Origin of the sequence: Martelella alba (assembly GCF_005217455.1) — a bacterium.
GTDB lineage: Bacteria > Pseudomonadota > Gammaproteobacteria > Enterobacterales > Enterobacteriaceae > Acerihabitans.
In genome coordinates this window covers 285,067-342,737 of record NZ_SZPQ01000001.1, presented here as the reverse complement: position 1 = coordinate 342,737, position 57,671 = coordinate 285,067, and the positions used below count along the sequence as shown (strand labels likewise).

The window sequence follows — 57,671 nt, the reverse complement described above, 5'->3', positions numbered from 1 at the left end:
CGACAGCCTATTACAGAACCCCCGCAATCCAATGTCTTGAAACGTCAGCCATCGGCCGAAACCGGCGACCATTTGCCCAATAAAGGAAATGGGATAATTCGCCGCGGACGAAGGGGGAGAGGACGTGGGCGACCACTGCGTTGCATTTTCGGCACGATCGTCGCGGCCGTCGGCTTGCGTTATAGCGGTTTCCGTTTCGGATTGCAATGTGGGTGGAAAATGATTTTCGTCCCCAGACATTGTCATGGAGGCGACCGACGAGTCGGCTGGAATATAGGTATCCGCCCCCGCCTCTCGCAGTCTGGCTATCATATAGGGATTATCGTTGTCCACCGCGTTCATATAAGGCGTCTTGGCGAGGTAGCCTATTAAGTCAAGTTTGGGGTGATATTTCATAAGGATATCAAACTCTTTACGACGCTCCAATAGGGTTGCTATATGCAATGCGGTGTTATTATGAAAATCAATGGCATCAATATCGACATCATTTTCCAACAGCATCATTACCAACTCTTCATTACTCTCCAAGACGGCCAACATTAGCGGCGTACGCTTAAATTGGTTGCGGATGTCAAGCTCGGCGCCAAAACTAATTAATTTCTGCGCATAATCAAACCGCTTGGATTCAATCGCCTTGACCAAGGGGATATTAGCGTCATTTTGGAGCGTGCCAAAAGTATTTCGATAGCGGATAAGTTGTTGCAAAGCCAGATCCCGCCTACACTCAACCGCTATATCCTCGGCGGTTGCAAAGTGGTGGTCTGTCGCTTCCAGATCGGGATCCCTGGCGAGCAGTTGAGCAATCTGCGGGCTGTCCCCGCTCATGACAGCCAGCATCAACGGCGCTCTACCGACGCCATCGCGCGCTTCAATATTCACGCCGGAAGCCAGCAATTTCACGGTATACGCATGGCGGTGATGTCTTAGAGCCTCATGCAAGGGTGTGTTAAGGTCGTTATTGGACCGCTCCTTGTTTGACTTATCGCTAAGCGATTCAAATGCCTTGCCTTTGTCGCATATAATAGCAAGATGCAACGCAGTATTACCCGAGGCGTCGAGAGCATCAGTCCGAGCGCCATGCTTTAATAGGGCATCAATCAGTACGCTATTATTTTCCAACGTGGCCATATGCAACGGCGTTCGTCCCCCAGGTTCCGCCGAATTCACATCCGCGCCGCTTTCAATCGGAGAAATGGCTTTAAGGTTATCCCGCCGTTTGATGGCGGAATGCAACTCGTTGTTTTCACCCGAATAATCGTTATCAAGTCTGTTAGGGGCGATGACAGGCCGAGGTAATCCCATGGCTGGGGGATTGACAAGGCACAGGGCGTCATTTTCACCCAACCGGTTGAGAATTGATTCTTCACACACATTGTCCAAAATCGCGCGAGAAAGTCGGTTGTTTGATGATACATACCCAGCGGGTCGTCGGTATCCCCGGTAAGCGAGAGTCGAGGCGTAATCGCTGGTATCCTCCCGGGACATACCCCCGCATAGGGTACAGCGCGTCTCAGACGCTTGGGCAAAGTCAGCATAAGGGCATCCAAATGGGGCATGGCGCGTCCCGGTGCCGAGAGGTTTGCTGCGGCCCCGCCGACTACTGGCGTTCGGGCATATCCCGTAAAATCCGTATTTGTCGCTAAAAAAGGGGTCTGTTCAAGCATAAAGCAGTCCTTGGCAAAATGGTGTTGTTTGATAGCCGATGCCCGGCAAGAGAAATCCGCCGTGCTCGGCACATTGATGCCGGTCAAAAAATTGCCGCGCAATAATAAAAGGAGTCCCGCTACGTTATTCCCTCGTATACTCGTCGCACGTCACGTTGCCTCTTTGTTGGCCGCGCTTGCCGCCGCGATACAACTTGAATTATTTGGAGTATATAACCCTCCCCTGTTTAACGTCGTAGAACCGGGACGGTAAGAAGCTTTTCCATGCCAGGTAAAGAAACTCCCCAGGTCCGTGCCAAATCCCCAAGCCAGCAGGTCATGCGTTGCATCCAATGCGTCGGCCGGTTCGACGACGATACGCCACTGTCCATCCGCGGACCGCCGATGGCGCCGTCGTGGCCTTCGGTGGACGTCGGCACGGGCGGAGATGGCGGCTGACCCATCGGCGCAGCGTCCTCCGCCGCCGGCTGTGATGAAAGTTCATCGGCGGGTATTGATGTCGCAAGGGTTGTCGGGAGAACCCATAAGGCGCCGTGCTGGGGCAGGATATCCTGCGCATAAGTATTATTCGCCTGCTGGGCCAGCATGAGTAAGGTGTTCCCATCGTTATCGGCGAAATTCAACACGGGATGAAATGACAATATGTTATTCAACAGCGCGGTGTCATTGTGGTTTATCGCCAGAGAAATGGCCGCCAGTCCGTTCTTATCGCGCGCATCAATATCAGCGCCAAGCCGCATCAGCGCGTCGAACATCGCCATCCGGCCATTCTCGGCCGCAAGCAGCAGCGCGCTTTGTCCATGGTTGTTGGCCTGGTCGAGATCCCACGGCACTTCCAGCAACGCGGCGAACGCTTGCGGCTTATCGTACTTGACCGCCAACATCAACGCGGTGTTGGCTGACGGGTCTTTTTCATTGATGTCCGCCTGCTTACGCAATAGCTTTTCCGTCAGCTCCTTTTCATCATGTAATACCGCCAGCATTAACGGCGTATAACCCCGGGCGTTTCGTTGATTTACATCGACGCTGTAATCAAGCATATCCGCCGCCAGAATAAATTTCCGATCAGTCAGCGCCTTCATGAACGGTGAAAGCGCGCCTTCGCGTTTCGCGTGCGGCGATAGACTGTATCTCATTAATCGCTTGAATGAATCGTCACGCTGATTATGCCACGCCTGTTCGATGGCGGTTTCTTTGCGATTGTCCTCGGCGTAAATATCAGGCCCTTTTTTTATAATTTGTTTCACCAGCTCTTTGTCGTTGGCAATAATTGCCAACATCAGCGCAGTACGGCCGTTACCATCACGAGCTTCAATATCGGCATTATTATCAACCAGATCTTTGGCCCACGCCAAACGGTTGTCGGTTAATGCTTCCAGTAAAGGGGTGCGCCTGGCGTGGTTATAGATTTCCAGACTGGACGCGATGCTTATCGGATCATATACCAACGAAATCTTAGTCATGTTATACTTTATCGCCAAATGCAGCGCCGTATTACCGTCTTTATCCGTGCGATGTAAATCGGCACCGTGATGTTTCAAAGCGAACATTGAGCCGAGATCATCATTGCAAGCCGCCATATGCAATGGGGTTTGCCCCAGGCCACCGACCACATTGGCGTCGGCGTGGTTTTTTAGCAATGCTTCGGTCCTGAGACTGAATTTGCCGGCAACGGCGTAGTGCAACGCCGTGTAATTATGGTTATTCCTGATATTAGGATTGGCGTTATATCGCTTTAGGGCCAGATCCAGTTTTTCGTCGTTGTCCGGGTCGTCCCGCCCCGCCAGTTGCATCAAATAGGTATTGCCGTCCACATCCTGAAAATCGATATTGTCCAAATCCGGTTCCGTGGCGCCCTTTAGCGCAGGCAAATCCAACAAAGCGATATATTCCCTGGGCCGCACCGCTGTCAAGCCGCGGATTTTTCTCTGTGGGCGGGAGTCAACGCCATAGACCGCCTTATAGCCTCGATAAGCCAAATGATTGCCTGGAAAATTGTTTTCTCGCCTGGCTTCCGTTATCTTGTCCCGTGCGATGCGCTTTTTCAGGCTTTGCGGCAATATCCCAATGTGTACCGGCGTCAACGCGGAAATACCGTTGGCCGCCGATGTCGGCGCAGAGCCGGCAATACCCGGAAAGGGTTCCGTTGGCACAGTTGGGGTGTATGCCAAAGGGTATAGGGGGTGTGTCAACATCTTTTCTCCTTTGCATGGGATATCAGAGCGCCGGCGCAATTTGATTATTTAATAACGTCAATTAGGAAGCGATTTAAAGTATTCGAATAGCTCGTTGCGCCATCACAGACTATTTGTACCGCCCCGGCTATCTTTATAGCCTACGGCGAATATCCGGCATAGATGAAACGTCTTCTTAGCGAGTATTTGTTGAACTTGACGAGAACCAAGGCGTGAGAAATATTGCTTGATGGTTTTTTTCATAAATACGCGGAAACGATAATGGCGACTTTACCAAATCCGGTGAACCGCCGGAGAAACGGACAATCCAGCAAAAAAAACGGGCCAAAGATCGCTTTGGCCCGCCGTCGGTTTCCCGTCTTGGCAACAAGAACTTATACCGCCGTCTGGAAAATCACCGCATCCGCTTTTTCGGTGTAATCGGCCAGGGTATCGAAGTTCAGGTAGCGGTAGGTATCCGCCGCGCTGTTATCCACCGACGCCATGGCCTGGGCATATTCCTTCGGGGTTGGCAGCCGCCCCAGTAGCGATGTGACCGCCGCCAGCTCAGCCGACACCAAATACACATCCGCCCCGGTGCCCAACCGATTGGGGAAGTTGCGGGTAGAGGTGGAAACCACCTTGGCGCCATCGGCGACCCGCGCCTGATTGCCCATGCATAGCGAACAACCCGGGATTTCCACCCGCGCGCCGCTTTTACCGAAGATACTGTAGTAACCCTCTTCGGTCAGTTGCGCGGCATCCATCTTGGTGGGCGGCGCGACCCATAGCCGGGTCGGCAGCGCGCCTTTATGCTGGTCCAGCAATTTACCGGCCGCCCTGAAGTGGCCGATGTTGGTCATGCAGGAGCCGATGAAGACTTCATCAATCTTGTTACCGGCCACCTGCGACAACAAGCGGGCATCATCCGGGTCGTTGGGGGCGCAAACGATAGGCTCGGTGATGGACGCCAAATCGATTTCGATGATGGCGGCATAGTCCGCATCGGCATCCGCCTCCAGCAGGCTGGGTCGCGCCAGCCAGTTTTCCATGGCGCTGACGCGACGTTCCAGCGTACGGCGATCACCGTATCCCTCGGCAATCATCCATTTCAGCAGCACGACATTGGAGCTGAGATATTCCTCAATGGGCGCCTGATTCAGCTTGATGGTGCATCCCGCCGCGGAACGCTCGGCCGAGGCGTCGGCCAGTTCGAATGCCTGCTCGACTTTAAGATCGGGCAACCCCTCGATCTCCAGAATGCGTCCGGAAAAGATGTTCTTTTTGCCCTTCTTTTCCACTGTGAGCAAGCCTTGCTGGATAGCGTAATAGGGAATGGCATGCACCAGATCGCGCAACGTGATGCCTGGCTGTAGTTCGCCTTTGAACCGCACCAGCACCGACTCGGGCATATCCAACGGCATAACGCCGGTAGCGGCGGCGAAAGCCACCAGGCCGGACCCGGCCGGGAATGAGATGCCGATAGGGAAGCGGGTATGGGAATCGCCCCCGGTGCCCACCGTATCGGGCAATAGCATTCTGTTCAGCCAGGAATGAATGATGCCGTCGCCGGGGCGCAGGGATACGCCGCCGCGGTTCATGATGAAGTCCGGCAGCGAATGATGGGTCTGCACATCCACCGGTTTCGGGTACGCGGCGGTGTGGCAGAAAGACTGCATGACCAGATCGGCGGAAAAGCCAAGACAGGCCAGATCCTTGAGTTCGTCGCGGGTCATCGGGCCCGTGGTATCCTGCGAACCCACCGAGGTCATTTTAGGTTCACAGTATTGGCCGGGCCGCACGCCCGCCACGCCGCAGGCGCGACCGACGATTTTCTGCGCCAGGGTGTAACCGCGGTCCGAAGGCGCCACCGCCCGGGCATGGCGAAAGATCTGGCTGGCCGGCAACCCCAGGGAATCACGGGCCCGCGAGGTCAGACCGCGGCCGATAATGAGAGGAATACGGCCACCAGCCCGAACCTCGTCCACCAGAACGTCGGTATTAAGCTTGAAGGAAGCCAGCAGGCGGTTGTCGGCATGATGGCGAATTTCGCCGTTAAACGGATAGATGTCGACAACATCGCCCATGTTTAATTCCGACACATCCACTTCGATGGGTAGCGCGCCTGAGTCTTCCATGGTGTTAAAGAAAATAGGCGCGATCTTGCTGCCCAGCACCACGCCGCCGCTGCGCTTATTCGGCACATGGGGAATATCTTCGCCCATGTACCACAACACGGAATTGGTGGCGGATTTGCGCGACGAGCCGGTACCGACCACGTCGCCCACATAGGCCAGCGGATAGCCCTTCGCCTTGAGTTCGGATAGCAGCGTGAGCGGCCCGACGGCGCCCGGCTGGTCGGGCTCTATGCCGTCGCGGGGGTTTTTAAGCATGGCCAGGGCATGCAATGGGATATCCGGGCGGGACCAGGCGTCAGGCGCCGGAGATAGGTCATCGGTGTTGGTTTCGCCGGTGACCTTGAAGACCGTCACGGTGATCTTTTCCGCCAGCGGCGGACGGGAGAGAAACCATTCCGCCTCGGCCCACGAGCGCATCACATCCTGTGCATGGGGATTGCCGGCCCTGGCTTTCGCCTCGACATCGTGAAAACTGTCGAACATCAACAGCATGGTTTTCAGCGCGTCTGCGGCGATAGGCGCCAATGCCTCATCATCCAGCGCTTCCACCAGCGGCTGGATATTATAACCGCCCTGCATGGTGCCGAGCAGTTCGACGGCCTTGGCCGGGCTTATCAGCGGCGAAGAAGCGTCGCCTCTGGCGACGGCCGCCAGGAATCCCGCTTTCACGTAAGCGGCCTCGTCCACGCCGGGAGGCACGCGGTTCATCAACAGATCAAGAATGAACTCTTCTTCGCCGGTCGGCGGTTTTTTCAGCAGTTCAACCAGCGCGGCCGCTTGCGCGGCATCAAGAGGTTTAGGCACAATCCCCTGGGCGGCACGCTCGGCAACGTGCTTACGATAATCTTCTAGCACGACGATCTCCTCGCTATTCTAGTCATTGCTCGCTGTCGTTTGTCATTGCTCGTTTCGGAACAGGCCGGCATCGTATCGCGACGTCTCAAGGGACCTCGCTCGAGAAATGAACTTTTTGATCTTTTATTACCCGGTGCCGGGCTGACAGTGTATCAGGAATAAACGACCCTGTTAATTTGTTTACATCTATATAACATTATTTTTTCGCTGAAACGTTAAGGCCTTAGGCAAGAATGCGCGGGTTAAATGATCCTGTTTAACCGATAAATAATTAGCATTGTTTATAGTCGCTACATACGCCGAGTTGCATCGCGGCGGCGGGCGCGGCCAACAAAGAGGCAACCTGAAGTGTGACGAGCACAGGCTCATCATACTACGCTTCGTCTCTTCGTTGGCGACATTCGCGCGCTTGCCGCCCGGATGCAATTCGAGTGATTTGAAGTATGAGGGATTCGCCATGGAAAAACGGAGGGAAACTGCCGGCAGGTTATCAACGGCCGACCGAGAGGATGACGCAAACCTCAAGCCGGCGCGGTGAATCCGGCCGGTGAGGATAATGCGCTAGCGCCCCAAGCCCGGCGGAGATACCCGGAGCTTGGCGGCAGGGCTTATTTCTTTTTCTTGGCCTTGGCGTTGGGCAGGTCGGTAATACTGCCCTCGAAAACTTCCGCCGCCAGACCGACCGATTCGTGCAAGGTCGGGTGGGCGTGGATGGTCAGCGCGACATCTTCGGCATCGCAGCCCATTTCGATGGCCAGGCCGATTTCCCCCAGCAACTCGCCGCCGTTAACGCCGACCACCGCACCGCCTATCACCCGGTGGCTCTCTTTATCAAAGATCAGTTTGGTCATCCCCTCCTGGCAATCGGACGCGATGGCGCGGCCCGACGCCGCCCAGGGGAAGGTGGCGACTTCGAAGCTGATACCCTTCTCCTTCGCTTCCTTCTCGGTGACGCCGACCCAGGCCACTTCCGGTTCGGTATAGGCGATGGACGGAATCACCTTGGGATCGAAATAATGTTTCTTGCCGGCAATGACCTCGGCGGCCACATGTCCCTCATGGGTCCCTTTGTGCGCCAGCATCGGCTGGCCGACGATATCGCCGATGGCGTAAATGTGCGGCACATTGGTACGCATTTGTTTGTCGACCCGGATGAAACCGCGATCGTCCACTTCCACCCCCGCCTGGCCCGCATCAAGCAACTTCCCGTTCGGCACGCGGCCGATAGCCACCAGTACCGCATCGTAACGCTGCGGTTCGGCAGGCGCCTTCTTGCCTTCCATGCTGACATAGATGCCGTCTTCCTTGGCCTCCACGGTGGTGACCTTGGTTTCCAGCATCAGATTGAACTGCTTGCTGACTTGTTTGGTGTACACTTTGACCACATCTTTGTCGGCGACCGGGATCACCTGATCGAACATTTCCACCACGTCGATCTTGGAGCCCAGGGCATAATAAACGGTCGCCATTTCCAGACCGATAATACCGCCGCCCATCACCAGCAGGCGTTCCGGCACCGTCCTGAGCGCCAGCGCGTCGGTGGAATCCCAGACACGCGGATCATCATGGGGAATAAAGGGCAAGGTGATGGGACGGGAACCGGCGGCGATAATGGCGTTGTCGAAGGTAATGGTGGTGCTGCCCTTCTCGCCGTCCACCTGGAGGCTATGGGTACCCGTGAATTTACCCACGCCCTGGACCACCTTGACTTTACGCGCCTTGGCCATGCCGGCCAAACCGCCGGTCAACTGGTTGACAACCCGTTCTTTCCAGGTCCGCACTTTATCGATATCGGTTTTCGGTTCGCCGAAGGTGATGCCGTTTTCCCGCAACGCCTTAGCTTCTTCAATCACCTTGGCCACATGCAGCAGCGCCTTGGAGGGAATGCATCCCACGTTCAGGCAGACGCCGCCCAGGGTTGCATAACGTTCGACCAGCACGGTCTCCAGACCTAAATCAGCGCAACGGAAGGCGGCGGAATATCCTCCCGGGCCCGCCCCAAGTACCACGACCTGGGTTTTGATTTCTGTACTCATTATGACCTCTTATTTGTTTATCCGGCGGGAGCGGCGCTCATTTATTGGCGAGTCAAAGGCATCATGCGCTATCGCCGCCGGTATGCCTCCATCGCGCACAGTTTACAGAAATGTTAATAATCTGCATAGCATGCGAATGGGACGCTACCCGTCATACTTCATGTCGTCTCTTTGCTGGCCGCGTCCGCCCCAGTCACAGAGCTAGCTTTGCTCTTGGGGCCTCGCGCACATGCCGTCGCGATGCAACTCGAAGTTTCCAGAATATAAACCTGTCCGCCCCGCCGGCCCGGCACGCCGGCCGGCGGGGAGTCATACTGTACCACAGCCGGCCCCATGGGCCGGCTTGCCGTTTACATCACCAACCGGCGGATATCGCTCATCACCTGATTGATATAGGTGATAAAACGCGCGCCCACCGCACCGTCGATCACCCGGTGGTCATAGGACAAGGAGAGCGGCAACATCAGGCGCGGCGCGAATTCCTTGCCGTTCCAAACCGGTTTGACGGCGGATTTGGACACCCCGAGAATGGCCACTTCCGGCGCATTGACGATGGGCGTGAACGCGGTGCCGCCGATACCGCCGAGACTGGAGATGGTAAAGCATCCGCCCTGCATGTCGGACGATGTCAATTTGCCGTCGCGGGCTTTCTTGGAGATGGCCGCCAGCTCGCGGGACAAGTCAAAGATGCCTTTCTTATTGACATCGCGGAATACCGGCACCACCAAGCCATTGGGCGTATCCACCGCCACGCCGATATTGATGTACTTTTTCAGGATCAGCGTTTGGGCGTCCTCGGACAGCGAGCTATTGAAGCGAGGCATGTCTTCCAACGCCTTGGCGACCGCCTTCATGATGAAGACCAGCGGCGTTATCTTCACATCCAGTTTCTTTTTCTCCGCCTCGGCGTTTTGCTCTTTGCGGAAAGCCTCAAGCTCGGTGATATCGGCCTCGTCAAATTGCGTCACATGGGGGATCATGACCCAGTTGCGATGCAAATTGGCGCCGGAGATCTTTTGAATCCGGCCCAGTTCGACCTCTTCGACTTCGCCGAATTTACTGAAATCCACTTTCGGCCAAGGCAACAGGCCCGGCAGCGAGCCGCCGCCGGCAGCGGCGGCCGGGGCGGCCTCGGCCCGTTTAACGGCGTCTTTGATATACGCCTGGATATCTTCTCGCAGAATACGGCCTTTGCGACCGGTGCCTTTGACTTTCGCCAAATCGACGCCGAATTCCCGCGCCAGCCGGCGAATCAGCGGCGTGGCATGGACATAGGCCGCGTTCTCGGCGAATTCGCCTTTAGCGGCAACGGACGGCGCGCTGATCGCCGCCGCATTCTTATTGGCCGACGAGGCCGGCGACGGCGCGACGGCGGCGGCGGTTTCGGCTTTGCCTGACCGCGGCGCCGGTGCGGCCGCATTGCCCGCCACCTCGAACACCATGATCAGCGATCCGGTACTGACTTTATCGCCGACCTTGACCTTAATTTCCTTGACGGCGCCGGCGAACGGCGCCGGCACTTCCATGGAGGCCTTATCGCCTTCCACGGTAATCAGCGACTGTTCGGCGCTCACCGTGTCGCCGACCTTGACCAGCACCTCGGTCACCTCAACCTCGTCGCCGCCGATATCCGGCACGCTGACGTCCTTGACGCCACCTGACGGGGCCGGCGCGGCGTCGGCCTTGCGCTCCTGCGCCTGCGCCGGAGCGCTACCGCTTTCGCCCGCCGCTTCAAACACCATAATCAGCGAGCCGGTGCTGACTTTATCGCCCGTGTTGACCTTGATTTGTTTAACGGTGCCGGCGAACGGCGCCGGCACTTCCATGGAAGCCTTATCCCCTTCGACGGTAATCAGCGACTGTTCGGCGCTCACCGTATCGCCGACTTTGACCAGCACTTCGGTCACTTCCACCTCGTCACCGCCGATATCCGGCACGAAAACGTCTTTATCCACGGCGGCGGCCGCTTTTGTTTCTTGCTGCGGCGCAGGCGCGGCGAGCGCGTCCTTGGCGGCGCCGGCCGCCTCGTCGAAGACCATAATCAAGGAACCGGTGCTTACCTTGTCGCCGACGGCGACTTTCAGTTCCTTCACTACGCCGGCGCAGGGCGAAGGCACTTCCATGGAGGCTTTGTCGCCTTCGACGGTGATAAGCGATTGCTCGGCGCTCACCGTATCGCCGACCTTGACCAACACTTCGGTCACTTCCACTTCGTCCGTACCGATATCCGGCACATTAATTTCAATAGCCATTGGTTGTTTTACCTCTTATGCCAGACGCGGATTGACTTTATCGGCATCGATATTGAATTTGGCGATGGCTTCCGCCACGACGCCGGCTTCGATATCGCCGCGTTTGGCCAGTTCGCCCAAAGCGGCCACGACCACGTAAGCGGCATCCACTTCGAAGTGATGACGCAGATTTTCACGGCTGTCGGAACGGCCGAAACCGTCGGTGCCCAGTACCCGGAATTCACTGGCCGGGATAAAATTACGGATCTGTTCGGCAAACAGCTTCATGTAATCGGTGGAAGCCACCGCCGGCGCGTCGTTCATTACCTGCGCCACATAGGGCACGCGGGGCGTTTCGGTCGGATGCAGCATATTCCAGCGTTCGCAGTCCTGACCGTCCCGGGCCAGCTCGGTGAACGATGTGACGCTATACACATCGGAACCGACGCCATAATCCTTGGACAGGATGGCCGCCGCTTCGCGAACATGGCGCAGAATGGCGCCCGAGCCGAGTAACTGCACTTTGCCCTTTCCGCCTTCCAGGGTCTCCAACCGGTAGATCCCTTTGCGAATGCCCTCTTCCGCGCCCTGCGGCATGGCCGGCATATGGTAGTTTTCATTCAGGGTGGTCAGGTAGTAGTAGACATTCTCCTGATGCTCGCCGTACATCCGGGTCAGCCCGTCGTGCATGATGACCGCCACTTCATAGGCGTAAGCCGGGTCATAGGACACACAGTTGGGAATGGTCAGCGACTGAACATGGCTATGGCCATCCTCGTGTTGCAAACCTTCGCCGTTCAGGGTGGTGCGGCCCGAGGTGCCGCCTATCAGGAAACCGCGCGCCTGCTGGTCGCCGGCCGCCCACAGCAAATCGCCGATACGCTGGAAGCCGAACATCGAATAGTAGATGTAGAACGGAATCATCGGCAGATCGTTGGTGCTGTAGGAGGTCGCCGCCGCCAGCCAGGATGAGGCCGCGCCCAGTTCGTTGATCCCCTCCTGAAGAATCTGGCCTTTTTCGTCTTCGCGGTAGTAAGCCACCTGTTCACGGTCCTGAGGCGTGTACTGCTGGCCGTTCGGGCTGTAAATGCCGATTTGCCGGAACAGGCCTTCCATACCAAAGGTCCGCGCCTCGTCGGCAATGATCGGCACCAGGCGATCTTTGATGGACGGGTTCTTGAGCATGACATTCAAAACCCTGACAAACGCGATGGTGGTGGAGATTTCTTTTTTCTGCTCTTCCAGCAATGCGCCGAAGTCTGCCAGGGACGGCAATTCCAGCGGCTGGGTGAAATTCTTCAGGCGGGTCGGCACATAACCGTTCAGCGCCTTGCGGCGGCCATGCAGGTATTTGTATTCGTCGGTTTCTTCCCCGAAGGTGATGTAAGGCAGCTTTTCCACCGCGTCGTCGGCCACCAGCGAAGAGAGATTGAAACGGTCGCGGAAATACCGCACGCCGTCCATGTTCATCTTCTTGACCTGATGGGCGATGTTCATGCCCTCGGCGGTTTCGCCCATGCCGTAGCCTTTGATGGTGTGCGCCAGGATAACCACCGGTTTGTCCTTGACTTTTTGCGCCTTTTGCAAGGCGGCGAACACTTTTTTCGGATCATGGCCGCCGCGATTCAACGCCCACACTTCGTCGTCGCTCATGTCTTTGACCAGCGCGGCGGTTTCCGGGTATTTACCGAAGAAATGTTCGCGCACATAGGCGCCGTTTTTGGACTTGAAGGTTTGGTAATCGCCGTCGACGGTTTCATTCATCAGTTGAATAAGTTTGCCGGTGGTGTCTTTACGCAGCAGGTCGTCCCAGCGACTGCCCCAGACCACCTTGATCACTTCCCAGCCGGCGCCGCCGAAGATGCCTTCCAGCTCATTGATGATCTTGCCGTTGCCGGTGACCGGCCCGTCCAGACGCTGCAAGTTACAGTTAATGATGAAAATCAGATTATCGAGTTTTTCCCGGGTCGCGACGGTAATGGCGCCCTTGGATTCCGGTTCGTCCATCTCGCCGTCGCCAAGGAAGGCGTAAACCTTCTGCGCCGCCGTGTCTTTCAGACCGCGATGACTGAGATATTTCAGGAATTTCGCCTGATAGATGGCCGCGATAGGACCCAGCCCCATGGACACGGTGGGGAACTGCCAGAATTCCGGCAACAGCTTCGGATGCGGGTAGGACGGCAAGCCCTTGCCGTGAACCTCTTGCCTGAAATTATTCATTTGTTCTTCGGTCAGGCGACCTTCGAGGAAAGCGCGGGCATAGATGCCGGGGGAGATATGGCCCTGGAAATACACCAGATCGCCGCCGTCCTGGCCATTGCGCCCATGGAAAAAGTGGTTGAAGCAGACTTCATAAATCGTGGCGGAGGACTGGAACGACGCCATATGGCCGCCCAGGTCCAGATCTTTTTTCGATGCATGCAGCACCGCCATCACCGCGTTCCAACGCACCGCCGAGCGAATACGGCGCTCCAGTTCCAGATTGCCGGGGTATTCGGGTTCATCCTCAACCGGGATGGTGTTGATGTAATTCCGGCCCGACGCACCGGCAGCGATACTGACGCCACCCTTACGAGCCCCGTCCAGCACTTGATCGATCAAATACTGGGCGCGCTCAATACCCTCTTCACGGATAACCGATTCGATCGCCTGTAGCCAGTCGCGTGTTTCGATCGGATCCACGTCATTGTATAAACGTTCTGACATGGTGGTGTTCCTTATCTATCGCTATTAATTGATTTATGCCCTTCGTCTTTCGAGCCGCGACCCGAAAAATCTCTCGGGATAGTGTGAAGCCTCTGCGCCGTTGATCGCGGTGCGTTTCATCGACGTCGCGGGCAGACAGGCCCATTGTTTTGTTGCCGCGCAGCGTCCGTTACCGGGCGCCTAGTCCTTGCGTTGCTGGAGACGGCGGAGCGATCGTTCGCGCCGACTGTGTTCTCGACCGAGGTCCAGCAAAATTTCCTCTATAAAAGCCAGATGGCGATGCGAAGCCTCGCGCGCTTTTTCCGGCTCGCGTGCCATAATCGCCGCGAAAATACCGGCGCGATGGCTGCTCACTTGCGCCAGCATTTCCCGGCGTGAGTAGAGCAATTCAAAATTCTGTCGTACGTTTTTTTCCAGCATCGGTCCCATGCAGCGCACCAAATGCAACAAAACCGCATTATGTGCGGCTTCGGTGACAGCGATTTGATATTGCAGGACGGCATCGGATTCGGCGTCCACATCGCCGTTTTCCTGCGCTTGCTGAATTATCTGGTGGCAATCGCGAATACGAGCCAGGTCTTCTTCGGTGCCGCGCAGCGCCGCATAATAGGCGGCGATGCCCTCAAGGGCATGACGAGTCTCCAGCAGATCGTACTGGGACTCCGGATGATCGGCCAGCAATTCGGCCAGGGGATCGCTAAAACTCTGCCACAGGTTGCTTTGAACGAAAGTGCCGCCGCCCTGGCGGCGCAATAACAGTCCTTTCGCTTCCAGGCGCTGGATGGCTTCTCGCAGGGAAGGCCGGGAAACATCGAACTGCTTGGCCAGTTCACGCTCGGGGGGCAGTTTTTCACCAGGGCGCAACGTCCCTTCCAGTATCAAATACTCTAACTGCTGTTCAATTACATCCGATAACTTAGCTTGGCGAATTTTACTATAGGCCATTGATGTCATCTCTGCGAATGGCGCGAAGTCAATTGGTAATACCAATTTGCAAAACGTGACGCTAAAGTAACAAAGTATTCACCTCCTGTCTATAATGGCTTTGACCAAAATCATGAAAGCCCGCACATTTAAACAATCGCACTAAACATATGCTGCATTTTGATAACCATTCAGTATAAATCACCGAAGACCCGCTGTGACAAATTTAACTTTTCCGCAACGCATTTTTACTCAAGCTGAACCGTTTGAGCTTGAAAAAATGATGCATATCAAACCCCTCATAGGCATAAAATAGGCGAATTTAACATTTAGTTAACCCAGTTTATTACATATTGACCCCGCGACGGACATGGCGTGAAAAATGCGACAGATCACGTCGTCTTGCAAATCCCGACGGCGGACCGATAAATCAGGTGCAAACTTTTCCGCATACCACTATTCTTGTGCCAGCAACAGCCCGGGATGTCATTTCATGCGGCGGTTAGCGTAAAAAAATAAGTACATAAAATGGCATTGGCGGCTTACAACACCCACGCGCTTTCCCATTGCGGCAAAGCGGTGCCCGCCAAACGAATGAGGATTTTATGATGGATGGTAAACAGCGCGGCGAGACGCTGAAACGCGGGTTGAAAAATCGCCATATTCAGTTAATCGCCCTGGGCGGCGCAATCGGTACCGGATTATTCCTGGGCATTGCGCAGACGATAAAAATGGCCGGTCCGTCAGTTATTCTCGGATATGCCATCGGCGGTTTCATCGCCTTTCTCATCATGCGCCAACTGGGGGAAATGGTGGTTGAGGAACCCGTAGCCGGTTCTTTCAGCTATTTCGCCTATCGTTACTGGGGAGATTTCGCCGGTTTCGCTTCCGGTTGGAATTATTGGGTGCTGTACGTTTTAGTTGCCATGGCCGAACTCAGCGCCGTGGGCATTTATATGAACTACTGGTGGCCGGATCTGCCCACCTGGGTTTCGGCGGCGGTCTTTTTTGTTCTTATCAACGTTATTAATCTCGCCAATGTTAAAATCTACGGCGAAATGGAGTTTTGGTTTTCCATTATCAAGGTCGCCGCCATTATCGCCATGATCCTGTACGGCGGCTGGCTGCTGATCAGCGGCCACGGCGGTCCGGAGGCCACCATCACCAACCTCTGGGCGCAGGGAGGGTTCTTCCCGAATGGGATCGGCGGTCTGACCATGGCCATGGCGGTCATTATGTTTTCCTTCGGCGGGCTGGAACTGGTGGGCATCACCGCGGCGGAAGCCGATACCCCGGAGAAAAGCATACCTAAGGCCACCAACCAGGTCATTTACCGCATTCTGCTGTTTTATATTGGTTCTCTGGCTATCTTACTGGCGCTCTATCCCTGGGGTAAGGTGGTGGAAGGCGGTAGTCCGTTCGTGCTGATTTTCCATGCCTTGAACAGCAATGCCGTGGCCTCGATACTTAATATCGTGGTGCTGACCGCGGCACTGTCGGTGTATAACAGCTGCGTATACAGCAATAGCCGCATGTTGTTCGGCCTGGCCAACCAGGGCAACGGGCCGAAAATGCTGCTCGCCGTGGACCGCCGCGGCGTGCCCGTGGCCGCAATCGGCGTTTCGGCGCTGGCCACCGCGATTTGCGTCCTGATTAACTATCTTATGCCGGGCAAGGCTTTTGGCCTGCTGATGTCGTTGGTGGTCTCGGCGCTGGTGATAAACTGGGGCATGATCAGCCTGGCGCACCTGCTGTTTCGCCGCAAAATGGCGCAAGCGGGCCGGGTCACCAAATTCCGGTCGCTGTGGTATCCGTTCGGTAATTATCTGTGCTTGCTGTTTATGGCCGGGATTCTGCTTATCATGCTATTCACCCCCGGCATGGAAATTTCTGTTTATCTTATCCCGGTATGGTTGTGCGTTCTGGCCATCGGCTATGTGATTAAGCAGAAAAAGTTCCGTGAATCCAATGTATTAGAATAACCCCGCTCACTGAGCGGCCGCCTGCGGAACACCCCGTCCGTGTGCGGCCGCCCGCAATTCCGCCCCATCGACCCGGATCCCCCTCAGGCCAACAACGGATCGCCATCACGGTTTTCACTGAATAGTCCATTTCTCCATTTTTACGACCGGTTTTACCCTCTCCCTCCCTGGGGCTGACAGGCCAATACTGGGGGATACGCCATGCGGGCGCACAATGGAGAGCAAAATGGACAATGAACCGCTGTCGTTATCGGAAAAGCTGGGATTCGGGATGGGAGACGCCGGCTGTAACATGGTTTGGGGTTCCATCACCCTGTTTCTGGCTTATTTTTACACGGATATTTTCGGGCTGACGCCCGCCCTGGTCGGCGTATTGCTATTGTCGATACGTATCGTCGACGCCGTCACCGACCCTATCATGGGCGCCATCGCCGACCGTACCCGCTCCCGCTGGGGACGATTTCGACCCTATCTGCTTTGGCTGGCGGTGCCCTTTGCGGTGTTCAGTGTCTTGATGTACACCACGCCGAACTGGAGCTATCAGGCCAAAGTGGCTTATGCTTTCATCACGTATTTCTTGATGTCGCTTATTTATACCGCCATTAATATACCCTATTGTTCGTTGGGCGGCGTTATCTCCAATGATCCGAAGGAACGGGTATCGTGCCAATCCTGGCGCTTTGTCCTGGTGGGTATCGCCACGCTGATCATTTCTCTTACGCTGTTACCCATGGTGGATGAGTTCGGCGGCGGCGACCGGGCCAAAGGTTTTCAGTGGGCCATGACCGTGCTGTCAATCATAGGCTGCCTGATGTTTTTGTTCTGTTTCGCCACCGTCAGGGAACGTATTCAACCGGCAATCCCCACCAGCGACGCGCTCAAGGCGGATATGCGCGATGTCTGGAAAAACGACCAGTGGGTACGGGTACTGATCCTGACGTTTTTCAATGTCTGCCCGGGCTTTATCCGCATGGCCGCCACCCTGTATTACGTTACCTACGTCATGGGGAAAAGCGCCGGCTTCGCCAGTCTGTTCATCAGCCTGGGGGTGGTGGGAATGATGGCGGGCAGCGCGCTGGCCAAACCGCTTACCGACCGGTTTTGCAAGCTCAAAGTCTTCTTTTGGGTCAATATTGTGTTGGCCATCTTCTCTTGTGTGTTTTACCTGTTCAACCCGCACCTGACCGCCTTTATTCTGGTGATGTATTTCCTGCTGAGCCTGCTGCACCAGATCCCCTCGCCACTGCATTGGTCGCTGATGGCCGATGCCGACGACTATGGCGAATGGAAAACCGGCAAGCGCATCACCGGTATCAGTTTTTCAGGCAACCTGTTTTTTTTGAAAGTCGGATTGGCGGTGGCCGGCGCTTTTGTCGGCTTTATCCTTTCGGCCTACGGCTACCGGGGCGACGCCGTCCGGCAAACCCCCGAAGCCATACGCGGTATTACCCTACTGTTCACCGTCATCCCCGGCATCGGCTACCTCATTACCGCCGGCGTTGTCCGTCTGTTGAAAATGGATAACCAATTGATGCGCCGAATACAAAACGATTTGGCAATCCGCCGGCGACAGGCCGCGCGCCCTCCGGCAGACTGGGGGGAAAAACAGGTATTGGAAACCCGTCATCCCTGACAGTCCCCCGCCGCCATTCGGCACGGCGGGGGCGATGCCGTCCAGCAAGGAGAAATTGCATGAACCCGGCACAATGGCCAAACCCACTCATTGAACAGCGCGCCGACCCCTATATTTACCGGCACGACGATGGCTATTATTACTTTACCGCCTCGGTACCGGAATATGACCGACTGGAGATCCGACGCGCCCGCACTCTGGCCGGACTGGCGCAAGCCAGTCCGGTCACGGTATGGCGTAAACACGACACGGGCGAGATGAGCGCGCTTATCTGGGCGCCGGAGCTGCATTATATCGACGGCCATTGGTATCTGTATTTTGCCGCCGCTCATGAACCGGATATCGTCGACGGTCTCTTCCAGCACCGGATGTTCGTGCTTGAATGCGCGGACGACGACCCTCTGACCGGCCGGTGGCGGGAGAGGGGCCGGGTGATCACGCCGCTGGACACCTTTTCCCTGGATGCCACGCATTTTCGCCATGGGGGTAAGCATTACTGTCTTTGGGCGCAAAAGGACCCGGGCATCCGCGGCAACTCTAATTTATATCTTGCCGAAATGGCGTCGCCCTGGTCGCTACAATCGGCGCCGGTCATGATCAGCAAGCCGGAGTTGCCTTGGGAAACCCGGGGTTTCTGGGTTAACGAGGGACCGGCTTTTCTGCGTCATGCTCACAGGCTGTTCATCACTTATTCCGCCAGCGCCACCGATGAAAATTACTGCATCGGTCTGTTATGGGCCGACGCCGACGACGATATCGGCAATGCGCGGGCCTGGCGCAAACTGCCGCAGCCCGTCTTCAAAAGCCAGCCGCAGAACCGGCAATTCGGTCCGGGACACAACAGCTTTACCGTGGGGGAACAAGGAGAGGACGTTTTGGTTTATCATGCCCGATCCTATACGGAGATCAGCGGCGATCCGTTGTACGATCCCAACCGCCATACCCGTATCAAGGCATTCGGCTGGGACGAGCATGGCATGCCCCGGTTCGGCGAACCGCCGGCGGATCACGGCTAGCGGCCGTTATACCAGCGCGCCGTAAATGGTCAGCAGCGCGACCACCACCACAATGACCAGGGTGATTTTTTTTGCCAGCGATACCGCGGCCCGCGGTGTTTGCACGTCGTCGGTGTGGGGATCGCGGGCCAGGGAGAACTGCGCCAGACGGGTCAGAACCTGATATTGCCCCGTGCGCAGATCGGCCAGGGAGGCGAACCAGGCCGGCAACGCCTTCTCGCCATGCCCCAGCAGGGCATAAGCCGCCCCAGCCAGACGGACGGGGATCCAGTCCAGCCAGTGAAGCAACGCGTCAACGCCCGATTGCGCCCGTTTAAGCGGCGTCGAACGGCGAGCCAGCCAAGTCTGCCAGGCGCGCAAAAAAGCATAGCCGGCGAGCGTGACCGGTCCGAACGGACCGCCCACCACCAGCCAAAACAGCGGGGCCAGATAAAAACGGTAGTTAATCCACAACAGCGCGTTTTGCAGCTCGCGTAACCGCTCTTCCTTACTGCAATCCACCGGCAGGCCATGAATCAGCGCCAGCTCTTCCCCCATGGCGTCGCAGGCATGGCCGTCGCCGCGCGCGGCAGCCGCCAAATAAGCGCGGTAATGTTTGCGGATCCCGCCGGCGCCGATGCACAACAGCGACAGCACAATCCAGAGGAGTAGCGAAACCACGCCGAAAAACACATTGGCGCTCAGGCGCAGACACAACGCCACCACAATCATCCAGCACAGGGTCAGCAGAAGGGTCAACGCCACGGACACCTGGCGTATGCGGGCGAACGGACGTTCGAGGTAGTGATCCAATTGCCAGTGATCGCCGGTCTTGAACAACCGTTCCCATGCCAGTACCAGTAATAATGTAAACAAAGTCATGAACCCTGAATCTCCCTGTCTGCATCCTCGGTGCCCACCGAAAGCAATTGCCGGTAATGATGCCACAGAAATGCCGGGCCGGGATCGGTTTTGCGGGCCGGCGCGATGTCGCTGTGACCGGTAATTCTTTCCGGCGTGATGGGATAACACCGCATCAGCAAGCGGGTAACGCCGGCCAGCCGCTGATACTGCGTTTCGGCGTAGGGCCGGTCGTCGGCCCCCTCAAGCTCAATGCCCACGGAAAAATCATTACAGCGTTCCCGGCCGGCGAAACGGGATACGCCGGCATGCCAGGCACGGCGGTGAAACGGCACATATTGCACAATTTCCCCGTCACGTCGTATCAGGCAGTGCGCCGAGACCTTTAATCCCTGGATTTCAGCGAAAAAGGGGTGTTCATCGGCCGATAGCGTCCCGCTAAACAACTGATCGATATAAGGACCGCCAAAAACGCCCGGCGGCAGGCTGATATTATGGATGACCAGCAAAGACGGCGCTTCGCCGTTTGGCCGTTCATCGCAATGGGGCGAAGGCACCCGCCTGACACCTGATATCCATCCGTTTTCCAACCGCATTTCACACCTCATACGGACCAGCAGTGGTACTTGCACCGGCAACAGAGTAGCATGATTTACCTTTCCCCTTTTTGGCTATTTCGGAGTTTTTATGCCGACACGTCGTTATAGCGCAGCACGCCGCCGGGCCGAATTGCTCGAACGGATTGCGCAGGATATTCCTTCCGCCGTCACCCGCGCGCTGAGCGAGGATCTGGGCGGCGCCCCCGACCCCGATGCCGATATCACCGCCCGGTTGCTGCCGCGGGATAAACAGGCCGAGGCCGTTATCATTACCCGGGAAGACGGGGTCTTCTGCGGTCAGCGCTGGTTGGAAGAGGTGTTCCGCCAACTGGGCGGCGATACGCGCATTACCTGGCTGGTGTCGGACGGCGATGCGATACGGGCCAATCAACCGCTGTGCCGGTTGACCGGGCCGGCCCCTTTGCTCTTGACCGGCGAACGCACCGCGCTGAACTTCGTCCAGACCCTGTCCGGCGCCGCGACGGAGGTAAGACGCTACGTGGATGCGCTGTCCGGTACCCGCACGCAACTGCTCGATACCCGTAAAACCCTGCCCGGCCTGCGCACCGCGCTGAAGTACGCGGTGCTGTGCGGCGGCGGCGGCAATCATCGCCTCGGACTGGCGGATGCTTTTCTTATCAAGGAAAACCACATTATCGCCGCGGGCTCCATCGCCCAGGCGGTGGCCAATGCCGTCGCCCTGCGCGCCGATGTGCCGGTGGAAGTGGAGGTGGAAAACCTCGACGAGCTGGGACAGGCGCTGGCGGCCGGCGCCGATATCATCATGCTGGACAACTTCTCCCTGGTCGATATGCGCAGCGCCGTCGCCATTAACAATGGCCAGGCCCTGCTGGAAGTTTCCGGCAACGTGACGTTGGCGACACTGGCGGAATATGCCGCCACCGGCGTGGATTTTATTTCGGTGGGCGCGTTGACCAAACATATCCGCGCCCTTGATCTTTCCATGCGTTTTCATTAATGCCGCCCTCCGTGCGCGGCGGTATCCCGCCGCCGCGGGGCGAAAACCGGGCGGTAATGCCCTGCCGGATACCGTCCGCAATGCCCTTCGCAATTTGTCCTGAAAACGGCGCAATCGCTGAGTAAATTTTGCAATCATTCCCGCTGGCCGGTATTTCGCCGCTGGTCGCGCGGCGCGCGAAGAGTTATGGTGCCCTGCCCCCAGTCGCCGGAGACGACCATGAATTGCCAGCAGGGATTTACGCTTATCGAACTCATGATTGTCATAGCCATTATCGCTACCCTAAGCGCCATCGGCCTGCCCGGTTACCAACGCTATATCGATAACGCCGCGTTGACCGATATGCTGCAAATGGCGGGCGCCCACAAATCCGCGGTGGAGCTATGCGCCCTTCAAGACGATCTCGGCCGCTGCCGGTCCGGGCAGCAGGGCATCCCGCAGGGCCTCGTTTCCCGTCAGGTCGCCCAGGTTGACGTCCAGGCCGGGGTTATTCGCCTGACCGGCCAGCGAACCCTTGCCGGCCTGACACTGACGCTCAGCCCCTTTCGCCGGGCCGACGGATTGAACTGGACCCGCCGCTGTGAAAGCAGCGATCCCGGCGGACGACTGCTCAAACCTTGCCAGGCAATGTTCGCCGCCGGCGATGAGGAGGGCGAATCATGATAAACGCCGAATCGCCCCCGGTGCCGCTTGACGAGTTCATTACCCATTTATTGGCCCAGGCCGTTGATCGGCAGGCCTCGGATATTCATATCGAACCGCTGGCGTCAACGGCATGCCGGATACGCCTGCGAATTGACGGTCTGTTGCGCCAGGGTCGGCATTGCGACCCGCCGCTGGCCGCCCGGTTAACGGTGGGGCTGAAGATGATGGCCGGCATGGATATCGCCGAGCGGCGGCTGCCACAAGACGGACAGTTCGCTTTCGGTCCGCCGGACGCCGGCTATTCCTGCCGCGTTTCCAGCCTGCCCACCCTGTCCGGCGAGAAGCTGGTCCTGCGGTTGCTGCGCCGGCGACAAACCGGTCCGACCTTGGCGGAGCTTGGTATGCCGCCGGCGCTGCGTCGCCGGTTTCTTCGGCTGCTGCGACGCCCGCATGGGCTGGTGCTGCTCACCGGCCCGACCGGCAGCGGCAAAACCTTAACCCTTTACGCCGCCCTGGGCGTGCTCAAACGACGGCCAATGAATATTTGCACGGTGGAAGATCCCGTGGAAATACCGCTGACCGATATCAATCAGTGTCAGGTCAACCACAAAGCGCGGCTGGATTTCCCGGTCTTGTTGCGCGCGATGCTACGACAGGATCCGGATGTGATTATGGTGGGGGAAATCCGCGATGCCGCTACCGCGGCCATCGCGCTGCATGCGGCCCAAACCGGTCATCTGGTGCTTTCGACCTTGCACACCGCCGGCGCCGGCGACTGTTTGCGACGATTATGCCATCTCGGCCTGACGGCGGAACAGGTGGCGCCGGTATTGCGCCTGGTGATGGCGCAACGGCTGGTGAGGCGCCTGTGCCCGGCGTGCCGGCGCGAAGCGCCGTCCCCCGACCGGGATGGTCGGTTTTACTCCCGGCAATGGCGGGCGGTGGGCTGCGCGCTTTGCCATGAAGGCTACCACGGCCGGCAGGGCCTGTTTTACCTGCGGGAAACGAGCGCATGGCGGGACGAGGCGTCCATGGAAGACACGGAGACGGAGAACAACCTGCGCGACGCGGGCCGGCTTCTGGTCGAGCAGGGCCTGACGACCCTGACTGAACTGAACAGGGTTCTTGGGAGACCGGCATGAGCGGCTACTGGCTGTATCGCTGGCAAGGCATCTGCAGCAAAGGGAAACCCCATGAAGGCGAACTGCTTGGTACGGACAAATCCTCGGCCGGCCGCTATCTTATCAGCCGCGACCTGCAACCCCTTAGCATCCGCCCTTGCGCGTATCTGCCTCAACGCTATTGGCGTAACGCGCGTTTCACCGATATGGCGACCCAATTGGCTTCGCTGCTGGAAGCGGGCATGACGCTGGTAGAGGGGTTGCGATTGCTGGCCGATGATAATCCTTGTGCCGGCTGGCGTTGCCTGTTGCGGATGCTGGCCGAACGCATTGAGCAGGGACACCCCTTGTCGCTGGCCTGCGCCGATTTTCCCCGGGTGTTTTCCCCACTTCACCGCGCGCTCTTCGCCTTAGGCGAACTTACCGGCCGCCTTGAACACTGCTGCCGATTGCTGGCCGAACATGAAGGGCGGCGCGCGGCGCTCGCCCGGAAAATCCGCGCCGCGTTGCGCTATCCGTTGTTTATTTCGTTAAGCGCCATGGCGGTTCTCGTGGCGATGCTGATCTGGGTCTTGCCGGAATTTTCCCGGTTGTACGCCAGTTTGAATGCGCCGTTGCCCGCCCCCACCCGCGGTTTGCTGACGCTGGCCGCCGATGTGACGGAACACGGGCTGGCGATACTGGCGGCGGCGCTGTTGCCGGGCGCGATAACGGTGCGGCTATGGCATCATCATCCCCGCTGGCGACGGCGCGTCGAAGCGGCGATACTGCGTTGCCCCTGGCTGGGGGATATGCTGCGCCACCACGCGCTGCATCATCTGTTTCATACGCTGGCCGTCACGCACCAGGCGGGGATCACCCTGGATAACGGTCTGGAAATGGCCGCCCGCGCCCTAACCCCCTCCTGCTACGCCGAAGCCGCCCTGCAATTGCATCGGCATATCCGGCAGGGTTTCGCCCTGCATCTGGCCTTCCGTCGCCATCCGCTGTTTCCGGCCCACTGCCATCAGCTTATCCGCACCGGCGAGTTCACCGGTACGCTGGATGACGTTTTTGAACGATTGGCCGCACTGCATCGGCAACAGGCCTGTCAATCGGCCGATGGCATCACCCGGCTGGCCGAACCCGCGCTGATGCTGCTATTGGGCGGACTGGTTTGCGCCCTGGTGGTTATATTGTATTTGCCGCTATTGCAACTGGGGGACGCGTTCGGTCATTTCTAGGCGCAGCCATGCCGGCCACGGCGAGGACTGCCGCCGCCTGGAAATTCCCGCGGCGGCGCGCGCGATCAGAGCTGGGTGAAAACCTGGTTTTCCTGTTCGGCGACCCGGATAAACGTGGTGCGTTTGGTCAATTCCTTGAGGCGCGACGCGCCGACATAGGTACAAGCCGAGCGCAAGCCGCCAAGAATATCGCGAATGGCGTTGTCCACCGGTCCACGCAGCGGCAACTTGACCGTTTTGCCTTCCGCGGCGCGATATTCCGCCACGCCGCCGACATGGCGTTTCATGGCTGATTCGGAACTCATGCCGTAAAACAGCATGAATTTATCACCGTGCTCTTCGACGATGGACCCTTCACATTCATCATGGCCGGCCAGCATACCGCCCAGCATAACGAAATCGGCGCCGCCGCCGAAGGCTTTCGCCACATCGCCCGGTACCGTACAGCCGCCGTCGCTGACAATCTGGCCGCTCAACCCGTGGGCGGCGTCGGCGCACTCGATGACCGCCGATAATTGCGGGTAGCCCACACCGGTTTTAACCCGGGTGGTACATACCGAGCCTGGCCCGATGCCGACTTTAATCACATCGGCGCCGGCCAGGATAAGTTCTTCCACCATCTCGCCGGTAACGACATTGCCGGCGCAAATCACCTTGTCCGGGCAGGCCTCGCGCGCCTTCTGCACAAAGTTGACGAAATGCTCCGAGTAACCGTTGGCCACATCAATACACACAAAACGCAGCGACGGAGACAACGCCAGAATCTGCCTCATCTTTTCAAAATCGGCTTGCGAGGTACCGGTGGAGACCATGACATGCCGTAGCACGCCATCCGCGACGCGGTCAACGAAGCCACGCCATTGCTCCACGCTGTAATGCTTGTGTACCGCCGTCAGAACATCATGGGCCGCCAGGGCTTCGGCCATGCGAAAAGTGCCCACGGTGTCCATGTTGGCGGCGATGACAGGCACGCCCTGCCAGGAAACGCCCGAATGCTTGAAAGTCAGCTCACGGCGGAGTTCCACATCGGAACGGCTTTTGAGGGTGGATCTTTTCGGGCGAATGAGAACGTCTTTAAAACCGAGCTTGATATCTTCTTCAATACGCATTAAGGGTATTCCTGGTCGATGGCGATGAAACGCTGAGAAAAAGCGGGTGCGAAATGCCAGTCCCAGTGACGGTATCATACGCCGGATTATTGTTACGGCAAGACTGCGAAAACAGCAAGTTTTACGCTACAATCGTTGCAATTTATCCGTGAACTGGCTGTTAATCCGGGATGCGCCGGCACACCGGCGGCAAAATGGCGAAAAAACGCCTCACGTCATCCCGGATGCGTTGCGCCTTATCGTCCCTGCGTCGAGGGAGAGATCATCGTATGCGTTATGTGGTTGCATTGACAGGCGGGATTGGCAGCGGCAAAAGTACCGTGGCCGACGCCTTTGCCAAACTGGGCGCCACCATAATCGATGCCGATGTTATCGCCCGCAAGGTGGTGGAACCGGGCACCGATGCCTTGGCGGCGATCCGCGACCGCTTTGGCGACGCCATCCTGTTACCCGACGGCAATGTGGACCGGGCCTCGCTCCGTCGGCGGATTTTCAGCGTCCCGGCTGATAAAGAATGGCTGAACCGTTTGCTGCATCCCCTTATCCAGCGGGAAACCCTGAAAGAGATGGCAAGCGCCGACGGCCCGTATATTCTCTGGGTCGTGCCGCTGCTTGTGGAAAACCGCTTGCAGCATCGCGCCGACCGGGTATTGGTGGTCGATGTCGATAGCGAAACGCAGATTTGCCGTACCCTGCGGCGCGATGGCATCAGCCGCCGGCAAATCGAGAATATTCTTGCCGCACAAGCTTCCCGCGAACAGCGGCTGGCCTGTGCCGACGATATAATCATTAATAACGGACAACCCGAAGATATCGCCGCCGAGGTAGTGAAATTACATGAGCGCTATCTAGGGCTTGCGGCATTGGCGATCCGACAGGATACATCATTATGAGTGAAATTTACTCTACGACGGTACTTTTTGAGCATCCGTTAAACGAGAAAATGCGCACTTGGCTGCGCCTGGAATTTTTATTGCATCAACTTTATCATTGTCCTGAATTGGCTGAAATTGCGAATGCCCTAACGTTTTTCCGTACCATTTCCGATTTGCTCGATATTCTTGAGCGCGGCGACGTTCGCACTGAAATCATGAAAGAACTGGAGCGGCAGCAGCAAAAAATGCAGCAATGGGACGGCGTACCCGGCGTCGATAGCGGGCGGGTACGGACATTGCGTGATGAGCTCAAACAGAACGCCGCGGTACTGATGTCCGCCCCACGCCTGGGTCAAGCCCTGCGCGAGGACAAACTGATAGGCTCGGTGCGACAACGGCTGTCCATACCCGGCGGCTGCTGTAGTTTCGATTTACCCGGACTGCATATCTGGCTGCATTTGCCGCAAAACCAGCGCAACGCGCAGGTGGGCGCCTGGCTGAAAACACTGGACCCGCTGCATACGGCCCTGTTTATGACCCTGGATTTGATCCGGCATTCCGGCACGTTCAAAAGCCAGATAAGCCTGAACGGTTTCTTTCAGGACAATGCCGAGGATGCGGATTTGTTGCGCCTGCGAGTGCCGCTGATTTATCAGCTTTATCCGCAAGTATCGGGCCACAAGACCCGCTATGCCATTCGCTTTTTATCCCTGGACAGTGAAAACGGCGTGGTGCCTAACCGCCTGCCCTTTGATTTGGCCTGTTGTTAGGCGGGGATAAACATGAAGGTGATGCCGATGAGCAACGATGAGATTACCTGGGTAACATGCCCGACGTGCGGCGCCAGAGTGCCTTGGACGGCGCAAAGCCGCTACCGGCCATTTTGTAGCAAACGCTGCCAGTTGATTGACCTGGGTGAATGGGCGGAGGAGAAAAAATATATCCCCAGCAACAATCAGGTCGCTGACAGCGACGACTGGAGCGAGAAGGAATAAGCGCGCGGCGGGCCGTCCTGTCCGTTCTCAGGCCTCGGCCAACAATTGCCGTATAATGGACGCATTGGCCGGCGGAAAAGCGCCGGCCTCAAGATCCTGTTGCGCGCACCAGCGTACCGGCTGCCCCTCGTTGCCGCAGGGTTCGCCCTGCCAGTGCTCGACCAGATAAAAGTAGAACGCCATATCCCGGTCAGCGAAGCGATGCTGGCTGGTGGCCAACAATTCCGCCCGTAAAACGGCGATGCCCGTTTCCTCCCGCAATTCGCGAATCAATGCCTGCTCCGGCGTCTCGCCCGTCTCTACTTTGCCGCCCGGAAACTCCCAAAACCCGCCCATATGGGCGTCTTGCGCACGCTGGGCGATAAATATTTCCCGTCGGGCGTTGCGGATAATGCCGACAGCAATGGTACGTATGTTCATGAAGTGCAAACTCTCCCTCAGCAACGAATACGCCTCATTCCCACAAAGGAAAGGCGCACGGACGGGGCACGAAAACAACAAAGGACACCGGAGCGTCCTTTTGTTCATTCGATCGAACGGTAGTCCCCTTCGAACTATAATCCGAGGCCATCACGACGGCAAGCCACCGGATGGCCAATAGGCTAGTTCTGCAACTTGCCGTGGCAATGCTTATATTTTTTGCCCGAACCGCAAGGACAGGGATCGTTGCGGCCCACTTTGCGACCTTCACGAATCGCCATGCCGACCGGCGCCGTATCTGCCGTCACCGGTTCCGGCTGATGGCTTAACTGCTGCTGGCGCAGTAAACGCTCCGCTTCTTCGCGCCGTTGCTGTTCCAACGCTTCCACTTCTTCCGGCATCCGCACCTGGACCTTGCTAAGCGTACTGATAACTTCGTATTTCAGCGATTCCAGCATGGCGGCAAACATGGCAAACGATTCACGCTTATATTCCTGTTTCGGATCTTTTTGCGCGTAACCGCGCAAGTGGATGCCCTGCCGTAGATAGTCCATGGCCGCCAGATGCTCTTTCCACAGGGAATCCAGGGTTTGCAGCATCACACCTTTTTCGAAATTGCGCATGATTTCGGCGCCGACCACCTCTTCCTTGCGGGCGTACTGCTCCAGCGCCATCGCCAAGATACGTTCGCGCAGGGTTTCTTCATGCAGATTCGGTTCATCGTCAAGCCACTTGGCGATGGGCAAATCCAGATCGAAATCATCCTTCAACCGCTGCGTCAGGCCCGGCACGTCCCACATTTCCTCCAGAGACTGCGGTGGAATCGAATTATCGATCACAACCTTCATCACATCCTCGCGGATGCTGTTGATGGTCTCGCTGATATCCGCCACATCCAGCAGTTCGTTGCGCTGACTATAGATAGCGCGGCGCTGGTCGTTGGCCACATCGTCATATTCCAGCAGTTGTTTGCGGATGTCGAAGTTGCGGCTTTCCACTTTGCGTTGGGCGTTGGCGATGGCTTTGGTGACCCAGGGGTGTTCGATGGCCTCGCCGGGTTTCATACCCAGCTTACGCATCATGCCGGACACCCGATCCGAGGCGAAAATCCGCATCAACGCGTCTTCCATGGACAAATAAAAGCGGGATGCGCCGGGATCGCCCTGACGGCCGGAACGGCCACGCAACTGGTTGTCGATACGGCGGGACTCGTGTCGCTCCGTGCCGATGATATGCAAACCGCCGGCGGCCACCACCTGATCATGGCGCACCTGCCAGGCGTCTTTGATGGCGGCGATTTGCGCCTCGGTCGGTTCCTCCAACTGGGCGATTTCCGCCTGCCAACTGCCCCCCAGCACGATATCGGTGCCGCGGCCGGCCATGTTGGTGGCAATGGTGACTTCTCCCGGTTGCCCGGCCTGAGCCACGATATCCGCCTCTTTGGCATGGAATTTGGCGTTCAGGACGCTATGCTGGATGCCGGCCTTGGTCAATTCCTGCGACACCACTTCCGATTTTTCGATGGAAATGGTCCCCACCAGCACCGGCTGCCCCTTATCGCGGCATGCTTTGATATCTTCGATGATGGCGCCGATTTTTTCTTTCTCGGTCATATACACCAAATCCGGCATATCCTTACGGATCATCGGCCGGTTGGTGGGCACCACGATGGTGTCGAGTTTGTAGATGGAGCTGAATTCAAAGGCTTCGGTGTCTGCGGTACCGGTCATGCCGGCCAGCTTTTCATACAACCGGAAGTAGTTTTGGAAAGTGATGGACGCCAGGGTCTGATTCTCGTTTTGAATCTGCACCCCCTCCTTGGCTTCCACCGCCTGATGCAAACCGTCGGACCAGCGGCGGCCCACCATGGTGCGGCCGGTATGCTCATCGACGATAATCACCTCGCCCTCTTTGACGATATAATCCACATCCCGTTGGAACAGGACATGGGCGCGCAAGGCGGCGGTGACATGGTGCATCAGCATGATGTTGGCCGGCGAATACAGCGACTCGCCGTCTTCCATGATGCCCGCCTTAACCAGCAATTGTTCAATCAGCACCAGTCCGCGCTCGGTCAGGTTGACCTGACGGGCCTTTTCATCCACGGAGAAATGGCCCTCGCCCTGAAACGTGTCGGAATCTTCTTTATCCTGGCGAATCAGATGGGGAATCAGTTTATCCACCTTGATGTACAGCTCGGAACTGTCCTCGGCGGGACCGGAGATGATAAGCGGGGTGCGGGCTTCGTCAATGAGGATGGAGTCGACTTCATCCACCAGGGCGTAATGCAGTTTGCGCTGCACCCGTTCTTCCGGACTGAACGCCATATTGTCGCGCAGGTAATCGAAGCCGTATTCGTTATTGGTGCCGTAGGTGATGTCGGCGGCGTAGGCGGCCCGTTTGGCCGGCGCCGGCATCTGCGGCAGGTTTATCCCGACGGTCAAGCCGAGGAACTCGAACAGCGGCCGATTATTTTCCGCGTCGCGCTGTGCCAAATAGTCGTTGACGGTGACCACATGGACGCCCTGACCGCTCAACGCATTCAGATAGGCCGGCAGGGTGGCGGTGAGCGTCTTGCCCTCGCCGGTGCGCATTTCAGCGATACACCGGTCGTTCAGCACCATGCCCCCCACTAATTGCACGTCGAAATGGCGCATGCCGAATACGCGCTTACTGGCCTCGCGCACAACGGCAAAGGCTTCCGGCAGCAGGTTTTCCAAGCTCTCGCCCTTGGACAGTCGCTCCCGAAACTCGGTGGTTTTCGCCGATAGCTGTTCGTCGCTTAACTTTTCCATATCCGGTTCCATCCGGTTGATAATGTCGACGACTTTGCGCATCCGGCGCAGGGTCCGATCGTTACGACTTCCGAAAACTTTAGTCAGTAATGTAGATAACATGATAATTTAAATCTCGTCACGGCCGGCGCCGACAACATCGCGGCGGCCAAAAAAGGCAAAAACAACCAGGGAAAATCCGTTGCTAACGGTCAGTTCAAGAGAGCGGGGCCGGCGCGAATCTCCTGGGGTTGAACCAGGCGGATACCGGTGCGGCGATCGGCCAATAGCCGATAGCCCGCGCGCCGGATTTCGCGAACGATGGAAGGAAGTTTGGCTTCGTGAGTCAACAAGCCGCTGAGCGCCGACAACAGCACCTGATGCTGCGCCTCCAGCGGCGCGGCGACGTCCATCGCCGAGAGTTGGCCCAGACGCGGCGGCGCCCAGGCTATGGTGAGATGGCGGATAGCCGTGCGTATGGCGTGCTGATGCCAGTAATCGACGGTGAAAGCGGCGCGGCGCGGCGTCTCGCCCAGCAGCGCCAAATTGCCGAAGCCGGCGTTAAACACGTTCTGCCGGCTCGGGCTGGACAAGGAGTTGGACGGTTGGGCGTGTTCATGCCCACTGTTAAGCGCATAAGGCACGCCAAGACTGGCCGCCACCATCCCCAACAGGAGATGCGGCCAGAAATAACGTCTGCCAAATTGTCGCCAACAATTTAAAATACCCATTACACCCTATTTTTTGCCGGAGTTTTTATGCGCGACAGTCGTCCCCAGTCCATCGATGTCCTCTTGGGCTCGCTTGCGACACCCGAGCAAGGCGGTCTACGGCATATCCAGCAACGGGCAGCGGCGCTGTCGAAGCTGAACCGGGCCGTGGCCGGACTTTTATCCGCGCCGTTAAAGCCTTGGTGCCGCGTTGCCAATTTCCGCCAGGGCGTCCTGGTGTTGGAAACCGCCAATGCCAGTTGGATGATGCGGTTACGCTATGAACAATCCGGGATATTATCCGCGTTACGAGCGCAGATTCTACCATCATTGTCATCAATCGACATCAGGATTAACCCGGACCTGGCGACAAAAGGCCATCTACCCGCGCGGCAGCGGGATAACGAATTGAAAAATGGGGAACGGCGGGGAGAACAAAGACTCAAGCTGAGCCGCCGAAGCCGCGAAAACCTGCTGTTATTGGCGGAGAAAAGCCCGGAAAATTTGCGCAAAAAACTATTGCGACTGGCGGAATCGGCCGGAGAAGGTGCCGATCCCACCCGTCGCAATCATTGACTTTGCCGCAGACAATGACCGCGCGCTACGCCATGACAAATGACGGAGCGGTAAAAGCCAGCGGTGATTCGGCTTCGTCCTCAAAGGTCACCAGTTCCCAGGCTTCCTGGAGGGCGAGTACCGCCTGCAGCAATTTATTGTTGAGCGCGTGGCCGGGTTTGTATGCCATGAATGCGCCGATGATGTTATGACCGCACATGTACAAGTCGCCGATACCATCCAGCATTTTATGGCGGACGAACTCATCTTCGAAACGCAATCCGTCTTCGTTCAGCACCTTGTAGTCGTCGACCACAATGGCGTTATCGAAACTGCCGCCCAGGCACAGGCCCCTGGACTGCAAATACTCAATGTCGCGCATGAACCCGAAAGTCCGCGCACGACTGATTTGCCGAACGAATGACTCGGCGGAGAAATCCAGCCGATAACGTTGCGAGCTAGCATCAATCGCAGGATGATTGAAATCAATGGAGAAATCGAGCCTGAAACCATTATACGGCGCCAGCTCCGCCCATTTATCCCCTTCCTCCACACGGACCGGTTGCTTGATCCGCAGGAATTTCTTGGCGCAGTTCAGCTCTTCGATCCCGGCGTCCAGCAACAGGAAAATGAAGGGGCTGGCGCTACCGTCCATGATGGGGATTTCGGGCGCGTTGACTTCAATGACGATGTTATCGATGCCCAAACCAGCCAAGGCGGCGTTAAGATGTTCGACAGTGGAGATACGAACATCATGCTCGTTGACCAGGCAGGTGCAAAGCATGGTATCGCGCACGGATTTGGCCTCCGCCGGGAAGTCCACCGGCGGATTGAGATCCGTGCGGCGATAGATGATCCCGGTATTGGCCGCCGCGGGACGCAATGTCAGCATGACCTTTTTACCGGTATGTAAACCCACGCCGGTTGTCTGCACAATACGTTTGAGTGTCCGCTGTTTGATCATCGATTTATCTCGCAAGTTATCTATACCACCGTCTCATTATAGATGAGAACCGGGGGCCCAGTTTAGCACAAAGAGCGGAGATTCCCAATACCGGCTTAATCCGCCTGTTTGCGCAGGAAGGCCGGGATATCCAGGTAATCGGGCTCTTTGCCGGATTGCGGATTTTGCTCGTTGACCGCTTTAGCCGCGATTTTCTGCTCCGTTTGCAGCGACGACATGCCGTGGGCATGGGACTGATAACGGCTGTCCATCACCGGCTGCCCGCCCTGCTTGCTGGTCACCAGCGTGATTTCCGGACGCTTGTCCATGCCGATGCCGGTCGCCACGACGGTAACCCGCAGTTCATCATTCATGTCCGGGTCCAGGGAAGTCCCGATGACCACGGTGGCGTTATCGGACGCAAACGCGCGGATGGTGTTGCCCACGGTTTCGAATTCGTCCAGGCGCAAATCGAAGCCGGCGGTGATGTTGACCAGCACGCCGCGGGCGCCGGACAAATCGATATCCTCCAGCAACGGACTGGAGATGGCCATCTCCGCCGCTTCTTCCGCGCGATCTTCGCCGCAGGCCACGCCGGACCCCATCATGGCATAGCCCATTTCCGACATGACGGTGCGCACGTCGGCAAAGTCGACGTTCATCAGGCCCGGGCGGGTAATAAGCTCGGCGATGCCCTGTACCGCGCCCTTGAGGACGTCGTTGGCGGCGCCGAACGCATCCAACAAGGAAATGCCGCGGCCCAGCACCTTAAGCAATTTGTCGTTGGGAATGGTGATAAGCGAGTCCACATGCTTGGACAGCTCGGCGATCCCCTGTTCGGCGAAGGCCATGCGTTTTTTGCCTTCAAAATTGAAAGGCTTGGTGACGACCGCCACGGTCAGGATGCCCAGATCCCTGGCCACTTCCGCCACCACCGGCGCGGCGCCGGTACCGGTGCCGCCGCCCATACCGGCGGCGATGAAGACCATGTCCGCGCCATCCAGGGCCGAACGCAGCGCTTCGCGATCTTCCTCGGCGGCGTTGCGACCCACTTCGGGATTGGCGCCGGCGCCCAGACCCTTGGTAATGCCGCTACCAATCTGGATGGTCTGACCGACCGCGGTTTTACGCAATGCCTGGGCATCGGTATTGACCGCGAAAAATTCGACGCCTTCGATGCGTTCGCGCACCATATGTTCCACGGCATTACCACCGCCGCCGCCGACGCCGATGACTTTGATCACCGCGTCGTTGGTTAATTCCATAGGTTCAAACATAGTTTCTCTCCGTTTTGTGCCTGTCGCATCGGAATCCGCCGCCTGCACAGCGTGATTCCGCAAGTAAATCGTTAAAACTCTTTCCTCAGCCAACTACTGACGCGTTTGACCCAGTTGCTTACCGAGGTACGCTTTTCAACTTCAATTTCACCGCTTAAATGCGTTTCTTTACCGTAATGCAATAATCCCACGGCGGTTGAGTAGTACGGAGCCTGGGCATAATCCGTCAGGCCGGTAATATTCAACGGCTGGCCGATGCGCACCTGGGTATGGAATACCCGCTGGGCGCAGGCCGCCAGCCCGTCGATTTGCGCCGCGCCGCCGGTCAGCACGATGCCGGCGGCCAAATGGTGCTTCACGCCCTGCTGGCGAAGCTGTTCCTGCAACTGCAGGATTTCGTCGTTCACCAGATTCAGCAATTCGGTATAACGGGGCTCGATCACTTCCGCCAGGGTCTGCCGTTGCAGACTGCGCGGCGGCCGGCCGCCGACGCTCGGCACCTCCACGGTTTCATCCTTGCTGACCGCGGATCCGAGCGCGCAGCCGTGCCGAACCTTGATGGCTTCGGCATCGGCCGGCGGCGTGCCGAACGCATAGGCGATATCGCTGGTGACCACATTGCCCGCATAGGGGATCACCTTGGTATGTCGCAAAGCGCCGGCGGTATAAACCGCCATATCCATGGTGCCGCCGCCGATATCCACCACGCAGACGCCGAGTTCCCGCTCGTCTTCGGTCAACACCGCGTAGCTGGAAGCCAGTCCGGCGAAGATCAGCTGATCGACCTTCAGACCGCATCGCTCGACGGCTTTGACGATATTCTTCGCCATATCATTATGGCAGGTTATCAGATGTACCTTGGCTTGCATCCGCACGCCGGACAGTCCGACCGGGTTTTTTATACCCTCTTGGTAATCAATAGCATAATCCTGCGGTATCACATGCAGAATCCGATGCTCGTCGCGCACCCGCACGGATTTTGCGGTATGCACCACATTCTCGACATCCTCTTGCGTCACTTCCTCTTCGGAAATGGGCACCATCCCTATCTCGTTCTGGCAACTGATATGCTTGCCCGATAAGGCCAGATAAACCGAGGATATCTGGCAATCCGCCATCAGCTCGGCTTGATCGATGGCGCGCTGCACGCACTTGACCACCGATTCAAGATCATTGACGCCGCCTTTATCCATACCCCGGGACGGGCAACTGCCCACCCCGATAATATTGACCATGCCATCGGGCAGAACCTCCCCTACCAATGCGGCGACTTTTGCCGTACCGATCTCCAGTCCAACTACCAGTTTTCTGTCCGTCGACTTGATCATTATTGTTTAGCCTGTACCTGATTCTGTTGCGAATTACCCTTAGCGTCGTCGATAAACGCTGGCGCCCATCCCACGGCGAGCCCGCTGTCGTAGCGCAAATCCACGTAGCTGATACGTTTATTATCGGCCCGGGCCTGCTGGAGAAGAACCGGATAAATCCCGATAAAGCGCTGCAATCGCTGGGTCCTGTCATCCCGTCCCAGTTCCAGCCGGATATCATCCGCAAGGGTCAACTGCCACGAATGGCGCGCGCTCATGCTTACCGTCTTTAACTGAAACTTGTTGGCCGTCATTAATGCGTTCATTTCCCGGTAACCCGCCAGCACATCCTGTTCGCTGCCCTCCGGCCCGTACAGCATGGGCATCGGCTGATTGCCGACCCGCTCCGCCGGCGCGCTGAACACCTTGCCGTCGGCGTCCAGCATATGTAAGTCGTTCCAGCGCGCCACCGGCACATATTCCACCAGGTGAATCTTCAATTCGTCCGGCCATTGCTTGCGCACGCTGGCCTGCTTAATCCAGGGCAACCGCTCGATCTGCTGCTGGATGACGTTAACGTCCTGCGTCATAAAAGTGCCGGGCGGCCCCAGCGACAATATCGCCTGGCGAATATCATCGTTGGTGGTATAAACCCGCTGCCCGGTCACCACCAGCCGGGAAAGCGGCAGGCGATGCGCGTCTTTCATCCAGCCAATCACCATCCAGCCGCTCCAGACAATGGTGCCCAGCACCATGAGCAGGAACAGCAGGCCCGCCAGTTGGCCGCCATTACTGCGCCTGCCGGCGGCGTCTTCCGTCTCTCGGTTGCGGATGTTGATCGCGGCCTGGGACATGATTCAGTCCGCCAATGCCAGAATGCGCACGACCAGTTGCGAGAAATCCATGCCGCTCTGCCGCGCCGCCATCGGCACCAAACTGTGCCGGGTCATACCCGGCGACGTATTCACCTCCAGCAGATACAGCCCGCCGTTGCCGTCGGCCATGATATCCACCCGTCCCCATCCGCTGCACCCGGCCGCCTGCCAGGCCTCCCGGGCCAATTGCCGCAACCGCCGCTCCTCTTGCTCCGTCCGGCCGCCCGGACAAAAATACCGGGTATCGTCGGAATGGTATTTAGCCTGGTAATCGTAAAAACCCGACGCCGGCCGGATGCGTACCGACGGCAAGATGTCCTCGCCCAGCACGGAAACGCTGTATTCCTCGCCGTCCAGCCATTTCTCCACCAGCACGCTGCGGTCGTATTGAAAGGCCAAAGCTAGCGCCGCCGGCAACGCCTCGACCCGTTCCACCTTGGTCATGCCGACGCTGGAACCCTCATTACTGGGCTTGACGGCCACCGGCAGGCCCAGCGCGGCCGCCGATTGAATGGCCCCTTGCGAATCCCGGAGATAATCGTCGCCGTCGAGCGCCACATACGGCGGCACCGGCAATCCCCTGCCCTGCCACAACCACTTGGTGCGCAACTTGTCCATCGTCAAGGCGCAAGCCATCACGCCGCTGCCGGTATAGGGCAGGCCGAGAAACGCCAGCGCGCCTTGCAGGGTGCCGTCTTCGCCGCCCCGTCCATGCAGCGCGATAAAGACTTTGTCAAATCCCCTCGCTTTAAGCTCCAGCGCCGACACATCCCGGGTATCGACGGCTTGCGCGTCGATACCCGCCGCCAGCAGGCCCTCAAGCACCGCTTGCCCCGATTGCATCGAGACCTCGCGTTCGGCGGAATTGCCGCCCAGCAGCACCGCGACTTTCTCAGCCATGACGCCCCTCAGCGGCAGCCAGCCGCGGCTGTAGGTGGGTATCGGCCAGTCTGCGGGCAATCCGGCCCACCGTGCCGGCGCCCTGCATCAGCACCAGATCGTTATCCTGCAACACCAACGCCAGGGCCTCGGGCAGCGCATCCATATCCGCCACCATGATCGGATCGATCTTACCCCGGCCGCGTATGGTACGGCACAACGAGCGGCTATCGGCGCCGGGGATCGGCGCTTCGCCGGCCGGATAGACATCCAGCATCAATAATACATCTACGCCGGACAACACCGTGGCGAAATCCTCATACAAATCTCTCGTCCGGGTAAAACGGTGGGGCTGGAATACCATCACCAACCGCCGCTGGGGCCAACCGGCGCGCGCCGCCTTGATGGTGGCGTCCACTTCGGTGGGATGGTGGCCATAGTCGTCCACCAACATCACTTCGCCGGTCTTGCCGTTGACGTTTTCCAGCGGAAAATTTCCCAGAAAATCGAAACGGCGGCCGGTCCCCTGAAATTGCGCCAGCGCCAACAGAATATGATCATCGTCGATGCCTTCCTCGGTCGCCACGGCGATGGCCGCGGCCGCGTTCAGCGCATTGTGGCGGCCCGGGGCGTTAAGCTCCACCGTCAGCACCGGCTTGTCCTGACGATAAAGGGTAAAACTGCCCTGCGCGCCCTGCTGGTGATAATCGGCGATACGCACATCGGCATTTTCATGGAAACCGTAGGTGGTGATATGCCGCCCCACTTGCGGCAGCAACTCGCGAATAACCGGATCATCCATACACATCACCGCCCGCCCGTAAAACGGCAGGTTGTGCAGGAAGCTGATAAACGTCTGCTTGAGATTTTCGAAATCGCCCTGGTAGGTATCCATATGGTCGGCTTCGATATTGGTGATGATGGCCACCATGGGCTGCAGGTGCAGGAACGAGGCGTCGCTCTCATCGGCTTCGGCGATCAGATAGCGGCTGCACCCCAGCCGGGCGTGCGTGCCGGCGGCTTTCACCAGTCCGCCGTTGACAAAGGTCGGATCCAGCCCGGCCTGGGCGTAGATGCTGGCCACCATGGCCGTGGTGGTGGTTTTGCCGTGCGTTCCGGCAATAGCGATGCCATGACGAAAACGCATCAGTTCCGCCAGCATTTCCGCGCGCCGGATCACCGGAATGCGCGCTTCCTTGGCCGCCACGATCTCCGGATTATCGGCGGCGATGGCGCTGGAGACCACTACGACGCTGGCTTCGCTGATGTTTTCCGGGCGGTGGTTGAAAAAGATTTTGGCGCCCAGCTCGGTCAATTGCTGGGTCACCGCATTGGGCGCCAAGTCAGAGCCGCTAATCTGGTAACCTTCATTGGCCAGCACTTCCGCGATCCCGCCCATACCGGCGCCGCCGATGCCGACAAAATGAATTTGCCGGACCCGGCGCATTTCGGGCACGATGGATCGCAGTTTCGCCAGTTGTTGTGTATTCACGTTGTTATCACTTATCAGTAAACGAATTCTTGTCAGGCGGGCCGACAGCCCGTCCGTCCATAATCTGTTCCCACGCCGCGACCGCCCTCAGGCCCTGGCCGCCGCCGCCACTTCCCGCGCCACCCGCGCCGTTGCGTCGGGGATCGCCGCGCGGCGGGCGTTTTCCGCCATGGACAGCAATGTCCCCCGGTCCCATGCGCCAAGCAGCTCGCTGACGCTGGCCGCCGAAAATTGCGGTTGTTCGATAATCCTGGCCGCGCCGGCCCGTTCCAGGGGCAATGCGTTCCAGTACTGTTGCCGATCCTTGTGCTGGAAGGGCACGAATATCGCCGGCAAACCGGCCGCGGCCACTTCGCTGACCGTCAACGCGCCGGAACGGCAGACCACCACATCGGCCCAGCCATAGGCTTCGGCCATATTATCGATAAATTCCGTGACCCGGTGGCCGGTCTGTCCCACCGCCGCGTAAGCCTGGTTTACTTCATCCAGGGCGCCTTTGCCCACCTGGTGCCACAAGGTGATATGCTCGCCCAGCATGCCGGCGACGCCCGGCATGGTCCGGTTTAAAACCCGCGCCCCTTGGCTGCCGCCCACCACCAGCACGCGGAGGGGGCCTTGTCGTCCGGCGAACCGCTCAGCCGGCGAAGGCAGGGCCAGCACATCGGTGCGGACCGGATTGCCCACGACCTCGGCGCGGGGGAACGCGCCGGGGAATGCCTGCAGTACGCGCCTGGCTATCTTGGACAACCAGCGGTTGGTCAGGCCGGCGATGCCGTTCTGTTCATGGAGCACTACCGGGACGCCGCACAGCCAGGCCGCCAGACCGCCCGGCCCGGACACATAGCCGCCCATGCCCAGCACCACATCCGGCCGGTAGGCGCGCATGATGGCCTTCGCCTGTCGGACCGCGCGCCAGATGCGCAGCGGAGCGCATAATTGGGCGCGTATGCCTTTGCCGCGCAGTCCGGAGATCCGGATAAAATCGATTTCAATGCCGTTTTTCGGCACCAGGTCGGCTTCCATTCGGTCGGCGGTACCGAGCCAGCGTACCTGCCAGCCCTGGGCCATCAGATAATGGGCCACCGCCAGCCCGGGAAAGACATGACCGCCGGTCCCGCCGGCCATCACCAGTAAACGTCCCGCGGCGCCGGTCATCGCGGCCCCCTCGCAAATGCCTGCGCTTTGGTCAGGCGTGTTTCAAAATCAATACGCATCAGCATGACAATGGCCGTGGACATAATCAGCAAACTCGACCCGCCGTAACTGATAAGCGGCAGCGTCAATCCTTTGGTGGGCAGCATTCCGGCGGCCGCGCCGACATTGACCAGTGTCTGGAAGCTAAACCAGATACCGATGGCGCACGCCAGGAAACCGGAAAACCGCTGGTCAATCTCCAGCGCTTTCCGGCCGATGGACATTGCGCGGAAAGCGACGAAGAATACCATTAACAGCGTTAAAACCACACCGAAATAGCCCAGTTCCTCACCCAAAATGGAAAAGATGAAGTCGGTATGCGCCTCCGGCAGATACTCCAGTTTCTGCACCGAATTGCCGAGCCCCTGGCCCCAGAATTCGCCACGGCCGAACGCCATCAGCGACTGGGTCAGTTGATAACCGCTGCCAAACGGATCTTCCCAGGGATTCCAGAACGACGTGACCCGCCGCATGCGATACGGCTCGGCGACGATGAGCAATCCCACCGCGAAAATTCCCGAGCCGATAATGGCCAGAAACTGCCATAACTTGGCGCCGGCCAAAAACAGCATTGCCAGCGTGGTCACGAATAATACCACCACCGTCCCCAAATCAGGTTGCGCCAGCAGCAGCACCGCCAGAACCACCATGACGCCCATGGGCTTGCAGAATCCCCAAAAATTGGAACGCACCTCTTCAACCTTGCGCACCAGATAGCTGGACAAATAACAAAACAGCGACAGCTTCGATAATTCGGCGGGCTGTATTCTGAGCGGCCCCAGGGCTATCCAGCGCGAGGCGCCGTTAACCGAGCTGCCCACCACCAACACCACCAGCAGCATGAGCATGGTGACGATAAGCATCGCGGAGCTGTAGCGTTGCCAGACTTCCATGGGCACCCGCATGGTCACCATGGCCAGGCCGAACGACAGCGCCAGATAAAACGCATCCCGTTTGGCGAAGTAAAAAGGATCGTCCGACAAGCGTTGTCCAATGGGCATGGACGCCGATGTCACCATGACGAATCCGAGACAGGCCAGCCCCAGCGTCAACCAGAGCAATGTGCGATCGTAAAGCACGGTGGTGGGCGCTTCGGCCTCGCGAACGCCCATCACCCAATCTTTCAACCAACCGCCCAGACGGCGCAATCCCGGTATCCGCATCAGCCCAACTCCCTGGCCAGGCGCGTGAATTCATCGCCGCGCTGCTCAAAGTTGCGATACTGATCAAGGCTGGCGCAAGCCGGGGACAGCAAGACCATATCCCCCGGCGCAACCCGCCCGGCGGCCAGCCGCATCGCCTGCTCCAGGGTTTCGGTCAACTCGGTCGCATCCGGCCGCAATTGGGCCAATTGTCCGCGATCGCGGCCAAAACAGTACAAACGCACCCGGTCCCCTTGCAACCAGGGCTGCAAAGGCGTGAAATCGGCCGATTTGCCGTCACCCCCCAACAACAGATGCAATGTGCCGGCCACGTCAAGGCCGTTGAGCGCCGCCTCGGTGCTACCGACATTGGTGGCCTTGGAATCGTTGATCCAACGCACTCCCCGGTTTTCGAAAGCCAGTTGGAACCGGTGCGGCAGGCCGGTGAACGTGCGCAGCGCCTGCAGGGCGGCGGCGCGGGGTATGCCCACCGCGTCGGCCAGCGCCAATGCCGCCAGCGCATTGGTATGGTTATGGCGGCCGGTTAATTTCATCTCGCCGGTGGCCAGCACCGGTTCGCCGCGCACCCGCAGCCATGTCCCGTCGAGGCTGTAATCGCTGTCCGCGGCGCCGAATCCGACGCAACGATCATCCCGGCCGCGCACCGGCAACGTCAAAGGGTCTTCGTCGTTGACCACACAGACGCCGGCGCCCTCGTAAATCCGCAATTTCGCCGCCCGGTACTGCTGCATACCCAGCGGATAGCGGTTCATGTGATCCTCGGTCACATTCAGTATGGCGGCGGCCGCGGCGCGCAACCCGGCGGTGGTCTCCAGTTGGAAACTGGACAGCTCCAGCACATACAGCCGGCAAGGCGAATCGAGCAACATGAGCGCCGGCAGTCCGATATTGCCGCCGACGCCGGTCGGCCAACCCGCGCATTTGGCCATTTCCCCCACCAGCATGGTGACGGTGCTTTTGCCGTTGGAACCGGTCACGGCCACAATCGGCGCTTTGGCCTCGCGGCAAAACAGCTCGATATCGCCGACGATTTCCACTCCGGCGTCGGCGGCCGCCGCCATCGCCGGATGGGCGAGCGCAATGCCGGGACTGGCCACGATCAGATCCGCCGCCAGCAGCCAGTCCTCATTCAATCCCCCCAGATAGCGTTCGACCTTGTCGTCAAGTTTATCCAGGCCGGGGGGCGTAAAACGGGTATCCATCACCCGCGGCGTCACGCCCCGGCCGATGAAATAATCGACACAGGAAAGACCGGTGAGACCCAGCCCGATAATGACGACCTTTTTACCCTGATAATCGCTCATGATCACCGCACCTTCAGCGTCGCCAGTCCGATCAGGACCAGCATCAGCGAAATAACCCAGAAACGGACAATGACCCGCGGTTCCGGCCAGCCTTTCAATTCATAATGGTGATGAATGGGCGCCATGCGGAAAATTCGCTGACCGCGCAATTTGAACGACCCCACCTGCAAAATGACCGACAGGGTTTCCATCACGAACACGCCGCCCATGATGACCAGCAAAAACTCCTGGCGCAGCAGGACCGCGATGGTGCCCAGCGCGCCCCCCAGCGCCAGCGAACCGACATCGCCCATGAATACCTGGGCCGGATAGGTGTTGAACCATAAAAATCCCAGACCGGCGCCGACAATGGCGGTGCATACGATAACCAGTTCGCCGGCGAAACGGATATAGGGGATATGCAGATACCCGGCGAAATTCATGTTGCCGGTGGCCCAGGCCACCAGAGCCAGACCGGCGGCGACAAACACCGTCGGCATAATGGCCAATCCGTCGAGCCCGTCGGTCAGGTTGACCGCGTTACTGGTGCCGACAATGACGAAATACGCCAGCAAAACGTACATCAGCCCCAATTGCGGCATGATGTCCTTGAAAAACGGCACCACCAATTGCGTGGCCGGCGTGTTCTTGCCGACGGCATACATGGTAAACGCCACCAACAGCGCGATGACGGATTGCCAGAAATATTTCCAGCGGGCGATCAAGCCTTTGGTATCCTTGCGCACCACCTTGCGATAGTCGTCGATGAACCCCACCACGCCGTAGCCCAGCAGCACAAACAGCACGCACCAGACATAGGGATTGGACGGATAGGCCCACATCAGCACCGAAACGGTGATGGAGGTGAGGATCATCAGACCGCCCATGGTGGGCGTTCCCCGCTTGCTGAAATGGGATTCCGGACCGTCGCTGCGCACCACTTGGCCGATTTGCAGTTTCTGCAACCAGGCTATTAAGCGGGGTCCCATCCACAGCGAGATAAACAGGGCGGTCAGCAGACTGACGATGGCGCGGAACGTCAGGTAAGAAAAGACGTTAAAGCCCGAGTAGAATTGGACCAGATGTTCGGCCAGCCAGACTAACATGACACTTTCTCCTGTAACGCACGCACGACCTGCTCCATTGCGGCGCTACGTGATCCTTTCACCAAAACCGTAATGACCGTATGCCCGGACACTAATTGCGCCAAACGTTCCGTCAGCGACGCCTGATCCGGAAAATGCTCGCCCCGGCCGCTGGCCTCGCCGATAAGACGGCTCAACCGACCGACGCTCAGAACTTTGTCGATACCGGCCGCGCGCGCGGCGTCGCCCACCTGGCGATGACAGTCTTCGGCGTGATCGCCCAATTCGGCCATATCCCCCACCGCCATCACCCGATAACCGGGCATATCCCCAAGAACCTGCGCGGCGGCGGTCATTGAACCGACATTGGCGTTATAGCTGTCGTCGATCAATAGCCGCTGACCGCCCAGCGCAATGGGGAACAGCCGCCCCGGCACGGCCTTAAGTTGCGCCAGTCCGGCGATAACCGCCGGGAGCGACGCGCCGGCGGACAACGCCAGCGCGCTGGCCGCCAGGGCGTTGGCCACATTATGCCGCCCCGGGAGCGGCAGGGTCACCGTACCGCTTCCCTGCGGCGTATGCAGAACAAACGCCACGCCGCCCCCCGCCGGCCGGATGTCTTCGGCATGAAAATCCGCCGTCGGGTCGCTGACCGAGAAGCGCCAGACGGTCTGCCCGCCCAGCATGGTTTGCCAGTGCGCCCAATCATTGCTGTCGGCATTGATGATGGCGTGTCCCCCCGCCGGCAGGCCGGCGAAAATCTCGCCTTTGGCGCGGGCCACCCCGTCCAGGGAGCCGAAACCGGCCAAATGGGCGGCGGAAAGGTTATTGACCAGCGCGCTGTCCGGCCGGACCAGGGAGACCGTATAAGCGATTTCGCCGATATGATTCGCGCCCAGCTCGATAACCGCAAAGTCGTCCGCCGGCGTCAGGCGCAACAGCGTCAAAGGCACGCCGATATCATTATTGAAATTGCCGGCGGTCGCCAGCACCCGTCCGCATTGACGCAGGATCGCGGCGGTCATTTCCTTAACCGAGGTTTTACCGGACGAACCGGTCAAGGCCACCACTTTGGCCGACGTTTGCCGGCGTACCCAGGCGCCCAGGCTTCCCAGCGCCAGCCGGGTGTCCGCCACCACGATCTGCGGCGCATCCAGCGGTAAGCGCTTACTTGCCAAGATGGCCCGCGCTCCCGCCGCCACCGCCTGCGCGGCGAAATCGTGGGCATCGAACGTTTCCCCTTTCAGGGCCACAAACAGGCAGGATTCCGTTACCCGGCGGGAATCGGTGGCGACCGTATCAACAGTGCAGTCCGAGCCGACGAGTTCGCCGTCAAGCAGCGTTGCCAATGTCTGCAGTGACACGGTAATCATGCGATCGCCCCCAATAGCCGTGCTACGGTGGTGCGATCGGAATAATCCAGTCGCTGCTGACCGATAATCTGGTAGTCCTCGTGACCTTTGCCGGCCACCAGCACCACGTCCTGGGAGGACGCCTGCATAATGGCGCTGGTCACCGCCTCCACCCGGCCCGGGATCACCATGGCCCGGCCGGCATCCAGCAAACCGGACAGAATGTCATTAATGATGGCCTGCGGCGCTTCGCTGCGCGGGTTATCGTCGGTAATCACCACCCGATCGGCATATTGCTCGGCGATGCCGCCCATCAGCGGCCGTTTGCCTTTATCCCGATCGCCGCCGCAGCCGAAAACGCACCAGAGCTTGCCGCGACAATGCAGGCGCGCCGCCGAAAGGGCCTTTTCCAGCGCATCCGGCGTGTGGGCGTAATCCACCACGACCGTCGGTTTTCCATCGCCATGGAACACTTCCATGCGGCCGCACACCGATTGCAGCCGGCCGCCGGTACGCAGCAGATCGGCCAGCGGATACCCCATCGCCAGCAAGGCGGCCAGCGCCAACATGGCATTGGCGACGTTAAACTCGCCTATCAGGCGACTGTCAATCCGCCCGCCGCCCCAACTGGAGTCAAAACGGATGCCGGCGCCGTCGCCATGGTAATCAACCTGTTCGACCCGCAGCCAGCGAGCGGGACGCGGGTCGGGCAGACAGCCCCGTACCGATACCGCCACCGCTTCCGGCAATGCGGCCAGCCAGCGGCGACCCACCGAATCATCGGCGTTGATAATGCGCTCCCCCACCGGATTATCGGCGAACAGGCGCCATTTGGCCGCTTCATACCGGGCCATGTCGCCATGGTAGTCAAGATGATCGCGGCTCAGATTGGTGAAGATCGCCGCGGCGAAATGCACGTCGGCCACCCGGTATTGCACGAGCCCATGGGAGGAAACCTCCATGGCGGCGAAAGTGGCGCCCTGCGCCAACAGATGGTCCAGGGTCTGCTGGATATCAATGGCGGAGCCGGTGGTGTTTTCCGCGGGCGCCACCCGCCCCAGTAAACCGTTGCCCACCGTGCCCATCACGGCGCTGGTTTCACCGAGTAATTGCGTCCACTGCGCCAAAAGATGGGCCGTGGTGGTTTTGCCGTTGGTGCCGGTTACGCCCGCCAGCCGTAAACGGGTGGAGGGCTGATGATAAAACCGGCCGGCCAGGGCCGACAGCCGCTGGTTAAGATTGGCCAGATAAATGACGGGCACGCCATGGGTCAAACGTATCTCGCCATCCGCAGCCACGCCTTGCGCTTCCGCCACGACGGCGGCGACGCCTTGCGCTATCGCCTGGGAAATATAGTCACGCCCGTCCGCCTTATGGCCGGCGATCGCCACGAACAGATCCCCGGCAGCCGCCGCGCGGCTGTCAAGGGTCATTTCCCGTAAGCGCGGCTCCGGCGCCGAAGGCACCCAGGGAGCCAGCAGGTCGCGCAAATTACGATCGGTCACCTGATCCCTCTTCTTGATTGACTACCATTTCATTTTTATCTCCGGTCGGTATCGCATCCGGCTCCACGTTCATGGTGCGCAGCACGCCCCCCATGATGGCGCCGAACACCGGCGCGGAAACCGCGCCGCCGTAGTATTTACCGGCCTGGGGATCGTTTATCACCACGACCAGGGCAAAGCGGGGCTGACTGGCCGGCGCCACGCCTGCGGTGTAGGCAATGTATTTATTGATGTATTGGCCATCCGGCCCCACTTTCTTCGCGGTGCCGGTTTTGATGGCGATGCGGTAACCCTTGATGGCGGCCTTGGTGCCGCCGCCGCCCGGCAACGCCACGCTTTCCATCATATGCACCACGGTGCGCACCAGCGGCTCCGGAAAGACCCGCTCACCCGCCACCGGCGGATCGACCTTAGTGATCGACAGCGGCCGCAGCACGCCCAGGCTGCCGATGGTGGCGTAAACACGGGCCAACTGTAACGGCGTCACCATCAGCCCGTAACCGAATGAGAAGGTGGCCCTCTCTATGTCGGACCACCGTTGTTTATGGGGAAATAAGCCACTGCTTTCTCCGACCAACCCCAAATTGGTCGCCTTACCCAGTCCAAAACGCGAGTAAGTATCCACCAGCGCCGAGGACGGCATCGCTAATGCCAGTTTCGAAACGCCGACATTACTCGATTTTTGCAGAACACCGGTCAGGGTAAGTTCGGCATAACGGCCGACATCCTTGATTTCATGGCCGTTGATATAATAAGGCAACGTATTGATTACTGAATTTTCCTTGATCACGCCGCGCTGCAGCGCGGTCATCACCACCATGGGTTTCACGGTGGAACCCGGCTCGAAAATATCGGTAATGGCGCGGTTGCGCATCACGTCGTTCGGCGTGCCGGCCAGATTGTTCGGGTTGTAGGACGGACTGTTGACCATCGCCAGCACTTCGCCGGTATTGACATCCACCAGCACGGCGGAACCGGATTCGGCCTTATTGAAGGCCACGGCGTTGTTGAGCTCGCGATAAACCAGGGCCTGTAAACGCTCATCGATGCTTAACACCAGATTGTGCGCCGCCTGGCTGTCCACCATGGCGATATCCTCTATCACCCGGCCAAAGCGATCTTTGCGTACGGTCCGTTCCCCCGGCTGCCCGGTCAGCCAGCGGTCAAAGCTTTTTTCCAGACCCTCGATGCCCTGGCCATCGATATTGGTAAAGCCGATAAGGTGCGCGGTCACCTGGCCGGCCGGATAATAGCGCCGCGATTCTTGCCGCAGGTAGACGCCGGGTAATTTCAGTTTGTGTATATACTCGCCGATGGCCGGATTGACTTGCCGCGCCAGATAAACGAACCGGCCTTTGGGGTTGGCGTTGATGCGCGCCGATACTTGATCCAGCGGCACGGAAATCGCATCCGACAGCGCCTTCCAGCGGCTGTCCAAGGTCATGCCGCCTTTGTCGTTCAATTCCTTCGGATCGGCCCAGATAGCGTTGACCGGCACGCTGACCGCCAGCGGCCGGCCGGAGCGATCGCTTATCATGCCCCGCGAGGTCGGCACTTCCTGCACGCGCAGCGAGCGCATGTCCCCCTCGCGCACCAGGCGATCGGGATTGACCACTTGCAGATAACCCACCCGGGCGATCAGGCCCGCCAGGGCGATAACGATACAACCGCACAACAACGCAAAACGCCAGCTGACAAAGCTGGCCTGATCTACGTCGCGTTTTAGTTTTATCGCCCGTGCGGCTTTCATGTAATTTCGGCCATCCGTCGTTTTTATTGTCGAAGCATGATCTATTGTTCTACCACGATGTTTTCCTGCGCCGGATCCACGTGCTGCATTTTGAGTTTCTCCGTCGCGATGCGTTCAACCCGGCTATGGTCGCCCAACGCGTTTTCCTCGAGGATCAGATTGCGCCACTCAATGTCCAGCGCGTCCCTCTCAAGCACCAATTGTTCCCGTTGCGCGGTGAGGCGCCGCGTTTCGTTGGTGGTCGTCACCACCAGCACCGCCGACACCAGCACCGCCGCCAACAGGATTAACGGCAGTTTGGCATGCCGTAACATATCCTCGCCGATAACGCCGATAAGTCCGTGGCGTTCATTGCCCATCATGACGCCAGCCTCTCGGCCAGACGCAGCACCGAACTACGCGCCCGGGGGTTGTCCTCCACCTCTTGTCCGGAGGGTTGCAGCTTGCCCGCCACTTTCAGTTGCGGTTTGCCCCATTGGGCGATTTGCGCCTCGGTTAACGGCATATTGGCCGGCACCCGCGGACCACGGCTATGATCGCGGATAAAACGTTTGACCAACCGGTCCTCCAGCGAGTGAAAGCTAATCACCGACAGGCGCCCGCCCGGAGCCAGAACGGCCAACGCCCCGTCCAACGCCCGTTCCAGTTCTTCCAGTTCGCTATTGATGTAGATGCGGATGGCCTGAAATGTGCGGGTGGCGGGATGTTTGTGCTTTTCGCGATAGGGACTGGCGGCGGCGACCAGCTCGGCCAACTGATGCGTGCGCGTCAGCGGCGACTGCCGGTTGCGTTCGACGATCGCTTGCGCGATACGCCGGGCGAAACGTTCTTCGCCGAAAGTTTTCAGCACCCAGGCGATATCTTCGGCCTCGGCCTGAGCCAGCCATTCGGCCGCCGACAGGCCGCGGGTCGTGTCCATCCGCATATCCAGAGGCCCGTCGCGCATAAAGGAAAATCCCCTCAGCGGATCATCCAACTGCGGCGACGATACCCCCAGATCCAGCAGAATGCCGTCGATCTTCCCGGTCAGCCGCCGCTGCGCCATATAATCGGCCAGGGATGAAAACGGCCCGTGGATAATGCTGAAACGGGGATCCTGCCAAGCCAGGGCGGCTTCCACGGCCTGGGGATCGCGATCTATAGCCAGCAGCCGGCCCTCCGTCCCCAGCCGGGACAGAATAAGCCGCGAATGCCCACCGCGCCCGAACGTGCCGTCGACGTAAACGCCGTCGGGACGAATATTCAGACCGTTTACCGCTTCATCCAGCAAGACGGTGGTATGTAGATACGTTTCTGCCATAGCTATAGAGACAAGTCTTGTAGTCGGACGGACAACGGTTCCTGCGCCGACAATTCTGCGTCTATATCGTCCTTGACTTGTTGATACCAGGTCTGTTCATCCCACAATTCAAACTTATTGAATTGTCCGACCAGCATCACTTCTTTGGTTAGCCCGGCATGCTGCCGCAGCGTCTGCGCGATCAGCAGACGTCCGGCGCCGTCCATCTGGCATTCACTGGCGTGGCCCAGCAACAAACGCTGCACGCGGCGCTCCGCGGGGTTCATGCTTGAGAGGCCCGCCAGCTTCTGTTCGATGATTTCCCACTCCGGCAAAGGGTAAAGCAACAGGCACGGCTGGTGGAGGTCGATGGTGCACACCATCAAACCCTCCGTTTCCTCGATCAGCTTCTCCCGGTAACGGGTCGGCACGGCAAGCCTGCCTTTGCTGTCGAGGTTGACCAACGTCGCCCCACGGAACATATGCCGATTTACCCCTCAGAAACCCTTTTTACCACTTTGTCCCACTTATTCCCACGCAAAAGAGTGTACGAATGGTGTTAAAACATTGTCAAGCTACTAACGAGCAAGAATGGGATTATTTATGCCTGGGATAAGACGCTCGCGAGGAAATTAGTTGGCGTTGGATAAAAAAGTATACAAATAACATCATGATAATCATAAAGGGGGCGATCTGATAAAAATGCGTAAATTTGTGATATAACCCCAATCCCCCGCTGTCCGGGGGAGCTGGGCGATCCGGCGCGTGGATTATACGCCATAGGCTGTAGGGCGCTCAATCGGCTTGTTGACGACCCCCTTCTTTCATTTGCCCGATGCCGGTTTTTTTATGGTGAGACTTTAAGCTATCTCAAATTGTTTTCGAAATATAATGAGCTCATAGGTATAAATAAAATCCAGTTTCCCCTTTATTTACTTCCGGCGGCACTGTTTTTCTTACCCAATGATTATTTGTTTTCGGACAGATTATTTCACCTTTCCAGAATTATCCGAAAGCGTTCGTTTTGCGCGCTGTATTCCACCCTACTTCAACAGGCTTGTCTGGAACCTGGTGGGCGGCAGTGATTTACCATGAAAATAACTTCATGATATATATATTTTTTTTGTTTTTGACCGAGGGAAATCGTCCAATTCGTTTTAAAAAAAATTTTTTTAGGGATAACCCCCTGTGGATGACATAAAATAAAGATTAAACACTAGTTAACTTGCATTAAGCAGTGATGTAAACTACATATTAATAAATATCTACAATAAAACACTATGTAAACTAATTGTTTGCATGACGTTGTATTGATCACGTTCAGCTTTTGGAGCCCCCTGTTATGTTCTCCCGCTCGTCCCGTTTACGTATGGCCGCGGCCGATACTTTCGCCCTGGTGGTCTACTGTTTTATCGCCGGTATGATCATCGAAGTATTGATATCAGGCATGACCCTTGAGCAATCCCTTTCCTCGCGCCTGTTGTCGGTGCCCGTCAATATCGCCATCGCCTGGCCCTATGGCCGTTACCGCGATGCCGTACTGGGTCTGGCGCGCCGCCTGGGCCCCGATCAGTTCTGGACGCGGAACCTGGCCGATCTGCTGGCCTATGTCAGCTTCCAGTCGCCGGTCTATATGGCCATTCTTTGGTCGGTGGGGGCGGACGGCGAACAAATACTGACCGCGGTGACGTCCAATGCCGTCGGTTCCATGATTCTGGGCGTTGTCTACGGCTACTTTCTCGAATACTGCCGCCGGCTGTTCCATGTCGCCGGCTATGTCAACTGAACCCGGGTCCGGGCGCTGATCGCCCGTCCAATGCGTTGCGCCCGCGGTCTCCTTTTATGCCTTACGCCGGCCAGTCGCCGGAAACGCCAACGGCCCGTCGCTAACGGGCCGTTGCTTTCAAACCGATGTCTGCGCGAGCTTCTCAGGCGCGGCTAAGGGATCCCCGCCGAAACAGGCTACGCCGCAAACGGGTCAGCCCCGGCTTTGGCCGGTGCGGTTCGTCAAGGCTGGCCAGAACCAGCTCCAGCACCCGCTCGGCCACTTCCCGGTGCCGCTGCGCCACCGCCAGTACCGGACATTCAAGAAAATCCAGCAGCTCGTTATCACCAAAGGTGGCGATGGCCAGATCGGCCGGCAGACGGCCTCGGCGTTTAAGGATCACATCCATGATCCCCTGCAGCAGTGAAAATGAGGTGGTGAATATGCATTTCGGCAACGGATGGCTTTCCAGATAGCGGCTGAACAGCGCCGCCGAGGAGGACCGTTCGTAGCTGTTGGCATAGAGGAAATCGGGCTGGCGGGGATCATCGCCCCAGCCTTGGCGAAATCCCTGCTCGCGCAGAAAACTCACCGACAACTCCGGCAATGCGCCCAGATAAAGCACCGTCTCGCCGGGAAAATGGCGCAATTCCCCGGCCAGCATCTGTGCATCATCCTGATCGGCGCCCACCACGCTGATAAAATGCTCGCGATCCAGGGCGCGATCCAGCGCCACAATGGGGAAAGTGTCTTCGGCCCAGCGCTGGTAAAAGGGATGTTCCGGCGGCAACGCGGTGGAAACGATAATGGCATCCACTTGACGCTGTAATAGATGCTCGACGCAACGCATCTCGTTATCCGGCTGGTCCTCGGAGCAGGCAATCAAAAGCTGGTAGCCCCGCTGGCGTGCCTGGCGCTCCAGATAGTTGGCAATACGGGTATAACTGGTATTTTCCAGATCGGGAATCACCAGGCCGATGGAACGGGTTCTCCCTGCCCTAAGCCCGGCGGCGACCGCATTGGGATGATAGTTGTGCTCACGCACCACGGCCATCACTTTTTCCACGGTTTTATCGCTGACGCGGTACTGTTTCGCTTTGCCGTTAATCACATAACTGGCGGTGGTGCGCGAGACGCCGGCCAGGCGCGCTATCTCATCCAGTTTCACAGAATCTCCTTGCGCTGTTGATGATCACCCTGTGCCAATATGTCCATAATCTCATCAGGGAATACAGCTATGTTACAGCTATCGGTGCAAAATACTATATACCTGTCATATTTCACGTTGCGGCTTTGCCGGCGGCCGCGGCGTTGCGGTTTAGCGCATGACCTTATCGCCGCGCGACAGGCCGACCACGCCGGACCGCGCGACTTCGACAATTTCAGCCGCTTCGCGGATGGTCGCCAGGAACGCGTCCAGCTTATCGCTGGCGCCCGCCAATTGCACGGTATACAGCGTGGGCGTCACATCGACGATTTGCCCGCGGAAGATATCGGCGCAACGTTTCACCTCTTCGCGATGGGGACCGCTGGCCTGCACTTTCACCAGCATAATTTCCCGCTCCACATGGGTGCCCTGCCCATGGCCCAGTTCGCTGACGCGCAACACATCGATAAGCTTATGCAGCTGCTTTTCGATTTGTTCAAGCACTTTGGCGTCCCCCACGGTCTGGATGGTCATGCGCGACAGGGTGGGATCGTCGGTCGGCGCCACGGTAAGGCTTTCAATATTATAACCGCGTTGGGCGAACAGGCCGATAACCCGCGACAACGCGCCCGATTCGTTTTCCAGTAAAACCGATAAAATCCGGCGCATGATCAGGTCCTCTCCGTTTTGCTTAACCACATTTCATCCATACCGCCGCCGCGAACCTGCATGGGATAGACGTGTTCCGAGCCATCGACCATCACATCCACAAATACCAGGCGATGCTTCTGGGCCAGCGCCGAGGCCAGCTTGCTCTCAAGTTCATCCGGCGACTGTATTGCGATGCCCACATGACCGTAGGCTTCCGCCAATTTGACGAAATCCGGCAGGGATTCCATATAGGACTGGGAATGGCGACCGGAATAAATCATATCCTGCCACTGTTTGACCATGCCCAAATAGCGGTTGTTCAACAGCACCACCACCACGGGCAGACCGTATTGCAGCGCGGTGGACAGTTCCTGGATGTTCATTTGGATACTGCCGTCGCCGGTTATGCAAATGACGGTTTCGTCGGGCAGCGCCAGTTTCGCGCCCAGCGCCGCCGGCAAACCGAAACCCATGGTGCCGAGTCCGCCGGAATTGATCCAGCGGCGCGGCTCGTCAAAGGGATAGTAGAGCGCGGCGAACATCTGATGCTGGCCGACATCCGAGGTGACATAGGCTTTGCCTTCGGTCAAACGATACAGCGCCTCGACCACGGCCTGGGGTTTGATTTTACCGCTGTCGCGGTCATAGTCCAGACAATGGCGGGCCCGCCATTGTTCAATCTTCTGCCACCAGTCGCGCAATGCGTCATAAGGCTGCGGCGCATCGCCCTGATTGAGTTGCTCGAGGATTTGCATGAGCACCTGCCGGGCATCGCCGACAATGGGGATATCCGCCGTCACCGTCTTGGAAATGGACGCCGGGTCGACGTCAATATGCAATATGGTGGCGTCAGGGCAGTATTTCAGCAGGTTATTGGTGGTGCGATCGTCAAAACGCACGCCAACCGCGAAGATCACATCGGCTCCATGAATGGTCATATTCGCTTCATAAGTGCCGTGCATACCCAGCATACCGAGATGTTGGCGATGGGTGCCGGGGAAACTGCCCAGGCCCATCAGCGAGCTGACCACGGGGATGTTCAGTTTTTCCGCCAGTTGGCGCAGTTCCTGGTGACAGCCGGCGGTAATCGCCCCGCCGCCGGTGTAAATCACCGGCCGCTCGGCGGCCAGCAAGGTCTGCGCCGCCCGGCGAATCTGGCCCTTGTGCCCTTGCACCGTCGGATTATAAGAACGCATCGATACCGACTCGGGATACACGTAAGGCAGTTTCACGGCGGGATTCAAAATGTCTTTGGGCAAATCGATGACAACCGGCCCCGGACGGCCGGTGGACGCGAGATAAAACGCCTTTTTCAGCACGTCCGGGATGTCCTCGGTTTTCTTGACCAAATAGCTGTGTTTGACCACTGGGCGGGAGATACCCACCATGTCGCATTCCTGGAACGCGTCAAAACCAATCAGCGTGCTGGCGACTTGTCCGGAAATCACCACCAGCGGGATCGAATCCATATAGGCGGTGGCGATACCGGTTATCGCGTTGGTGGCGCCGGGACCCGATGTCACCAGCACCACGCCCACCTGGCCGGTGGCGCGGGCGTAGCCATCGGCCATGTGTACCGCCCCTTGCTCGTGGCGCACCAGAATATGATCGATGCCGCCGAGCGTATGCAAAGCGTCATAAATGTCCAGCACGGCTCCGCCGGGATAACCGAATACATGTTTCACGCCCTGATCAATTAACGATCGGACCACCATCTCGGCACCTGACAACATCTCCATGGGTTCGCCTCCAGGCTTTCAAAAGTTCTGCGGCGGCCGTCGCGCGGGCCGTCGCCGGGTACAGGTAAAGTCGTGACAATGACATCTGAATGACGTGTCGTTATGAATGATGACCGGTAACGATAACGCCAGTTGATGGCCCAGGCAATTGGCAAAAAAAACACGGACCGGCATTGAAACAGTCATTACTCCGTCATTCAGGTTAATAGCGATATAAAATAGCGTCTATAATGGGTTTATCACCCCTGTGGGCTGCTTGTTGCGACAATAACGGCAATTCACATCGTTGCAACCGGGCAAACGTTTGCGAAGGATGATAAGCATTATGTATGAAATGTTGACATTAAAGAACGATTCATGTACCAATAAATATCAATACACCATTATGACGTGGACGCCGACTGATCATGTTCGTTTCTGCCCGCCTACTCAGCCTACTACTACTCGCACTTTCGATGCGCGGTACGCTGGTACGCGGAGTGTAGAAACGCCCCCTGACGTCCCAGAGAAAAAAACCCGCGCATTGCGCGGGTTTTTTTATGCCTGCAATGCGCCTTGATAACGACATAGGATCCGATATGAGCGAACAAGTAATTATTTTCGATACCACCCTGCGCGATGGCGAACAAGCATTGCAAGCCAGTCTGAGTGTGAAGGAAAAGCTGCAGATCGCCCTGGCGCTGGAAAGAATGGGTATCGATGTGATGGAAGTGGGTTTTCCGGTTTCCTCGCCGGGCGATTTCGAGTCGGTCCAGACTATCGCACGCCAGATCAAAAACAGTCGGGTATGCGGCCTGGCCCGCTGCGTCGACAAGGATATCGATGTGGCCGCCGAGGCCCTGCGCGTCGCCGACGCTTTCCGTATTCACGTTTTTCTGGCCACCTCCACCCTGCATATCGAATCCAAACTGAAACGCAGTTTTGACGAAGTGATGGACATGGCGGTGCGTTCGGTCAAACGCGCCCGCAATTACAGCGACGACGTGGAGTTCTCTTGCGAAGACGCCGGCCGCACGCCCATCGATAACCTGTGCCGCATCGTCGAAGCGGCCATCGCCGCCGGCGCCCGTACCATCAATATCCCCGACACCGTCGGCTATACGACCCCGCTGCAATTTAGCGGCATCATCTCCTCCCTGTTTCAGCGCGTGCCCAATATTGATCAGGCCGTAATTTCCGTGCATTGCCATGACGATCTGGGCATGGCGGTGGGCAACTCCATTGCCGCGGTGCAGGCCGGCGCCCGCCAGGTGGAGGGGACGCTGAACGGTATCGGCGAGCGTGCCGGCAATACCGCGCTGGAGGAAGTGATTATGGCCATCAAGGTGCGCGCCGACATTTTAGGCGTCCATACCGGTATACGGCATCAGGAAATCTATCGCACCAGCCAGGTAGTCAGCCAATTATGCAATATGCCGATTCCAGGCAATAAGGCGGTGGTCGGCGCCAATGCCTTCGCCCACTCGTCCGGTATCCACCAGGACGGCGTGCTGAAAAACCGCCAGAACTATGAAATCATGACGCCGGAAAGCATCGGTCTGAAAGAAGTCCAGCTCAACCTGACTTCTCGCTCCGGCCGGGCCGCGGTTAAACACCGCATGCAGGAAATGGGTTATCGGGAAGAAGACTATAACCTGGAAGAACTGTACCAGGCCTTCTTGAAACTGGCGGATAAAAAGGGCCAGGTGTTCGACTATGATCTGGAAGCGCTGGCGTTTATCAATAAACAGCAGGAAGAGCCCGAACATTATCGGCTGGAGGCGTTCAGCGTTCAGTCCGGCTCCCATGACATCGCCACCGCCTCGGTCAAATTGGCCGTAGGGGATGATGTCATCGCCGAGGCGGCCACGGGAAACGGTCCGGTTGACGCGGTATACCAGGCGCTGAACCGCATCACCGGCTACCCCATCAAATTGCAAAAATACCAGTTGACCGCCAAAGGCCAGGGACGAGACGCGCTGGGCCAGGTAGATATCGTGGTGGAATATCAGGGCCGCCGCTTCCACGGCGTGGGATTGGCCACGGATATCGTCGAATCTTCGGCCAAGGCCATGATACACGTCATTAATAATATTTGGCGGGCGCAGCAAGTGGAAATCGAACTCAAACGTCTGCAAGGACAGAATAATAAACGGGACTATCAGGAAACGGTATAACATGAGCAAGACACATCACATAGCGGTATTGCCGGGCGACGGCATTGGTCCGGAAGTCATGGCGCAGGCCCATAAGGTGCTGGACGCGGTGCGCCGGCGCTTCGGCACGCGCATTACCACCGCCGAGTACGATGTCGGCGGCGCGGCCATCGACCGCCAGGGTTCGCCGCTGCCCGCCGCCACGGTCGCCGGTTGCGAGCAGGCCGACGCCATTTTGTTCGGTTCGGTGGGCGGGCCCAAGTGGGAACATTTGCCCCCTGATGAGCAGCCGGAACGCGGCGCATTATTGCCGCTGCGCAAGCATTTCAAATTATTCAGCAATCTTCGTCCGGCCCGGCTCTACCCCGGTCTGGAGGCGTTTTGCCCGCTGCGCGCCGATATCGCCGACCGGGGTTTCGATATCCTGTGCGTTCGCGAACTGACCGGCGGGATCTATTTCGGCCAGCCGAAAGGCCGGGAAGGAACCGGCAAACATGAGCGCGCCTTCGATACCGAGGTCTATTACCGCTTTGAGATCGAACGTATCGCCCGTATCGCTTTCGAGTCCGCCCGCAAGCGCCGGAAAAAGGTCACATCCATCGATAAAGCCAATGTGTTGCAGTCTTCCATACTGTGGCGGGAAATC

At 58.2% G+C, this 57,671-nt stretch carries 46 protein-coding genes (2 of these 46 only partly in view); 14 read left to right on the top strand and 32 right to left on the bottom strand.

Going from position 1 to position 57,671, the window contains the following annotated elements:
* The 7 genes from FCN80_RS01660 to pdhR form a co-directional block, all read right to left on the bottom strand.
* Positions 1 to 1,371 carry the 5' portion of an ankyrin repeat domain-containing protein gene (locus FCN80_RS01660; RefSeq protein ID WP_170975295.1) on the bottom strand. The gene continues 18 nt to the left of window position 1, outside the view, so only the first 1,371 of its 1,389 coding nucleotides appear in the window; it begins with the start codon at positions 1,369 to 1,371; its stop codon lies beyond the left edge, outside the window.
* 520 nt (positions 1,372 to 1,891) lie between these two features.
* Positions 1,892 to 3,859, bottom strand: coding sequence for an ankyrin repeat domain-containing protein (locus tag FCN80_RS01655; protein ID WP_136988143.1), 1,968 nt, complete (start codon positions 3,857 to 3,859; stop codon positions 1,892 to 1,894).
* 374 nt (positions 3,860 to 4,233) lie between these two features.
* Complete coding sequence (gene acnB / locus FCN80_RS01650; protein WP_136988142.1) at positions 4,234 to 6,831, bottom strand: bifunctional aconitate hydratase 2/2-methylisocitrate dehydratase; 2,598 nt, start codon at positions 6,829 to 6,831, stop codon at positions 4,234 to 4,236.
* 608 nt (positions 6,832 to 7,439) lie between these two features.
* A complete protein-coding gene (gene lpdA / locus FCN80_RS01645; protein WP_136988141.1) occupies positions 7,440 to 8,867 on the bottom strand; it encodes a dihydrolipoyl dehydrogenase in 1,428 nt (475 codons plus the stop codon).
* A 350-nt stretch (positions 8,868 to 9,217) separates the two neighbouring features.
* Complete coding sequence (gene aceF / locus FCN80_RS01640; RefSeq protein ID WP_136988140.1) at positions 9,218 to 11,119, bottom strand: pyruvate dehydrogenase complex dihydrolipoyllysine-residue acetyltransferase; 1,902 nt, start codon at positions 11,117 to 11,119, stop codon at positions 9,218 to 9,220.
* A gap of 15 nt (positions 11,120 to 11,134) precedes the next feature.
* A complete protein-coding gene (gene aceE / locus FCN80_RS01635; RefSeq protein WP_136988139.1) occupies positions 11,135 to 13,804 on the bottom strand; it encodes a pyruvate dehydrogenase (acetyl-transferring), homodimeric type in 2,670 nt (889 codons plus the stop codon).
* A gap of 180 nt (positions 13,805 to 13,984) precedes the next feature.
* Positions 13,985 to 14,749 (bottom strand): pyruvate dehydrogenase complex transcriptional repressor PdhR, encoded by a 765-nt coding sequence (pdhR, locus tag FCN80_RS01630; RefSeq protein ID WP_136988138.1) that lies wholly within the window; start codon positions 14,747 to 14,749, stop codon positions 13,985 to 13,987.
* Positions 14,750 to 15,333: 584 nt separating this feature from the next.
* Here pdhR and FCN80_RS01625 point away from each other — a divergent pair.
* The 3 genes from FCN80_RS01625 to FCN80_RS01615 all read left to right on the top strand — a co-directional run bounded on the left by FCN80_RS01625 (position 15,334) and on the right by FCN80_RS01615 (position 19,359).
* The gene (locus tag FCN80_RS01625; RefSeq protein ID WP_230492424.1) at positions 15,334 to 16,710 is read left to right on the top strand and encodes an amino acid permease; all 1,377 of its coding nucleotides are present in this window, start codon (positions 15,334 to 15,336) and stop codon (positions 16,708 to 16,710) included.
* A 226-nt stretch (positions 16,711 to 16,936) separates the two neighbouring features.
* Entirely contained in the window at positions 16,937 to 18,343 is a 1,407-nt protein-coding gene (locus FCN80_RS01620) for a glycoside-pentoside-hexuronide (GPH):cation symporter (RefSeq protein WP_136988136.1), read from the top strand.
* 59 nt (positions 18,344 to 18,402) lie between these two features.
* The gene (locus tag FCN80_RS01615) at positions 18,403 to 19,359 is read left to right on the top strand and encodes a glycoside hydrolase family 43 protein (RefSeq protein WP_136988134.1); all 957 of its coding nucleotides are present in this window, start codon (positions 18,403 to 18,405) and stop codon (positions 19,357 to 19,359) included.
* A gap of 6 nt (positions 19,360 to 19,365) precedes the next feature.
* Here FCN80_RS01615 and ampE read toward each other — a convergent pair whose 3' ends face one another.
* A complete protein-coding gene (ampE, locus tag FCN80_RS01610; RefSeq protein WP_136988132.1) occupies positions 19,366 to 20,220 on the bottom strand; it encodes a beta-lactamase regulator AmpE in 855 nt (284 codons plus the stop codon).
* The gene (gene ampD, locus FCN80_RS01605) at positions 20,217 to 20,795 is read right to left on the bottom strand and encodes a 1,6-anhydro-N-acetylmuramyl-L-alanine amidase AmpD (protein ID WP_136988130.1); all 579 of its coding nucleotides are present in this window, start codon (positions 20,793 to 20,795) and stop codon (positions 20,217 to 20,219) included. Before ampD ends, ampE begins: the two co-directional genes overlap by 4 nt.
* Positions 20,796 to 20,886: 91 nt before the next feature.
* Here ampD and nadC point away from each other — a divergent pair, with 91 nt between their 5' ends.
* From nadC to hofC, 4 genes are all read left to right on the top strand, one after another.
* Positions 20,887 to 21,777, top strand: coding sequence for a carboxylating nicotinate-nucleotide diphosphorylase (nadC, locus tag FCN80_RS01600; protein ID WP_136988128.1), 891 nt, complete (start codon positions 20,887 to 20,889; stop codon positions 21,775 to 21,777).
* 219 nt (positions 21,778 to 21,996) lie between these two features.
* Positions 21,997 to 22,440: a prepilin peptidase-dependent pilin gene (gene ppdD, locus FCN80_RS01595; RefSeq protein ID WP_136988126.1), complete on the top strand. Its 444-nt coding sequence runs from the start codon at positions 21,997 to 21,999 to the stop codon at positions 22,438 to 22,440.
* Positions 22,437 to 23,564 carry an ATPase, T2SS/T4P/T4SS family gene (locus tag FCN80_RS01590; RefSeq protein ID WP_136988124.1) on the top strand — a complete coding sequence of 376 codons (1,128 nt, stop codon included), beginning with the start codon at positions 22,437 to 22,439 and terminating at the stop codon, positions 23,562 to 23,564. Before ppdD ends, FCN80_RS01590 begins: the two co-directional genes overlap by 4 nt.
* A complete protein-coding gene (gene hofC / locus FCN80_RS01585; protein ID WP_136988123.1) occupies positions 23,561 to 24,766 on the top strand; it encodes a protein transport protein HofC in 1,206 nt (401 codons plus the stop codon). The genes FCN80_RS01590 and hofC overlap by 4 nt, the downstream gene beginning before the upstream one ends.
* 65 nt (positions 24,767 to 24,831) lie before the next feature.
* On the opposite strand, the gene FCN80_RS01580 is transcribed toward hofC, so the two are convergent.
* Complete coding sequence (locus tag FCN80_RS01580; RefSeq protein ID WP_136988121.1) at positions 24,832 to 25,875, bottom strand: GMP reductase; 1,044 nt, start codon at positions 25,873 to 25,875, stop codon at positions 24,832 to 24,834.
* Positions 25,876 to 26,144: 269 nt separating this feature from the next.
* Between FCN80_RS01580 and coaE the strand changes: the two genes are divergently transcribed.
* The 3 genes from coaE to yacG are packed head-to-tail and all read left to right on the top strand — an operon-like array spanning position 26,145 to position 27,745.
* The gene (coaE, locus tag FCN80_RS01575; protein WP_136988119.1) at positions 26,145 to 26,768 is read left to right on the top strand and encodes a dephospho-CoA kinase; all 624 of its coding nucleotides are present in this window, start codon (positions 26,145 to 26,147) and stop codon (positions 26,766 to 26,768) included.
* Positions 26,765 to 27,520 carry a cell division protein ZapD gene (gene zapD / locus FCN80_RS01570; protein WP_136988117.1) on the top strand — a complete coding sequence of 252 codons (756 nt, stop codon included), beginning with the start codon at positions 26,765 to 26,767 and terminating at the stop codon, positions 27,518 to 27,520. The genes coaE and zapD overlap by 4 nt, the downstream gene beginning before the upstream one ends.
* Before the next feature lie 27 nt (positions 27,521 to 27,547).
* Positions 27,548 to 27,745 carry a DNA gyrase inhibitor YacG gene (yacG, locus tag FCN80_RS01565; protein ID WP_170975294.1) on the top strand — a complete coding sequence of 66 codons (198 nt, stop codon included), beginning with the start codon at positions 27,548 to 27,550 and terminating at the stop codon, positions 27,743 to 27,745.
* A 27-nt stretch (positions 27,746 to 27,772) separates the two neighbouring features.
* Here the strand turns inward: yacG and mutT are convergent, their stop codons facing one another.
* The 3 genes from mutT to secM form a co-directional block, all read right to left on the bottom strand.
* Positions 27,773 to 28,165 (bottom strand): 8-oxo-dGTP diphosphatase MutT, encoded by a 393-nt coding sequence (gene mutT, locus FCN80_RS01560; protein ID WP_136988116.1) that lies wholly within the window; start codon positions 28,163 to 28,165, stop codon positions 27,773 to 27,775.
* A gap of 182 nt (positions 28,166 to 28,347) precedes the next feature.
* Positions 28,348 to 31,068 carry a preprotein translocase subunit SecA gene (secA, locus tag FCN80_RS01555; RefSeq protein ID WP_373880314.1) on the bottom strand — a complete coding sequence of 907 codons (2,721 nt, stop codon included), beginning with the start codon at positions 31,066 to 31,068 and terminating at the stop codon, positions 28,348 to 28,350.
* A gap of 83 nt (positions 31,069 to 31,151) precedes the next feature.
* The gene (gene secM / locus FCN80_RS01550) at positions 31,152 to 31,670 is read right to left on the bottom strand and encodes a secA translation cis-regulator SecM (protein WP_136988112.1); all 519 of its coding nucleotides are present in this window, start codon (positions 31,668 to 31,670) and stop codon (positions 31,152 to 31,154) included.
* Positions 31,671 to 31,697: 27 nt separating this feature from the next.
* Between secM and FCN80_RS01545 the strand changes: the two genes are divergently transcribed.
* Complete coding sequence (locus FCN80_RS01545; protein WP_136988110.1) at positions 31,698 to 32,225, top strand: DUF721 domain-containing protein; 528 nt, start codon at positions 31,698 to 31,700, stop codon at positions 32,223 to 32,225.
* Positions 32,226 to 32,250: 25 nt separating this feature from the next.
* Here the strand turns inward: FCN80_RS01545 and lpxC are convergent, their stop codons facing one another.
* From lpxC to mraZ, 16 genes are all read right to left on the bottom strand, one after another.
* Positions 32,251 to 33,168, bottom strand: a complete 918-nt coding sequence (gene lpxC / locus FCN80_RS01540; RefSeq protein ID WP_136988108.1) for a UDP-3-O-acyl-N-acetylglucosamine deacetylase — start codon at positions 33,166 to 33,168, stop codon at positions 32,251 to 32,253.
* A 95-nt stretch (positions 33,169 to 33,263) separates the two neighbouring features.
* The gene (ftsZ, locus tag FCN80_RS01535; protein WP_136988106.1) at positions 33,264 to 34,424 is read right to left on the bottom strand and encodes a cell division protein FtsZ; all 1,161 of its coding nucleotides are present in this window, start codon (positions 34,422 to 34,424) and stop codon (positions 33,264 to 33,266) included.
* 71 nt (positions 34,425 to 34,495) lie between these two features.
* Positions 34,496 to 35,752, bottom strand: coding sequence for a cell division protein FtsA (ftsA, locus tag FCN80_RS01530; RefSeq protein WP_136988105.1), 1,257 nt, complete (start codon positions 35,750 to 35,752; stop codon positions 34,496 to 34,498).
* Positions 35,752 to 36,585 carry a cell division protein FtsQ gene (ftsQ, locus tag FCN80_RS01525; protein WP_136988103.1) on the bottom strand — a complete coding sequence of 278 codons (834 nt, stop codon included), beginning with the start codon at positions 36,583 to 36,585 and terminating at the stop codon, positions 35,752 to 35,754. The genes ftsA and ftsQ overlap by 1 nt, the downstream gene beginning before the upstream one ends.
* A 3-nt stretch (positions 36,586 to 36,588) precedes the next feature.
* On the bottom strand, positions 36,589 to 37,506 hold the full coding sequence (locus tag FCN80_RS01520; protein ID WP_136988101.1) for a D-alanine--D-alanine ligase: 918 nt from the start codon (positions 37,504 to 37,506) through the stop codon (positions 36,589 to 36,591).
* Positions 37,499 to 38,977, bottom strand: coding sequence for a UDP-N-acetylmuramate--L-alanine ligase (gene murC, locus FCN80_RS01515; RefSeq protein ID WP_136988099.1), 1,479 nt, complete (start codon positions 38,975 to 38,977; stop codon positions 37,499 to 37,501). Before murC ends, FCN80_RS01520 begins: the two co-directional genes overlap by 8 nt.
* Before the next feature lie 87 nt (positions 38,978 to 39,064).
* Entirely contained in the window at positions 39,065 to 40,132 is a 1,068-nt protein-coding gene (gene murG, locus FCN80_RS01510; protein ID WP_136988098.1) for an undecaprenyldiphospho-muramoylpentapeptide beta-N-acetylglucosaminyltransferase, read from the bottom strand.
* Complete coding sequence (gene ftsW / locus FCN80_RS01505; RefSeq protein ID WP_136988096.1) at positions 40,129 to 41,334, bottom strand: cell division protein FtsW; 1,206 nt, start codon at positions 41,332 to 41,334, stop codon at positions 40,129 to 40,131. Before ftsW ends, murG begins: the two co-directional genes overlap by 4 nt.
* Positions 41,334 to 42,638: a UDP-N-acetylmuramoyl-L-alanine--D-glutamate ligase gene (gene murD, locus FCN80_RS01500; RefSeq protein WP_136988094.1), complete on the bottom strand. Its 1,305-nt coding sequence runs from the start codon at positions 42,636 to 42,638 to the stop codon at positions 41,334 to 41,336. The genes ftsW and murD overlap by 1 nt, the downstream gene beginning before the upstream one ends.
* Positions 42,639 to 42,640: 2 nt before the next feature.
* On the bottom strand, positions 42,641 to 43,723 hold the full coding sequence (gene mraY / locus FCN80_RS01495) for a phospho-N-acetylmuramoyl-pentapeptide-transferase (protein WP_136988092.1): 1,083 nt from the start codon (positions 43,721 to 43,723) through the stop codon (positions 42,641 to 42,643).
* Positions 43,717 to 45,075 carry a UDP-N-acetylmuramoyl-tripeptide--D-alanyl-D-alanine ligase gene (gene murF / locus FCN80_RS01490; protein WP_136988090.1) on the bottom strand — a complete coding sequence of 453 codons (1,359 nt, stop codon included), beginning with the start codon at positions 45,073 to 45,075 and terminating at the stop codon, positions 43,717 to 43,719. The genes mraY and murF overlap by 7 nt, the downstream gene beginning before the upstream one ends.
* Positions 45,072 to 46,559: a UDP-N-acetylmuramoyl-L-alanyl-D-glutamate--2,6-diaminopimelate ligase gene (gene murE / locus FCN80_RS01485; RefSeq protein WP_136988088.1), complete on the bottom strand. Its 1,488-nt coding sequence runs from the start codon at positions 46,557 to 46,559 to the stop codon at positions 45,072 to 45,074. Before murE ends, murF begins: the two co-directional genes overlap by 4 nt.
* On the bottom strand, positions 46,546 to 48,309 hold the full coding sequence (locus FCN80_RS01480) for a peptidoglycan glycosyltransferase FtsI (RefSeq protein ID WP_136988087.1): 1,764 nt from the start codon (positions 48,307 to 48,309) through the stop codon (positions 46,546 to 46,548). Before FCN80_RS01480 ends, murE begins: the two co-directional genes overlap by 14 nt.
* A 41-nt stretch (positions 48,310 to 48,350) precedes the next feature.
* Positions 48,351 to 48,671, bottom strand: coding sequence for a cell division protein FtsL (gene ftsL / locus FCN80_RS01475; RefSeq protein ID WP_136988085.1), 321 nt, complete (start codon positions 48,669 to 48,671; stop codon positions 48,351 to 48,353).
* Positions 48,668 to 49,609 carry a 16S rRNA (cytosine(1402)-N(4))-methyltransferase RsmH gene (rsmH, locus tag FCN80_RS01470; protein WP_136988084.1) on the bottom strand — a complete coding sequence of 314 codons (942 nt, stop codon included), beginning with the start codon at positions 49,607 to 49,609 and terminating at the stop codon, positions 48,668 to 48,670. Before rsmH ends, ftsL begins: the two co-directional genes overlap by 4 nt.
* A 2-nt stretch (positions 49,610 to 49,611) precedes the next feature.
* Entirely contained in the window at positions 49,612 to 50,070 is a 459-nt protein-coding gene (gene mraZ, locus FCN80_RS01465) for a division/cell wall cluster transcriptional repressor MraZ (RefSeq protein WP_136988082.1), read from the bottom strand.
* Between the two features lie 860 nt (positions 50,071 to 50,930).
* Here mraZ and FCN80_RS01460 point away from each other — a divergent pair.
* Positions 50,931 to 51,374, top strand: a complete 444-nt coding sequence (locus FCN80_RS01460) for an L-alanine exporter AlaE (protein ID WP_136988080.1) — start codon at positions 50,931 to 50,933, stop codon at positions 51,372 to 51,374.
* A 142-nt stretch (positions 51,375 to 51,516) separates the two neighbouring features.
* On the opposite strand, the gene cra is transcribed toward FCN80_RS01460, so the two are convergent.
* The 3 genes from cra to ilvI all read right to left on the bottom strand — a co-directional run bounded on the left by cra (position 51,517) and on the right by ilvI (position 54,890).
* Positions 51,517 to 52,521, bottom strand: a complete 1,005-nt coding sequence (gene cra / locus FCN80_RS01455) for a catabolite repressor/activator (protein WP_136988078.1) — start codon at positions 52,519 to 52,521, stop codon at positions 51,517 to 51,519.
* A 150-nt stretch (positions 52,522 to 52,671) separates the two neighbouring features.
* Positions 52,672 to 53,169 (bottom strand): acetolactate synthase small subunit, encoded by a 498-nt coding sequence (gene ilvN, locus FCN80_RS01450; RefSeq protein WP_170975293.1) that lies wholly within the window; start codon positions 53,167 to 53,169, stop codon positions 52,672 to 52,674.
* 2 nt (positions 53,170 to 53,171) lie between these two features.
* The gene (gene ilvI, locus FCN80_RS01445; protein ID WP_136988076.1) at positions 53,172 to 54,890 is read right to left on the bottom strand and encodes an acetolactate synthase 3 large subunit; all 1,719 of its coding nucleotides are present in this window, start codon (positions 54,888 to 54,890) and stop codon (positions 53,172 to 53,174) included.
* Between the two features lie 578 nt (positions 54,891 to 55,468).
* On the opposite strand from ilvI, the gene leuA reads away from it, so the two are divergent.
* Both leuA and leuB read left to right on the top strand, forming a co-directional pair.
* Positions 55,469 to 57,046: a 2-isopropylmalate synthase gene (leuA, locus tag FCN80_RS01440; protein ID WP_136988074.1), complete on the top strand. Its 1,578-nt coding sequence runs from the start codon at positions 55,469 to 55,471 to the stop codon at positions 57,044 to 57,046.
* A gap of 1 nt (position 57,047) precedes the next feature.
* Positions 57,048 to 57,671: the 5' portion of a 3-isopropylmalate dehydrogenase gene (leuB, locus tag FCN80_RS01435; protein WP_136988072.1), read on the top strand. It continues 468 nt past the right edge of the window; only the first 624 of its 1,092 coding nucleotides appear in the window; its start codon is at positions 57,048 to 57,050; its stop codon lies beyond the right edge, outside the window.

What these genes read in the sequence shown, in the direction of transcription:
- coaE (WP_136988119.1), top strand. Translation starts at nt 26,145, where the DNA reads ATGCGTTATGTGGTTGCATTGACAGGCGGGATTGGCAGCGGCAAAAGT.
- mraZ (WP_136988082.1), bottom strand. Translation starts at nt 50,070, where the DNA reads ATGTTCCGTGGGGCGACGTTGGTCAACCTCGACAGCAAAGGCAGGCTT.
- yacG (WP_170975294.1), top strand. Translation starts at nt 27,548, where the DNA reads ATGAGCAACGATGAGATTACCTGGGTAACATGCCCGACGTGCGGCGCC.
- lpxC (WP_136988108.1), bottom strand. Translation starts at nt 33,168, where the DNA reads ATGATCAAACAGCGGACACTCAAACGTATTGTGCAGACAACCGGCGTG.
- FCN80_RS01615 (WP_136988134.1), top strand. Translation starts at nt 18,403, where the DNA reads ATGAACCCGGCACAATGGCCAAACCCACTCATTGAACAGCGCGCCGAC.
- FCN80_RS01655 (WP_136988143.1), bottom strand. Translation starts at nt 3,859, where the DNA reads ATGTTGACACACCCCCTATACCCTTTGGCATACACCCCAACTGTGCCA.
- FCN80_RS01625 (WP_230492424.1), top strand. Translation starts at nt 15,334, where the DNA reads ATGATGGATGGTAAACAGCGCGGCGAGACGCTGAAACGCGGGTTGAAA.
- zapD (WP_136988117.1), top strand. Translation starts at nt 26,765, where the DNA reads ATGAGTGAAATTTACTCTACGACGGTACTTTTTGAGCATCCGTTAAAC.
- leuA (WP_136988074.1), top strand. Translation starts at nt 55,469, where the DNA reads ATGAGCGAACAAGTAATTATTTTCGATACCACCCTGCGCGATGGCGAA.
- mutT (WP_136988116.1), bottom strand. Translation starts at nt 28,165, where the DNA reads ATGAACATACGTACCATTGCTGTCGGCATTATCCGCAACGCCCGACGG.
- ampD (WP_136988130.1), bottom strand. Translation starts at nt 20,795, where the DNA reads ATGCGGTTGGAAAACGGATGGATATCAGGTGTCAGGCGGGTGCCTTCG.
- mraY (WP_136988092.1), bottom strand. Translation starts at nt 43,723, where the DNA reads ATGTTAGTCTGGCTGGCCGAACATCTGGTCCAATTCTACTCGGGCTTT.
- ftsW (WP_136988096.1), bottom strand. Translation starts at nt 41,334, where the DNA reads ATGCGGATACCGGGATTGCGCCGTCTGGGCGGTTGGTTGAAAGATTGG.
- FCN80_RS01590 (WP_136988124.1), top strand. Translation starts at nt 22,437, where the DNA reads ATGATAAACGCCGAATCGCCCCCGGTGCCGCTTGACGAGTTCATTACC.
- FCN80_RS01620 (WP_136988136.1), top strand. Translation starts at nt 16,937, where the DNA reads ATGGACAATGAACCGCTGTCGTTATCGGAAAAGCTGGGATTCGGGATG.
- murD (WP_136988094.1), bottom strand. Translation starts at nt 42,638, where the DNA reads ATGAGCGATTATCAGGGTAAAAAGGTCGTCATTATCGGGCTGGGTCTC.
- aceF (WP_136988140.1), bottom strand. Translation starts at nt 11,119, where the DNA reads ATGGCTATTGAAATTAATGTGCCGGATATCGGTACGGACGAAGTGGAA.
- ilvN (WP_170975293.1), bottom strand. Translation starts at nt 53,169, where the DNA reads ATGCGCCGGATTTTATCGGTTTTACTGGAAAACGAATCGGGCGCGTTG.
- ampE (WP_136988132.1), bottom strand. Translation starts at nt 20,220, where the DNA reads ATGACTTTGTTTACATTATTACTGGTACTGGCATGGGAACGGTTGTTC.
- rsmH (WP_136988084.1), bottom strand. Translation starts at nt 49,609, where the DNA reads ATGGCAGAAACGTATCTACATACCACCGTCTTGCTGGATGAAGCGGTA.
- aceE (WP_136988139.1), bottom strand. Translation starts at nt 13,804, where the DNA reads ATGTCAGAACGTTTATACAATGACGTGGATCCGATCGAAACACGCGAC.
- nadC (WP_136988128.1), top strand. Translation starts at nt 20,887, where the DNA reads ATGCCGACACGTCGTTATAGCGCAGCACGCCGCCGGGCCGAATTGCTC.
- FCN80_RS01520 (WP_136988101.1), bottom strand. Translation starts at nt 37,506, where the DNA reads ATGGCTGAGAAAGTCGCGGTGCTGCTGGGCGGCAATTCCGCCGAACGC.
- ftsA (WP_136988105.1), bottom strand. Translation starts at nt 35,752, where the DNA reads ATGATCAAGTCGACGGACAGAAAACTGGTAGTTGGACTGGAGATCGGT.
- lpdA (WP_136988141.1), bottom strand. Translation starts at nt 8,867, where the DNA reads ATGAGTACAGAAATCAAAACCCAGGTCGTGGTACTTGGGGCGGGCCCG.
- FCN80_RS01460 (WP_136988080.1), top strand. Translation starts at nt 50,931, where the DNA reads ATGTTCTCCCGCTCGTCCCGTTTACGTATGGCCGCGGCCGATACTTTC.
- ilvI (WP_136988076.1), bottom strand. Translation starts at nt 54,890, where the DNA reads ATGGAGATGTTGTCAGGTGCCGAGATGGTGGTCCGATCGTTAATTGAT.
- murF (WP_136988090.1), bottom strand. Translation starts at nt 45,075, where the DNA reads ATGATTACCGTGTCACTGCAGACATTGGCAACGCTGCTTGACGGCGAA.
- ftsQ (WP_136988103.1), bottom strand. Translation starts at nt 36,585, where the DNA reads ATGTCCCAGGCCGCGATCAACATCCGCAACCGAGAGACGGAAGACGCC.
- ftsZ (WP_136988106.1), bottom strand. Translation starts at nt 34,424, where the DNA reads ATGTTTGAACCTATGGAATTAACCAACGACGCGGTGATCAAAGTCATC.
- pdhR (WP_136988138.1), bottom strand. Translation starts at nt 14,749, where the DNA reads ATGGCCTATAGTAAAATTCGCCAAGCTAAGTTATCGGATGTAATTGAA.
- FCN80_RS01480 (WP_136988087.1), bottom strand. Translation starts at nt 48,309, where the DNA reads ATGAAAGCCGCACGGGCGATAAAACTAAAACGCGACGTAGATCAGGCC.
- ppdD (WP_136988126.1), top strand. Translation starts at nt 21,997, where the DNA reads ATGAATTGCCAGCAGGGATTTACGCTTATCGAACTCATGATTGTCATA.
- murG (WP_136988098.1), bottom strand. Translation starts at nt 40,132, where the DNA reads ATGACCGGCGCCGCGGGACGTTTACTGGTGATGGCCGGCGGGACCGGC.
- secM (WP_136988112.1), bottom strand. Translation starts at nt 31,670, where the DNA reads ATGGGTATTTTAAATTGTTGGCGACAATTTGGCAGACGTTATTTCTGG.
- ftsL (WP_136988085.1), bottom strand. Translation starts at nt 48,671, where the DNA reads ATGATGGGCAATGAACGCCACGGACTTATCGGCGTTATCGGCGAGGAT.
- FCN80_RS01580 (WP_136988121.1), bottom strand. Translation starts at nt 25,875, where the DNA reads ATGCGTATTGAAGAAGATATCAAGCTCGGTTTTAAAGACGTTCTCATT.
- hofC (WP_136988123.1), top strand. Translation starts at nt 23,561, where the DNA reads ATGAGCGGCTACTGGCTGTATCGCTGGCAAGGCATCTGCAGCAAAGGG.
- FCN80_RS01545 (WP_136988110.1), top strand. Translation starts at nt 31,698, where the DNA reads ATGCGCGACAGTCGTCCCCAGTCCATCGATGTCCTCTTGGGCTCGCTT.